The sequence below is a fragment of the Achromobacter sp. genome (assembly GCF_049647645.1).
Classification (GTDB): domain Bacteria; phylum Pseudomonadota; class Gammaproteobacteria; order Burkholderiales; family Burkholderiaceae_B; genus Achromobacter.
The window spans coordinates 55,962-104,365 of record NZ_JBARYB010000241.1 but is presented as its reverse complement, the minus strand read 5'-3'; the positions used below and the strand labels follow the sequence as shown (position 1 = coordinate 104,365).

54 protein-coding genes (1 of these 54 only partly in view) are annotated in these 48,404 nt (G+C 64.7%); 12 read left to right on the top strand and 42 right to left on the bottom strand.

The window, feature by feature from the left end; all coding sequences use genetic code 11:
• The 7 genes from WBB14_RS28140 to WBB14_RS28110 form a co-directional block, all read right to left on the bottom strand.
• Positions 1–731: thiolase family protein (locus tag WBB14_RS28140; protein ID WP_424242662.1), on the bottom strand; the 731-nt coding region annotated here is incomplete at its 3' end.
• On the bottom strand, positions 728–2,587 hold the full coding sequence (locus tag WBB14_RS28135; RefSeq protein WP_424242661.1) for an AMP-dependent synthetase/ligase: 1,860 nt from the start codon (positions 2,585–2,587) through the stop codon (positions 728–730). The genes WBB14_RS28140 and WBB14_RS28135, both read right to left, overlap by 4 nt.
• Positions 2,584–3,378, bottom strand: coding sequence for an ABC transporter ATP-binding protein (locus WBB14_RS28130; protein ID WP_424242666.1), 795 nt, complete (start codon positions 3,376–3,378; stop codon positions 2,584–2,586). The genes WBB14_RS28135 and WBB14_RS28130 overlap by 4 nt, the downstream gene beginning before the upstream one ends.
• A 52-nt stretch (positions 3,379–3,430) precedes the next feature.
• Entirely contained in the window at positions 3,431–4,612 is a 1,182-nt protein-coding gene (locus WBB14_RS28125) for an ABC transporter substrate-binding protein (protein WP_332016385.1), read from the bottom strand.
• Between the two features lie 43 nt (positions 4,613–4,655).
• Positions 4,656–5,693 carry a branched-chain amino acid ABC transporter permease gene (locus WBB14_RS28120; RefSeq protein WP_424242660.1) on the bottom strand — a complete coding sequence of 346 codons (1,038 nt, stop codon included), beginning with the start codon at positions 5,691–5,693 and terminating at the stop codon, positions 4,656–4,658.
• 3 nt (positions 5,694–5,696) lie between these two features.
• Positions 5,697–6,575: a branched-chain amino acid ABC transporter permease gene (locus tag WBB14_RS28115; protein ID WP_088141197.1), complete on the bottom strand. Its 879-nt coding sequence runs from the start codon at positions 6,573–6,575 to the stop codon at positions 5,697–5,699.
• Positions 6,575–7,399 (bottom strand): ABC transporter ATP-binding protein, encoded by an 825-nt coding sequence (locus tag WBB14_RS28110; RefSeq protein ID WP_424242659.1) that lies wholly within the window; start codon positions 7,397–7,399, stop codon positions 6,575–6,577. The genes WBB14_RS28115 and WBB14_RS28110 overlap by 1 nt, the downstream gene beginning before the upstream one ends.
• Before the next feature lie 230 nt (positions 7,400–7,629).
• Between WBB14_RS28110 and WBB14_RS28105 the strand changes: the two genes are divergently transcribed.
• Positions 7,630–8,433 (top strand): enoyl-CoA hydratase/isomerase family protein, encoded by an 804-nt coding sequence (locus tag WBB14_RS28105; protein ID WP_424242658.1) that lies wholly within the window; start codon positions 7,630–7,632, stop codon positions 8,431–8,433.
• A gap of 25 nt (positions 8,434–8,458) precedes the next feature.
• Here the strand turns inward: WBB14_RS28105 and WBB14_RS28100 are convergent, their stop codons facing one another.
• Genes WBB14_RS28100 through WBB14_RS28090 form a run of 3 tightly spaced genes read right to left on the bottom strand, consistent with a single transcriptional unit; the run spans position 8,459 to position 11,447 of the window.
• Positions 8,459–9,244, bottom strand: a complete 786-nt coding sequence (locus tag WBB14_RS28100) for an enoyl-CoA hydratase/isomerase family protein (protein ID WP_424242657.1) — start codon at positions 9,242–9,244, stop codon at positions 8,459–8,461.
• A 14-nt stretch (positions 9,245–9,258) separates the two neighbouring features.
• Positions 9,259–10,452 (bottom strand): CaiB/BaiF CoA transferase family protein, encoded by a 1,194-nt coding sequence (locus WBB14_RS28095; RefSeq protein ID WP_424242665.1) that lies wholly within the window; start codon positions 10,450–10,452, stop codon positions 9,259–9,261.
• A gap of 20 nt (positions 10,453–10,472) precedes the next feature.
• On the bottom strand, positions 10,473–11,447 hold the full coding sequence (locus WBB14_RS28090; RefSeq protein ID WP_424242656.1) for a Bug family tripartite tricarboxylate transporter substrate binding protein: 975 nt from the start codon (positions 11,445–11,447) through the stop codon (positions 10,473–10,475).
• 127 nt (positions 11,448–11,574) lie between these two features.
• Between WBB14_RS28090 and WBB14_RS28085 the strand changes: the two genes are divergently transcribed.
• On the top strand, positions 11,575–12,534 hold the full coding sequence (locus tag WBB14_RS28085) for a LysR family transcriptional regulator (protein WP_424242655.1): 960 nt from the start codon (positions 11,575–11,577) through the stop codon (positions 12,532–12,534).
• Here WBB14_RS28085 and WBB14_RS28080 read toward each other — a convergent pair.
• The 11 genes from WBB14_RS28080 to uvrB all read right to left on the bottom strand — a co-directional run bounded on the left by WBB14_RS28080 (position 12,527) and on the right by uvrB (position 22,151).
• Entirely contained in the window at positions 12,527–13,411 is an 885-nt protein-coding gene (locus WBB14_RS28080) for a methylglyoxal synthase (protein WP_424242654.1), read from the bottom strand. The genes WBB14_RS28085 and WBB14_RS28080 overlap by 8 nt on opposite strands.
• 135 nt (positions 13,412–13,546) lie before the next feature.
• Entirely contained in the window at positions 13,547–13,741 is a 195-nt protein-coding gene (gene iscX / locus WBB14_RS28075) for a Fe-S cluster assembly protein IscX (RefSeq protein WP_207464379.1), read from the bottom strand.
• Complete coding sequence (fdx, locus tag WBB14_RS28070) at positions 13,741–14,082, bottom strand: ISC system 2Fe-2S type ferredoxin (RefSeq protein WP_013394592.1); 342 nt, start codon at positions 14,080–14,082, stop codon at positions 13,741–13,743. Before fdx ends, iscX begins: the two co-directional genes overlap by 1 nt.
• A 9-nt stretch (positions 14,083–14,091) precedes the next feature.
• Positions 14,092–15,954, bottom strand: a complete 1,863-nt coding sequence (hscA, locus tag WBB14_RS28065) for a Fe-S protein assembly chaperone HscA (RefSeq protein WP_424242653.1) — start codon at positions 15,952–15,954, stop codon at positions 14,092–14,094.
• A gap of 72 nt (positions 15,955–16,026) precedes the next feature.
• Complete coding sequence (gene hscB / locus WBB14_RS28060) at positions 16,027–16,539, bottom strand: Fe-S protein assembly co-chaperone HscB (protein ID WP_424242652.1); 513 nt, start codon at positions 16,537–16,539, stop codon at positions 16,027–16,029.
• Between the two features lie 3 nt (positions 16,540–16,542).
• Complete coding sequence (gene iscA, locus WBB14_RS28055) at positions 16,543–16,866, bottom strand: iron-sulfur cluster assembly protein IscA (protein WP_332016418.1); 324 nt, start codon at positions 16,864–16,866, stop codon at positions 16,543–16,545.
• Positions 16,867–16,868: 2 nt separating this feature from the next.
• The gene (gene iscU / locus WBB14_RS28050) at positions 16,869–17,273 is read right to left on the bottom strand and encodes a Fe-S cluster assembly scaffold IscU (protein WP_013394596.1); all 405 of its coding nucleotides are present in this window, start codon (positions 17,271–17,273) and stop codon (positions 16,869–16,871) included.
• A 33-nt stretch (positions 17,274–17,306) separates the two neighbouring features.
• Positions 17,307–18,518, bottom strand: a complete 1,212-nt coding sequence (locus tag WBB14_RS28045) for an IscS subfamily cysteine desulfurase (RefSeq protein WP_424242651.1) — start codon at positions 18,516–18,518, stop codon at positions 17,307–17,309.
• 21 nt (positions 18,519–18,539) lie between these two features.
• Positions 18,540–19,082 carry a Fe-S cluster assembly transcriptional regulator IscR gene (iscR, locus tag WBB14_RS28040; RefSeq protein WP_013394598.1) on the bottom strand — a complete coding sequence of 181 codons (543 nt, stop codon included), beginning with the start codon at positions 19,080–19,082 and terminating at the stop codon, positions 18,540–18,542.
• Between the two features lie 194 nt (positions 19,083–19,276).
• Entirely contained in the window at positions 19,277–19,768 is a 492-nt protein-coding gene (locus WBB14_RS28035; RefSeq protein WP_006386176.1) for a low molecular weight protein-tyrosine-phosphatase, read from the bottom strand.
• Between the two features lie 250 nt (positions 19,769–20,018).
• Entirely contained in the window at positions 20,019–22,151 is a 2,133-nt protein-coding gene (uvrB, locus tag WBB14_RS28030; protein WP_424242650.1) for an excinuclease ABC subunit UvrB, read from the bottom strand.
• 75 nt (positions 22,152–22,226) lie between these two features.
• Between uvrB and WBB14_RS28025 the strand changes: the two genes are divergently transcribed.
• Entirely contained in the window at positions 22,227–23,426 is a 1,200-nt protein-coding gene (locus WBB14_RS28025; protein ID WP_424242649.1) for an amino acid aminotransferase, read from the top strand.
• A 180-nt stretch (positions 23,427–23,606) separates the two neighbouring features.
• Positions 23,607–24,257 carry a transcriptional repressor LexA gene (gene lexA, locus WBB14_RS28020; RefSeq protein ID WP_424242648.1) on the top strand — a complete coding sequence of 217 codons (651 nt, stop codon included), beginning with the start codon at positions 23,607–23,609 and terminating at the stop codon, positions 24,255–24,257.
• Positions 24,258–24,376: 119 nt separating this feature from the next.
• Here lexA and lon read toward each other — a convergent pair whose 3' ends face one another.
• From lon to WBB14_RS27995, 5 genes are all read right to left on the bottom strand, one after another.
• Entirely contained in the window at positions 24,377–26,827 is a 2,451-nt protein-coding gene (gene lon / locus WBB14_RS28015) for an endopeptidase La (protein WP_424242647.1), read from the bottom strand.
• A 259-nt stretch (positions 26,828–27,086) separates the two neighbouring features.
• The gene (gene clpX, locus WBB14_RS28010; RefSeq protein WP_088141185.1) at positions 27,087–28,385 is read right to left on the bottom strand and encodes an ATP-dependent Clp protease ATP-binding subunit ClpX; all 1,299 of its coding nucleotides are present in this window, start codon (positions 28,383–28,385) and stop codon (positions 27,087–27,089) included.
• Positions 28,386–28,486: 101 nt separating this feature from the next.
• Positions 28,487–29,140: an ATP-dependent Clp endopeptidase proteolytic subunit ClpP gene (gene clpP / locus WBB14_RS28005; RefSeq protein ID WP_424242646.1), complete on the bottom strand. Its 654-nt coding sequence runs from the start codon at positions 29,138–29,140 to the stop codon at positions 28,487–28,489.
• 4 nt (positions 29,141–29,144) lie between these two features.
• Positions 29,145–30,455, bottom strand: a complete 1,311-nt coding sequence (gene tig, locus WBB14_RS28000) for a trigger factor (protein ID WP_424242645.1) — start codon at positions 30,453–30,455, stop codon at positions 29,145–29,147.
• A gap of 169 nt (positions 30,456–30,624) precedes the next feature.
• Positions 30,625–31,380, bottom strand: a complete 756-nt coding sequence (locus WBB14_RS27995; protein ID WP_424242644.1) for a M48 family metalloprotease — start codon at positions 31,378–31,380, stop codon at positions 30,625–30,627.
• A gap of 261 nt (positions 31,381–31,641) precedes the next feature.
• Here WBB14_RS27995 and WBB14_RS27990 point away from each other — a divergent pair, with 261 nt between their 5' ends.
• On the top strand, positions 31,642–32,193 hold the full coding sequence (locus tag WBB14_RS27990; protein ID WP_332011949.1) for a TIGR00645 family protein: 552 nt from the start codon (positions 31,642–31,644) through the stop codon (positions 32,191–32,193).
• Positions 32,194–32,334: 141 nt separating this feature from the next.
• Here WBB14_RS27990 and WBB14_RS27985 read toward each other — a convergent pair whose 3' ends face one another.
• The 5 genes from WBB14_RS27985 to WBB14_RS27965 all read right to left on the bottom strand — a co-directional run bounded on the left by WBB14_RS27985 (position 32,335) and on the right by WBB14_RS27965 (position 35,059).
• A complete protein-coding gene (locus WBB14_RS27985; protein ID WP_006225311.1) occupies positions 32,335–32,541 on the bottom strand; it encodes a cold-shock protein in 207 nt (68 codons plus the stop codon).
• Between the two features lie 333 nt (positions 32,542–32,874).
• Entirely contained in the window at positions 32,875–33,438 is a 564-nt protein-coding gene (locus WBB14_RS27980) for a DUF924 family protein (RefSeq protein ID WP_424242643.1), read from the bottom strand.
• A 229-nt stretch (positions 33,439–33,667) separates the two neighbouring features.
• Entirely contained in the window at positions 33,668–33,871 is a 204-nt protein-coding gene (locus WBB14_RS27975; RefSeq protein ID WP_006220190.1) for a cold-shock protein, read from the bottom strand.
• 375 nt (positions 33,872–34,246) lie between these two features.
• On the bottom strand, positions 34,247–34,567 hold the full coding sequence (locus WBB14_RS27970; protein ID WP_013394609.1) for a hypothetical protein: 321 nt from the start codon (positions 34,565–34,567) through the stop codon (positions 34,247–34,249).
• A gap of 93 nt (positions 34,568–34,660) precedes the next feature.
• Positions 34,661–35,059, bottom strand: a complete 399-nt coding sequence (locus WBB14_RS27965; RefSeq protein WP_424242642.1) for a hypothetical protein — start codon at positions 35,057–35,059, stop codon at positions 34,661–34,663.
• 125 nt (positions 35,060–35,184) lie between these two features.
• Here WBB14_RS27965 and WBB14_RS27960 point away from each other — a divergent pair, with 125 nt between their 5' ends.
• Positions 35,185–35,484: a DUF2513 domain-containing protein gene (locus WBB14_RS27960; RefSeq protein WP_424242641.1), complete on the top strand. Its 300-nt coding sequence runs from the start codon at positions 35,185–35,187 to the stop codon at positions 35,482–35,484.
• A 10-nt stretch (positions 35,485–35,494) separates the two neighbouring features.
• Here the strand turns inward: WBB14_RS27960 and WBB14_RS27955 are convergent, their stop codons facing one another.
• The 3 genes from WBB14_RS27955 to WBB14_RS27945 form a co-directional block, all read right to left on the bottom strand.
• Positions 35,495–35,767 (bottom strand): hypothetical protein, encoded by a 273-nt coding sequence (locus WBB14_RS27955; RefSeq protein WP_424242640.1) that lies wholly within the window; start codon positions 35,765–35,767, stop codon positions 35,495–35,497.
• Positions 35,768–35,863: 96 nt separating this feature from the next.
• Positions 35,864–36,250: a RidA family protein gene (locus WBB14_RS27950; RefSeq protein ID WP_424242639.1), complete on the bottom strand. Its 387-nt coding sequence runs from the start codon at positions 36,248–36,250 to the stop codon at positions 35,864–35,866.
• Positions 36,251–36,273: 23 nt separating this feature from the next.
• Positions 36,274–37,431, bottom strand: a complete 1,158-nt coding sequence (locus tag WBB14_RS27945; RefSeq protein ID WP_424242638.1) for a DSD1 family PLP-dependent enzyme — start codon at positions 37,429–37,431, stop codon at positions 36,274–36,276.
• Between the two features lie 98 nt (positions 37,432–37,529).
• Between WBB14_RS27945 and WBB14_RS27940 the strand changes: the two genes are divergently transcribed.
• Positions 37,530–38,435: a LysR family transcriptional regulator gene (locus WBB14_RS27940; RefSeq protein WP_424242637.1), complete on the top strand. Its 906-nt coding sequence runs from the start codon at positions 37,530–37,532 to the stop codon at positions 38,433–38,435.
• On the opposite strand, the gene WBB14_RS27935 is transcribed toward WBB14_RS27940, so the two are convergent.
• Both WBB14_RS27935 and WBB14_RS27930 read right to left on the bottom strand, forming a co-directional pair.
• Positions 38,432–38,830: a RidA family protein gene (locus WBB14_RS27935; RefSeq protein WP_424242636.1), complete on the bottom strand. Its 399-nt coding sequence runs from the start codon at positions 38,828–38,830 to the stop codon at positions 38,432–38,434. The two genes, WBB14_RS27940 and WBB14_RS27935, sit on opposite strands and share 4 nt — an antisense overlap.
• A gap of 62 nt (positions 38,831–38,892) precedes the next feature.
• Positions 38,893–40,083: an MFS transporter gene (locus WBB14_RS27930; RefSeq protein ID WP_424242635.1), complete on the bottom strand. Its 1,191-nt coding sequence runs from the start codon at positions 40,081–40,083 to the stop codon at positions 38,893–38,895.
• Between the two features lie 91 nt (positions 40,084–40,174).
• Here WBB14_RS27930 and WBB14_RS27925 point away from each other — a divergent pair, with 91 nt between their 5' ends.
• From WBB14_RS27925 to WBB14_RS27910, 4 genes are all read left to right on the top strand, one after another.
• The gene (locus WBB14_RS27925) at positions 40,175–40,759 is read left to right on the top strand and encodes a TetR/AcrR family transcriptional regulator (protein ID WP_424242634.1); all 585 of its coding nucleotides are present in this window, start codon (positions 40,175–40,177) and stop codon (positions 40,757–40,759) included.
• Between the two features lie 117 nt (positions 40,760–40,876).
• Positions 40,877–42,319 (top strand): MFS transporter, encoded by a 1,443-nt coding sequence (locus WBB14_RS27920; protein WP_424242633.1) that lies wholly within the window; start codon positions 40,877–40,879, stop codon positions 42,317–42,319.
• 93 nt (positions 42,320–42,412) lie between these two features.
• On the top strand, positions 42,413–42,721 hold the full coding sequence (locus WBB14_RS27915) for a hypothetical protein (protein WP_332016183.1): 309 nt from the start codon (positions 42,413–42,415) through the stop codon (positions 42,719–42,721).
• Between the two features lie 121 nt (positions 42,722–42,842).
• Positions 42,843–43,274 (top strand): shikimate kinase, encoded by a 432-nt coding sequence (locus WBB14_RS27910; RefSeq protein ID WP_424242632.1) that lies wholly within the window; start codon positions 42,843–42,845, stop codon positions 43,272–43,274.
• Positions 43,275–43,302: 28 nt separating this feature from the next.
• Here WBB14_RS27910 and WBB14_RS27905 read toward each other — a convergent pair whose 3' ends face one another.
• Positions 43,303–44,958: an intermembrane transport protein PqiB gene (locus tag WBB14_RS27905; RefSeq protein ID WP_424242631.1), complete on the bottom strand. Its 1,656-nt coding sequence runs from the start codon at positions 44,956–44,958 to the stop codon at positions 43,303–43,305.
• 173 nt (positions 44,959–45,131) lie between these two features.
• On the opposite strand from WBB14_RS27905, the gene WBB14_RS27900 reads away from it, so the two are divergent.
• Positions 45,132–45,617, top strand: coding sequence for an N-acetyltransferase family protein (locus WBB14_RS27900; protein WP_424242630.1), 486 nt, complete (start codon positions 45,132–45,134; stop codon positions 45,615–45,617).
• A gap of 24 nt (positions 45,618–45,641) precedes the next feature.
• Here WBB14_RS27900 and WBB14_RS27895 read toward each other — a convergent pair whose 3' ends face one another.
• From WBB14_RS27895 to aqpZ, 5 genes are all read right to left on the bottom strand, one after another.
• Positions 45,642–45,950, bottom strand: a complete 309-nt coding sequence (locus WBB14_RS27895) for a carbohydrate isomerase (RefSeq protein ID WP_207464409.1) — start codon at positions 45,948–45,950, stop codon at positions 45,642–45,644.
• A gap of 66 nt (positions 45,951–46,016) precedes the next feature.
• Positions 46,017–46,874, bottom strand: coding sequence for a 3-deoxy-8-phosphooctulonate synthase (gene kdsA / locus WBB14_RS27890; RefSeq protein WP_424242629.1), 858 nt, complete (start codon positions 46,872–46,874; stop codon positions 46,017–46,019).
• A gap of 93 nt (positions 46,875–46,967) precedes the next feature.
• Positions 46,968–47,531 (bottom strand): cytochrome b, encoded by a 564-nt coding sequence (locus WBB14_RS27885; RefSeq protein ID WP_424242628.1) that lies wholly within the window; start codon positions 47,529–47,531, stop codon positions 46,968–46,970.
• A 77-nt stretch (positions 47,532–47,608) separates the two neighbouring features.
• On the bottom strand, positions 47,609–48,298 hold the full coding sequence (locus WBB14_RS27880; protein ID WP_424242627.1) for an MgtC/SapB family protein: 690 nt from the start codon (positions 48,296–48,298) through the stop codon (positions 47,609–47,611).
• Positions 48,299–48,349: 51 nt separating this feature from the next.
• On the bottom strand, positions 48,350–48,404 hold the end of the coding sequence (gene aqpZ, locus WBB14_RS27875) for an aquaporin Z (protein WP_173147179.1). Its footprint extends 659 nt past the window's final position; 55 of the gene's 714 nt are visible here — the last part of the coding sequence; its start codon lies off the right edge, out of view — the gene reads right to left on this strand; the stop codon is at positions 48,350–48,352.

Sequence of the window (48,404 nt, the reverse complement as noted above, 5' to 3'; positions counted from 1 at the left end):
CCGTCCGCCAGCTGGCTGGCGTTGGCCGCGGTGACGCCGCCCTGACCCGGCGGGCGCAAGGCGGGCGCCATGGCCGCCATGCGGGCAGGGTCCGTCTTCTCGCGTATGCCTTCGTCGCGCCCCGCATCCTCCCGCGGCCCTGGCAACAACTCGGCGTGGAGGCCGGCCTGGGCCGCGCTCCAGGCGCGCGCATGGCTCTCCCGGGCCCATTCGTCCATCTCGGCCTGGGATAGCTGCCAGCGTTCCGCAATCCGCTCGGCGCTCTCGATCTGATGGATCAATGGATAGCGTTCCAGCAAGGCGGGGTTCAAGCCTTCAAAGCCGCGGAATTCGCCCTGTCCCAGCGTCACGTCCAGGAACATCGGTACCCGGCTCATGCTTTCGACGCCGCCGGCCACCACGTAGCGCATGTCGCCGGCGGCAATGGCTTGCGCGCCGAAATGCACCGCCTGCTGGCTGGACCCGCACATGCGGTTGAGCGCCACGCCCGGCACGCTCTCGGGCAGCCCCGCGAGCATGGCGGCCAGCCGGCCGATATTGGCGCCCTGCTCGCCCGCCTGGCTGACGCAACCCGCGATCAGGTCCTCGACCTTCTCGCCCGGCAATCCCGCGCGCGCCAACAGGCCCTGCACGGTTTGGGCCAGCAGCGAATCCGGCCGCGTGTCCGCCCACCAGCCGCCGCGCCGCCCGAAGGGCGTGCGCACGGCCTCCACGATCACGGCTTCGTTCATGCCGTCGTCTCCTCAACGTAGAGCGATTCGATCTCGTCCGCATAGCTGCGGTAGATGCTGGCGCGCCTGACCTTCATGGTCGCGGTGACTTCGCCGTCGTCATGGTCCAGCTCCTTGGTCAGCAGATGGAAGCGCTTGATCTGCGCCACCGGCGCGAGGCCGGCATTGGCGCGCGCGACTTCTTGCTGCACCAGCTCGCGCACCTGCGCACATTCGGCCAGCGACCGGAAATGGGTGAAGGCGATGCGGCGCGACTCCGCCCACTTGCCCACCGTGTCGAACTCCAGCTGGATCAGCGCCGACACGTACTTCCTGCCATCCGCGATCACGATGCATTCCTTGACATAGGGGCTGCCCTTGACCGCGTTCTCGATCTCGGAGGGCGTCAGGTTCTTGCCGCCCGCCGTGATCATGATGTCCTTCAGGCGGTCGACGATGCGCACGCGGCCCGCCTCTTCAGCCACCACGTCGCCCGTGTACAGCCAGCCGTCGCGCACGGTGCTGGCGGTGGCTTCCGGGTTCTTGTAGTAGCCCTGGAACACCATGTCGCCGCGCACCAGCAGTTCGCCCGCTTCGCCCATGCGCCATTCCACGCCCAGGATGGGTTCGCCCACCGTGCCCACCTTCACGCGGTCCGGATGCTGGCCGAAGATCATGCCCGCGGACTCCGTCAGCCCGTAGACCTCGATCAGCGGCACGCCCAGCGTACGGAAGTAGCGCACCACGTCTGGCGAGATCGGCGCCGCCCCCGTCATCGCCACGCGCACCCGCCGCAGCCCAATGAAGTTCTGCAAGGCGCGCAACACCAGCCAGTACCAGAGCCAACGCGTCCAGCGCTCGCGCAGCGTGTATTGCGCAGGAGACTTCTCCAGGAACGGCGCGCAGGCCGCCAGCGCGCGCCGGTACAGCCATTGCTGCACGCGCCCGGCTTCCTGCATCTTGATCGAAATGGCGGCGTGCAGTTTTTCCCAAATGCGCGGCACGCCCAGGAATATCGTCGGCGCGACTTCACGCAGGTCTTCCTGCACCGTGCGTATCGATTCGCCGAAATTCACCTGCGCCCCCAGGTAGAGGGGCACGAAGGTGGACAGCATCTGTTCGGCCACGTGGCACAGCGGCAGGTAGGACAAATGCACGCTATTGCCGTCCATCGCCAGCCGCTCGGCGATGCCAGGCGCCACACCGCGCATATTGCCGTAGCTGAGCATCGCGCCCTTGGGCTTGCCGGTGGAGCCGGACGTGTAGATCATGAGGCCGGTGTCGTCCAACTGCTGGCCGTCCAGCGCCTCGTTCAAGGCAGCAAGCTCGGCCGCCTCGCGCCGCTCGCCTTCGGCCTCGATCTCGGCGTAGGTCACGATGCGCTCGCGCTCGGCCGGCGCATAGGAGCGCAGGCCCTTGGTCTCCATCATGACGATGCGGCGCAATAGCGGCAGCCTGTCGGCCACCTGCAGCACCTTGTCCGTCTGCTCCTGGTCCTCGCACACGACCAGTTCCACGTCCGCGTGCTCCAGCACGTAGCCCATTTCCTGCGCCGGGCTGGTGGAGTACACGCCCACCGCCACGGCGCCGACCGCGCCCGCCCCCATCTGGGTCAGCAACCATTCCACGCGGTTCTCGGAAACGATGGCGACCCGTCCGCCCGCGCTCAGCCCCAGGGCGCGCAGGCCCAGCCCCACGCGGCAGGCCCGGCTCCAATATTCCGCCCAGGTCATGGGCTTCCAGATGCCGAAGTCCTTCTGCCGGATGGCGATGGCCTCCGGCTGGCGGCGCGCCTGCTCGCGCAGCATCTGCGGCAGCGTCAAGGCCGGCCACGCCTGCGTCGATGCGCCGGAAATATCCATGTGCTTGTCCGTCATGACAGCCAGCGCTTGCGGCGCTTGTAGTGCTTGATGTCGCGAAAGCCGCGGGCCTCGCCCGTGCCGCCCACACCCAGGTAGAACTCGCGCACGTCCGGATCCGCCGCCAGCTTTTCGGCGCTGCCGTCTATCACCACCTTGCCGGTTTCCATGATGTAGCCGTAATGGGCCACCGCCAGCGCCACTGAAGCGTTCTGTTCCACCAGCAGCATGGACACTCCTTGCTCGTGGTTGATGCGCGCGATGATGGAGAAGATGCTCTCCACCAGCATCGGCGACAGGCCCAGCGAAGGTTCGTCCAGCAACATCAGGCTGGGCTGCGCGATCAATGCGCGACCGATGGCCAGCATCTGCTGTTCGCCGCCCGAGAGGTAGCCCGCCAGGCCGCGACGCCGCTCGAAAAGACGCGGGAAATAGCCGTAGACCAGGTCGAAGTCGACCTTCGCCCCTGGCCTGCCCGTCAAGGCATAGGTCGCGGCCACCAGGTTCTCTTCGACGGTCAGGTCCTCGAACACCCGCCGTCCTTCCATCACGTGCGCCAGCCCCGCGCGCACCAGGTTCTGCGGCCTGGAGCCCGCGGTGTCGCCGCCGTTGAAGACGATCTGCCCGCGCACCAGCGCGCCATCCTCCAGGTCCAGCAGCCCCGACACCGCCTTCAGCGTCGTGGACTTGCCGGCGCCGTTGCTGCCCAGCAGCGCCACGATGCTGCCGGCGGGCACCGACAAGGACAAGCCGCGCAGCACCTGCACCGCCTTGTTGTAGACGACTTCGATGTTGTTGATATCGAGCACCGCCGGGGCCGGCGGCGCGGCCTGCGCGTCATGTCCAGGGTTCACGGCCGCCTCACTTCAGCACGATCCAGTCGGAGGCCGGCACCATCTGCTTCTGCTTCACATCGGCGCGATAGATCCGGCCCACCGGGATCGAATTACCCTTGATCGAGATCGGCACGCCAATCAGGCCGCCCGTGTCGAAATCCTTGATGCCGTCCAGCGCCGCCTTCATGTTGGCGCTGGTCAGTTCCTTGCCGGCGTCCAGCGTGCGCTTTGCGACCTCAGTGAACAGCATGGCGGCCAGGAAGCCCTGCATGTAGCCCGTGCTCTGGTACGTCGGGCGCATCTCGCGGATCTTCTTCAGCATGGGCGCATCGGCCGCGGTGTCGTAGTAGTAGCGGTACGGCATCACGCCCATGAAGCCCTCGGCGTCCTCGCCCATCTGCATCACGGTGGAGTTGTCCATGGTCCAGAACGTGCCCATGTAGCGCGTCTTCAGTCCCATGCGCTTGCCCTGCCCCACGAACTCGGGAATGGGCGCCAGCACGTAGCCATGGAAGATGGTGTAGTCCGGATCGGCGCGGCGCAGCTTGATCACCTCGGTCGACACGTCCACGCTGCCCGGCGGCGTCATGATCTCGGTCGCGACCTTCAGCCCGAGCTTTTCGGCCACGGCGCGCGAGCTGGCGATGGGATCGCGGCCGAACTCCGTATCCGAATACACGAAGGCCACCTTGGCGCCGGGCTGTTCCTTGGCGATGTAGCGCAGCAGGATGCCGAACATTTCGGTGTAGTCAGGACCCAGCATGAACTGGGCGGGATACTTGGCCGGATCGTTCAGTTCCGTGGCAAAGGACGCACCGGTCATCAGGATGTCGCCCGTGCGGTTCAACTCGGCATTGATGGTCTTGGAGAAGCCGGTGGAATCGCCGTAGTAGAAGTTCACCTTGTTCTGGCTGGTAATCTTCTTGAACGCCGCCACCGAGGCATCCACCTTGTAGGCCGTGTCTTCCGGCACGTAGCGCAGCTTGCGCCCCTTCACGCCGCCCTGGTCGTTGACGATCTTCACGTAGTCGGTAATGCCGGCATGGATGCCCTGCCCCGCGAAGGCGAACACACCGCTCAGCGGGATGGACCCGCCCAGCACCAGGTCCTCGGCCGCCTGTGCGGCGGGCGCCGCCGACAAGGCTGCTGCCAGGCCCAGGGGGGCCAACAACCTCGATAAACCGCTGCCGATCCGGATGCGCTTCATGGTTAGTCTCCTGAGGGTCTTATGGGTGGCCGCTGCACGCGAGCTAGGTGCGGAAGGGCCAGAGGTGGAAGTAACGGCGCACGCGCCGCCAGATTTCCGCGAGCCCGTGCGGCTCGAAGATCAGAAAGCCCACGATCAGCAGGCCGAAAACAATAGTGCGCACCGGCGAAATCAGGCGCAGCGCGTCGCCGCCCACCGGCAGCCAGCCCACGATCAGCTTGAGCAGCTCCGGCACCATGGTCATGAAAATGGCGCCCAGAATGGAGCCCAGGATCGTGCCCATGCCGCCCACGATGATGGCGGCCAGGAAGAAGATCGACATGATCAGCGGGAAGCTCTCGGGCGTGACGACCCGGAAGAAATAGGCCCAGAGACCGCCTGCTACGCCCGCATAGAACGACGACAGGCCGAACGACAGCAGCTTGTATCGCAGTAGCCGTATGCCCAGCACCTCGGCCGAAATGTCGCGGTCGCGTATGGCGATGAAGGCGCGCCCGATGCGCGTGCGGAACAGGTTGGCTGCGCCCAGCACCATCAGCGCCGTCACCGGCACGATCAGCCAGTAGATCTTGAACGAGGTATCCAGGTCCACGCCCAGCACCCGCGCCGGCGGCACCTGCAGCCCCGTCGTGCCTCCCGTGAACTGCCAGTTGGCAAAGATGAAATGCGCGATGAACGAGGCGGCGATCGTGGCGATGGCCAGGTACAGACCCTTCACCCGCAGGGACGGAATGCCGACCAGCAGGCCGCCCGCCATCGCCACCAAGCCGCCCGCCAGCAGATTCAGCAGCACCGGCGTGCCCAGCCGCTGCTCCAGCACCGCCACCGTGTACGCCCCCAGGCCCATGAAGGCCGCCTGCCCCAGGCTGACCAGGCCGGTATAGCCCGTGAGGATGTTCAGGCCCGTGGCGCTGGCGACATTGATGGCCACCAGGCAGGCCAGGTATAGCCAATAGGCGTCGGCCACGAAGGGGAACATGACCAGGGACGCGGCCAGCAGGACCAGCCACGCCTTCTGCGTGCGGGTATCGAACAGCGCTTCGTCCGCAAGATAGGTTTGCTTGGCAGTCGCGATGCGCATCGGTCAGAGCCTCTCGATTTCACGGGTGCCGAACAGGCCATAAGGCCTGACCATCAGCACCACCACCAGCACGATGAAGGTGGCCAGCAATTTGTATTCGCCGCCCATATAGGCGCCCGCCCAGGCTTCCAGCAGGCCGATGAAGACACCGCCCACCAGGGCCCCGGCCACGCTGTCCAGCCCGCCCACGATCACCACCACCAGCACCGACAGGCCGAACACGCCCATCGACGAGGAGATGCCGCCGATCGCACCCACGATCACGCCCGACACCGCGGCTAGCGCCCCCGCCGCCACCCAGGCCAGCGAGAACACGCGCGGCACGTTGATGCCCATGGCATACGCCGCGCCCTGGTCCGAGGCCGTGGCCCGCAGCGCCACCCCGCCGCGCCAGTAGCGGAACACCACCAGCACCAGCAGCGCCAGCACCACCGCCACCCAGAAGCCGTAGAACACCTTGGGCGCAACAAAGGCCTCGCCTATCATCACCGGCGAACGCGGCATGAATTCCGGCAGCCGGCGCTGGTCGGCCGTCCAGATCAATTCCACCGCGCCCACCAGGATCGACGCCAAGCCCACCGTGATCATGAACACCGAGATCGGCGCCTCGCCCAGCATGGGGCGGATGGTCAGCCTTTCGACCACCGCGCCCAGCGCGCCCGACACCACCACCGCACCCACGATGGCCAGCCAGATCGGCCATTCCATGCCGGTGGCGAAGGCGTAGAACACGTAGGCGCCCAACATCAGGAATTCGCCGATGGCGATGTTCACCACCCGGGTGGCCTTGTAGACGATGACGAAGGCCAGCGCCGCCAGCGCGTAGAGTCCGCCGCTGCCCAACCCGGCCAGCGTGACTTCCAGGAAGAACAGCATGTCCATCAGGCTGCCTCCCGCAGGCGGCGGCGCAGATCGCCGACATCGCCCGCGCCCAGGTAGGCCTGGATGACCTGCGGATCCGCCTGCACCTGCGCAGGCGTGCCGTCGGCGATCACCTGGCCGAAGTTCAGCACCACCACGTGGTCCGACAGGTCCATCACCATGCCCATGTCGTGCTCCACCATCAACACCGTCACGCCCCATTCGGAGCGTGCGTCCAGGATGAAGCGCGCCATGTCGTCGGTCTCTTCGCGATTCATGCCCGCTACTGGCTCGTCCAGCATCAGCACCTTGGGATTCATCGCCAGCGCCCGCGCCAGCTCCACGCGCTTCTGCAAGCCATAGGACAGCGCGGCCACCGGCGCGTGGCGGATGTGATCGATCTCCAGGAAATCGATGATGCGTTCTTCGATGTCGGCGCGCAGCGCCATCTCTTCGCGGCGCGCCCGGCCCAGATAGAGCAAGGCGTCCAGCACGTTGGTGCGCAGGTGGGCGTGGCGGCCCAGCTTGATGTTGTCCAGCACAGTCATACCGCGGAACAGCGCAATGTTCTGGAAGCTGCGCGCCAGGCCCATCCGCGCACGTTCCGGCGCGGCCACGCGCGTGATGTCGCGTCCCTGGAAGCGGATCTGGCCCGAGGCCGGGCGGTAAAAGCCGGAAATGGTGTTGAACAGCGAGGTCTTGCCCGCGCCGTTGGGGCCTATGACCGTGGTGATGGACCCGGGCGCCACGCGAAAGCCCACGCCCGTAAGCGCCTTGACTCCGCCAAACGCCAGCGTGACCCCATCCACCTCCAGCAAGGGAGTGCTGTCGGACTGATCCACCATTTGTCTCCTCGCTTTTACATGCGAAGTTTTTATCGACGTCGGTCTGGCGAACCCGCGAGGCAGGAGATGCAACGAACCTGTCTTTACCTACGCCAGTACAGCGCCGGAAAATCGTTCTATGCGTTACGCTAAGCGTGCTTAAAAGAAAACCAAGCAAGCGCTCGGTTCAGACCATAGCATCGCGGTTTTTGGATCGACAGCTGGTACTTACCCGATAACGGAGACTCGCCATGACCCAAGGACTTCCCGTCTTCCAGACGCTGTTTCTGGAGACCGACGGCGCAATCGCGACCGTGACGCTAAACCGCCCCGACGCCCTCAACGCCATCGACGTGGCGATGGCGCAAGACTTGCAGCGGGCCGCGCAATGGCTGGAAACGCGCGATGGAATCCGCGCGGTGCTGCTACGCGCCACCGGCAAGGCCTTCTGCGCCGGCGGCGACATCAGCATGTTCATGGGCGACCCGTCTCAGGTGCGGGCCACGCTGCTGGATCTGTTCACGCCGCTGAACGACTTCATTGCGCGCATCGCCCGCATGGACAAGGTCTGGATCGCCCAGGTGCATGGAATCGCCGCGGGCGCTGGCCTGTCGCTGGTGCTGGCCTGCGACGTGGCCATCGCCGATGCCGAGGCCCGCTTCATGACCGCCTATCTCAAGCTTGGGGCCACGCCGGACGCCGGCATGACGCATGGCCTCACGCGGGTGCTGGGCGCCCGGCGCGCGCTGGACCTGCTGCTGCGCCACGACGCCTTCTCTGCCGGCGATGCGCTGGCCTGGGGCATCGTTACGCGCACCGCCGCGGCCGGTGAAATCGCGCCAGCCGCGCAAGCCTATGCGCAGGACATCGCCCGCCACGCGCCGCACGGCATCGCCGGCGCCAAGGACCTGTTGCGTTCGGCCGAGCACGCCACGCTGGAAACCCAGCTGGCCGAGGAAACGGCGCGGTTCCTGGACACGGCTACCCACGAAGACTTCGCCGAAGGCGTGCGGGCGTTTCGCGAGAAGCGGCCGCCGCAGTTCAAGGGGAAGTAGGCCAGGCACGCATGCGGCGGCGGTCCTACCCGCCGCTGCGCGGCCCGCTCCAGTCCGGCGCGCGCTTTTGCACGAAGGCGCTCAAGCCCTCGCGCGCCTCGGGCGTGGCAGCCGCGTTGCAGAACACTTCGACCGCCGTCGCCACCCTGCGCCGGTACTCGTTGTCGTTGCCGTAGACGAAGGCTCGCCGCCCCATCGCCAGGACTTGCGACGGCTTGCCCGCCAGCGACCGCGCCAGCAGGCGGGCCTGCTCCAGCAATTCCGCTTCGGCTGCGACGCGCGCCACCAACCCCAGTCCGTACGCCTCTTGCGCATTGAAGGTGCGGCCCGTGAACAGCAGGTCAAACGCACGGTGCTTGCCCACGATACCCGGCAGGTGCACGTAATGGATCGCGGGCAGGACGCCCACATCGATTTCCGGATAACCGAAGGTGGCGGTATCCGCCGCCACCACCATATCGCTGGAAATGGCCACCGTCATGCCACCGCCGCGAACCGAGCCGGAGACCACCGAAATCGATGGCTTGGTCAGGTTGAACTGCGTGTCGTAAAGCTTGATGTACAGCTTGGACAACAGCGCATGGATCCGCGCCGGCGTGCTGTCCAGCAGCTTCTTCATGTCCAGCCCGGCGCAGAACCGTCCGGGCAAGTCGCTGGCCAGCAACACGGCGCGCACATCGGAATCGGCATTGGCCCGTTCCAGCGCGGCAATCAGCACGTCCAGCATGTCCTCGTCCAGCGCATTGACGGGCGCATGGCACAAGTGGATTTCCGCAATCTGGTTACGGACTTCGTAGCGCAGGAATGTCATCGGTACCCTCGCATTCAGGAATGGTTCTGCACGCTGCCCGAGGCCAGCAGCGCCTCGATTTCGGCTTGGGCATAGCCCAGCTCGGCCAGAATCTCGCGAGTGTGCTCGCCCAGCGCGGGCGCGGGCAGCGCAGCCTGGCGAGGCTGGCGTCCGAACCGTATTGGCAGGCCGACGTTGCGGACCTCGCCCAAGACCTTATGCTGGCTCTTGACGATCAGTTGGCGCGCAACGACCTGCGGATGAGCCAGCGCCTGGTCCAGCGTGTGGATCGCGGAACAAGCGATGCCTGCGGGCTTGAGCGTCTCCAGCCACTGCGCCACGCTGCGGGTCTCCATGCGCGACTGGACCAGTGCGACCGTCGCGGCGAAGTTGCGCACCCGGTCGGCGTTGGTCGCGAACTCAGGGGCATCCACCTGATCCTGCAACCCCGCCACCGCGCAGAAGCGCTGCCATTGCGCATCGTTGCCCACGCCCAGCATGATGTCGCCATCGGCCGCGCGGAACGCCTGGTAAGGACACATGGCCGGGTGGCCGGTCCCCATGCGGCGCGGAATCTGGCCGGTGCGCCAGTAGTTCTGCGCCATGTACGACATCAGGCCAAGCGAAGTATCCAATAACGAAACATCCAGGTACTGCCCCTTGCCGGTCTGGCTGCGCTCCAGCAGCGCGGCCAGGATCCCGCTGAGCGCGAAGGAGCCCGTCCCCAGGTCCACCGGCGAAAAACTGGCGCGCGCAAAGTTTCCACCTGGCTCGCCCATGGTGCTGATCATGCCGCTGAAGGCTTGCAGCATGACGTCATAGCCCGGCTCCTCGCCCATCGGCCCCTCGCGGCCATAGCCCGAGATTTCGCAGTACACCAGCCGGGGATTGAGGCCGCTGAGCGTCTCGTAGTCCACGCCCAGGCGCGCGGCGGTCTTGCCGCCGAAACCTTGCAGCACCACGTCCGACTGTTCCGCGAGCCGATGCACCACGGCGCGCCCGGCCGTTGTTTTGAGGTCCACGGCCAGGCTGCGCTTGTTGTGGTTCACGGCCAGGAAGGTCGCGGATTGGCCCGCGTCCTGCGGCAGCCAGGCACGCGTGTCGTCACCCTTGCCCACCGGCTCGACCTTGATCACCCGGGCGCCGAGTTCGCCCAGATACTGGCCGCAAAGCGGCCCGGCAAGCACCTTGCTCAGATCCAGGACCGTTATGTTCTTCAGCGGCGTCATGCGTGCTTCAGTACCCATGATTACTGCTCGCCCTTCAGGCCGATGGTTTGCGCCGCTTGCGTCCATTGCATGGTTTCACGCTTGAAGAACGCGTCTAGATCGGCGGGAGCGACCCGGAAGGCTTCCGCGCCGCGTTCCTGCATTGCCTTGCGGTAAGCATCGCTCGCAACGACGCGCGCCACGGCCTCACGCAGCTTCTGCACCGTTTCCGGCGGGGTGCCGGCGGGAGCCTGCAGCGAGAACCAGAATTTGAGATCCAGGCTGGGATAGCCCGCTTCCTTCAGCGTAGGCACATCCGGCAGCAAGGGCGAACGCTGCGCCGAGGTAATCGCCAGGGCCTTCAGCCTGCCGGCCTGCACTTGGCCAAGGCTGGTCGACATGCTGTCGAACAGGAAGTCGACCTGCCCGCCGATCACGTCGGTCACGGCGTTCGCGCTGCCCTTGTAGGCCACCCCCACGGCTTGAAAGCCCGCGAGCTTTTGCAGCGACGCGCCGTAGACATGCGGCGAACTGCCCGGGCCGAAAGTGGCATAGCTGAGCCCCTGCTTCATGCCGCGTCCGCGCTCGACCAGTTCGGCCAGCGTCTTGACTGGGGTGCGATCGGGATTGACCACCAGCAGATTGGGCATGGCGCCGGTCGTGCCGATCGGCACATAGTCCTGCAACGGTTGCATCTTCGCGCTCGGGTACATCAGCGGGTTGATGGCTTGCATGGCGACGGTGTTGTGCATCAGCGTGTAGCCGTCCGCGGGGCCATTCAGCACGCTCTGGTAGCCAACATTGCCGCTGGCGCCCGGCTTGTTCTGCACGATGACCTGTTGCCCCAATTCGCGCGCCAAGGGGTCGGCCACCAAACGCGCGATGAAGTCGGTCGGACCGCCTGCCGAAAACGGCACGACCAGCGTAATGGGCTTGGAAGGCCAGGTATCGGCCAGCGCCGGGCCGGACAGGGCGGCCGCAACCACGCCAGCGGCAAGAATTCGTTGGAACGCCATCTTTGTCTCCGTTGTGCTCTTAGAGGGATGGCCCATTATGCGAATGGTCTTGGTATATTAGAAATACCGTTTAAATATGCGGGCCATAACAAATTTGTGATGGCCTCAGACCACACGAGGATCATGCATGTCGATGTCCATCCGCGCGATGCAGTGTTTTGTCGCCGTGGTTTCCACCGGATCGATCAGCCGCGCAGCGGCTGCCCTGCATGTGGCACAACCCGCGCTGAGTCTGCTGATACGAAACCTGGAAGAGGATCTGGGTGTGGTGCTGCTGCATCGCAGCGCCCGCGGCGTCACGCCGACTGCTGCGGGATCGCGCATGCTCGCGCATGCGCGCGAAATCCTGGGACGCATCGACGCCGCGCGCGCCGACGTCCGCGAAGACCTCAAGGCGCCCCGCGGGACCGTGTCGCTGGCCATGTCCATGTCCATGGCCAAGCTGCTGACCGTGCCGCTTTTACGTTTCTCTCTGGAGCATTGGCCCGACGTCTACCTGAAGATCATCGAGTCCAGCACGGGATACATCCCGGGCTTCGTCAGTTCCGGCCATGCCGACCTGGGACTGACTTTCAGCGACGACGCGTCGGTCGATCTACGATTCCAGCACCTGATAGACGAAGAACTGGTGGTGGTTTCGCCGCCCTCCGCCACACCAGGAAAAAGGCCTGCTCCTGCCGCGCTGCATGCGCTGCCGGTCATGGATCTGCAAGCCCTCAGCGGACTGCCGCTGATCCTGCCCGGCCATCAGCACAGCCTGCGCCGCCTGCTGGACCAGTACCAACAGCGCGAGCGCGCCGAGTTCCGGGTCATTGCCGAGGCCAACGCCATTCCGCAACTGATCGAACTGGCGCAGGCCGGCGTCGCGCACACTATCCTGTCTTACGCGGCGGTACACCAGGAGGCTGAGCGGGGCGAGGTCGTCCTGCACCGCATCGTCACGCCGCGCATGGCGCGACCGGTATTCCTGTGCAGGTCGGACGTCCTGCCACTATCCATGGCCGCATCTGCCGTGGCCGACCGGGTCAGCCGTATCATCGCGGACTCCCGGCCTGGCGCCGCGCCCAGTCGGACGAAACTCAGATAACGCGCTTTTCCACCGCCTGCGCCCAGCGCCGCGCCACCGTCGGCGAGGTGGCGCAGGTGGCCGATTCCGTCACCACGCGCACTGCGCGTTCCAGCAGCTGGATATCGGCCTCGTGCTGGCGGGCCACGTGCGGGTCTTCGAAGAAGATCACGCGCTGGCATTGGTGTTCCAGCACCAGCTCCGCGATCTGCGCGTCGCCGCCCAGCGGCCCGCTCAGGTAGCGGTGCACCCAGGGCGTGTCCTTGGGCCAGCCGCGCGACCAGGCCAGGTCGTTCAGGCGGCCGCCGGTGGTGCCGGTCGCCACTCGCCGGGCGAACTTCGACAACACATCGAAATGCTCGCTGGCGAAGGCCACCATCTCGTCCTTGAGCGCATCGTGGGCGATCAGCGCCACGGTCTGGCCGGCGTAGTTGAAATGGCGCGAGGCCGAGACATCCGGCGCCAGCCCGGCATGGATGCGTTCGACTTCCATCCATTCGATGGCGCCGGCCAGCGTCGAGATGAACGGACGGCCGTGCGTGATGCACTGGCGTTTGAGCGCCAGCGCCTCGGGAAAAATCGACGACGGATCTACCGGATCGATCAGGTAGATCGCGCCGTCGAAAGGCGCCTGCCCGTCGCGCCCTTCCGTGACCCGGGCCACCAACTTCATCAGGCCGCCCTCGCGGCCATAGGGATAGCGGATCAGCCCGCCATAGCCCTGCAGCATGCCCTCGCGCACGATGGCGTCATGGGTGCGGCCGACGGTGTGCAGTTGCACGCCGAGCTCGCGTATCGTGGACGAACACGCGCGCAGCCAGGTGAACAGCGCGGCATCGGGAGTTTCGTGGTGCAGCCGGTTGGCGGCCAGGCCAAAGCGCAATTGGGCAGCGGGCATTGGTAGACTCAGGCAGGTAGGGACGACAAGGAGATGCTTGATGATACCGTGGCAGATGTGGCGTCGACCCGTTCAAGCCATGTTTGCATGCCAAAAAAGAAACGCTCCCCGTGGGGAGCATTTTTAATTCAGCAATCAATCCGCTTCGTCGATCCAGGCCATCTGTATGGCCTCCAGGATCTTCTCGCCGCAATGAGCAGGATCGTCATTGAAGCCGGGCAAGGCCAGAACCCATTCACGCAGCTGCACGAAGCGCAGCGTCTTGGGATCTTCGTCAGGATGCGCATCGAGCAGCGCCTCGGCGATCTCGTAGGTGTCGGTCCACTTCATCAATGGCCCTCTTTGGCGTGGTTGATGGTGTACTTGGGAATCTCGACCGTCAGGTCGGCGTCCGTCACCAGCGCCTGGCACGACAGGCGCGAGGTCGGGGTCAGGCCCCAGGCCTTGTCCAGCAAATCCTCTTCGTCATCGGTCGCGTCTTCCAGTGAAGAGTAGCCCTGCTTGACCACCACGTGACAGGTGGTACACGCGCACGACAATTCGCAGGCGTGCTCGATGTCGATATGGTTGTCCAGCAACACGCGGCAGATCGACACGCCCTTGGGCGCGTCTTCGATCACGGCGCCTTCCGGGCAGTAGTCGGGATGAGGCAATACAGTCAGTTTCGGCATAACGTGTTATCAGGCAATCTCATCAAGTTTGCGGCCGGCCAGCGCAGCGCGGATGCTGCGATCCATGCGCCGCGCGGCGAAATCGTCGGTCGCGGCCGAGAGGGCCTGGACCGCGTCCTTCACCGTGTCCACGTCCTGGGCATCCTGGGCTGCCATGGCGGCCTGCAGACATTCGTCCACGCGCTTGCGTTCCTCGGCGTCCAGCAGGTCGCCGTCGGCGACCAGCGCGGCCTGCACCGACTCGACCAGTTGGCGCGCGTCCACCTGCTGCTCGCGCAGCATGCGGGCGCGGGCATCGGTATCGGCTTGCGCCACGCTGTCGGCCAGCATCTGCGCGATCTCGTCGTCCGTGAGGCCGTAGGACGGCTTGACGGACACCATGGCCTCGACGCCCTTGCTCTGCTCGCGCGCCGTCACGCTCAGCAAGCCGTCCGCATCCACCTGGAAGGTCACGCGGATACGCGCGGCGCCCGCCACCATGGGCGGAATGCCGCGCAGCTCGAAGCGGGCCAGTGAGCGCGAATCGGCGACCAGGTCGCGTTCGCCCTGCACCACGTGGATGCTCATGGCCGTCTGGCCATCTTTGAAGGTCGTGAATTCCTGGGCACGCGCCACGGGAATGGTGCTATTGCGCGGGATGATGCGCTCCACCAGGCCGCCCATGGTTTCGAGGCCCAGCGACAACGGGATCACGTCCAGCAGCAGCCAGTCCTCCCCGGGAGCGCGGTTACCGGCCAGCAGATTGGCCTGCAAGGCGGCGCCCAGCGCCACCACCTGGTCAGGATCCAGATCGGTCAGGGGCTGCGTGCCGAATAGCTTGCCCACGGCCGCGCGCACCACCGGCATGCGCGTGGCGCCGCCAACCATCACCACGCCGCGCACGTCGGCCGGCGTCAGCGATGCGTCGCGCAAGGCGCGGCGCGCGCAGTCCAGGGTACGGACGATCAGGGGTTGGGCCAGTTCCTCGAATTCCGCGCGGCTCAGGATCGCATCCACGATCCGGCCGTCGGACAAGGCCAACTTCAGGCTGGCATCGTCGGAATCCGACAAGGCTTCGCGCGCGGCGCGCGCCGCCATCAGCAGACCACGGTGATCGGAGGGCGTAAGCTCGCCTGCGGCAAGCCCGGCTACCACGTGGTCGGCGATCAAGGCGTCGAAATCGTCGCCGCCCAGCGCGGTATCGCCGCCCGTGGCGATGACTTCGAACACGCCTTGAGTCAGGCGCAGGATGGAGATGTCGAACGTGCCGCCGCCCAGGTCGTACACCGCGTACACGCCCTCGGATGCATGATCCAGGCCGTAGGCGATGGCGGCCGCCGTGGGTTCGTTCAGCAAGCGCAGCACGTTCAGGCCAGCCAGGCGAGCGGCATCCCGCGTCGCCTGGCGCTGGGCATCGTCAAAATAGGCTGGCACCGTGATGACGGCGCCAACCAGGTCATCGCCCAGCACGTCTTCGGCACGCTGGCGCAAGACTGCCAGGATCTGGGCGGACACCTCGACCGGGCTAAGGTCGCCCTGGACGGTGCGGATGCGCACCATGCCGGGCGCGTCCACGAATTCGTACGGCGCGCGGCTGGCGCGCGCTTCTTCCAGCGAGCGGCCCATGTAGCGCTTGACCGAAACAACAGTGTTCAGCGGATCCTCGGCCTGCTGCGCGAGCGGTTCGCGGCCGGTAGTGACCTTGCCGCCGGGAAAATAGCGCACGGCGGATGGCAACAAGGCGTGGCCCTGCGCATCCGGCAACACTTCGGCAACGCTGCTGCGCACGGCAGCAACTAGGGAATTGGTCGTGCCCAGGTCGATCCCGACCGCCAGCTTGCGCTGGTGCGGCGCGGGCGATTCGCCGGGCTCGGAAATCTGCAATAAGGCCATGATTCTATTTTTCTGGTCAGTAGGCCGCGCTGTGCCGGCGCCCGCCGTGCGGACGCCCCGGCGCGCCCTGGGCTATCCAGCGGGCTGGGCGTGCGCCAGTTCTTCCGCCAGTTTCTCCACGAACATCCATTCCCGCACCTTGAGCCCGGCCGCTGCATAGTCGTGCTCCTGGTCCAGCAGGCGGGTCAGCGTGGCGCGCATGGTCGCGCGCGCTTGCTGCAATTCCGTTTGCAGGGCCGTCAGGGCTTCAGCGTCGTCGCGCGCGTCGTCCAGCATCTCGCGCCAGGTCATCTGCTGCATCAGGAACTCGGGGTCCATGGCCGTGTTGCTCTCGGTCTGCAGGTCCACGCCCGCCTGCTCGCACAGGTAGCGCGCCCGCAGCATCGGATCCCGCAACATGCGGTAGGCTTCGTTGGCGCGCGCCGCCCACTGCATGGCCACGCGGCGTTCCGCGGGGCTGGCGGTGGCATAGCGGTCGGGATGCACCTGCGCGGCGACAGCGCGCCACGCGGACTCAAGCGCCTGGGCGTCCAGGTCGAAGCGCGCCGGCAAGCCAAACAGGCCGAAGTGATCGTCTCCAGCCAAGACTTACACCGTGAACGACTCGCCGCAGCCGCAGGTCGCCTTCTCGTTGGGGTTGCGGAACTTGAAGCCTTCGTTCAGGCCTTCGCGGGCGTAGTCGAGTTCGGTGCCGTCCAGGTAGGCCAGGCTCTTGGGGTCGACGAAAACCTTCACGCCGAAGCTTTCGAATACCGTGTCTTCCGCCGTGGCGTCGTCCACGTATTCGAGCTTATAGGCCATGCCGGAGCAGCCCGTCGTCCTAACGCCGAGCCGCAAGCCGATACCCTTTCCGCGCTTTTGCAAGTAGCGGCCGATATGGGTGGCAGCCTGTTGGGTCAGGGTAACGGACATGTTCAGCCCGCCACAGCTTCGGCCGGAGCCGTATGCTTTTCTTTGTAGTTCTGCACCGCGGCCTTGATCGCGTCTTCGGCCAGGATGGAACAGTGAACCTTCACGGGCGGCAGGGCCAGTTCTTCGGCGATCTGCGTGTTGCGGATGTTCATCGCTTCGTCCAGGGTCTTGCCCTTGACCCATTCGGTCACGAGCGAGCTGGAAGCAATGGCCGAACCGCAGCCGTAGGTCTTGAAGCGCGCGTCTTCGATCACGCCGGCTTCGTTCACCTTGATCTGCAGCTTCATCACGTCGCCACAGGCGGGTGCGCCGACCATGCCGGTGCCCACCGATTCGTCCGACTTGTCGAACGAACCGACGTTACGCGGGTTTTCGTAGTGATCCAGAACTTTGGTGCTGTAAGACATGTTAATTCTCCACGAATTTCTAGGCGCGGGCGCTTAGTGCGCAGCCCACTGCACGGTGTTCAAGTCGATGCCTTCCTTGGCCATTTCCCACAACGGCGACATGTCGCGCAGCTTGCCGACACGGCTCTTGAGCAGTTCGATGGCGTAATCCACTTCCTTTTCGGTCGTGAAACGGCCCAGGGTGAAACGGATCGAGCTGTGCGCCAGCTCGTCGTTGCGGCCCAGGGCCCGCAACACGTAGGACGGTTCCAGGCTGGCCGAGGTGCAGGCCGAGCCGCTGGAGACGGCAAGTTCCTTGATCGCCATGATCAGGGATTCGCCTTCGACATAGTTGAAGCTGACATTCAGGTTGTGCGGCACGCGCTGGTCCATGTCGCCGTTGAGGTAGACCTCCTCGATCTGCGACAGGCCGGCCCACAGGCGGTCGCGCAGCATGCGGATGCGCTCGTTCTCGGTGCCCATTTCCTCGCGGGCCAGGCGGAAGGCCTCACCCATGCCGACGATCTGGTGCGTGGCCAGCGTGCCCGAGCGGAAACCGCGCTCATGGCCGCCGCCGTGCATTTGCGCTTCGATGCGGATGCGCGGCTTGCGGCGCACGTACAGCGCGCCGATGCCCTTGGGGCCGTAGGTCTTGTGGGCCGAGAACGACATCAGGTCGACCTTGAGCTTTTGCAGGTCGATGGCCACCTTGCCGGTCGCCTGGGCGGCGTCCACGTGGAAGATGATGCCCTTTTCGCGGCAGATTTCGCCCAGCGTTTCCACGTCCTGGATCACGCCGATTTCGTTGTTCACCATCATCACCGATACTAGCACGGTATCGGGGCGCAGCGCGGCCTTGAAAGTGTCCAGATCGATCAGGCCGTTGTCCTTGACGTCCAGGTAGGTCAATTCAAAGCCCTGGCGCTCCAGTTCGCGACAGGTGTCGAGCACGGCCTTGTGCTCGGTCTTGACGGTGACGATGTGCTTGCCACGTTCCGAGTAGAAGTTGGCAGCGCCCTTGATCGCCAGGTTGTTGGACTCGGTGGCGCCGGAGGTCCAGACGATTTCGCGCGGGTCAGCGTTGACCAGCTTGGCGACTTCTTCGCGGGCGCGTTCGACGGCTTCTTCGGATTCCCAGCCAAACGCGTGGCTGCGCGAGGCCGGGTTGCCGAAGTTCTCATACAGCCAGGGCACCATCTTGTCCACGACGCGGGGGTCGACGGGCGTCGTGGCCGAATAATCAAGATAGATCGGGCGGGTGGTCATTTCTACAACTCCTGATACTGCTTATACGGTGGCGTTGGCGGCGACGGTCGCGGCCGGAGCGTTGGCGGCGCTTGCTGCGCCTCCCACCCGGTTCACGCGCACCGCGCAAGCCTGCGCTTGATTGTTGGCTTCCTGCAACTGGCGCACGCGCTGCTGATCGACCAGATCTTGCAGGGACACCGAATCCAGGTAATCCACCATCTTGCGATTCAACGTAGCCCAGAGTTCGTGCGTCATGCACTTGCCCGGCTTGCCGTCGTTGCCGCTCGTACAGTCCCGCTTGCCACCGCAACTGGTGGCGTCCAGGGGTTCGTCGACGGCGAAGATGATGTCGGCAACGGTTACGTTGCGAGCCAGGCGTGCAAGCGAATAGCCGCCGCCGGGACCGCGCACGCTGTCCACGAGTTCGTGGCGACGCAGTTTCCCGAACAGCTGTTCCAGATAGGACAGCGAAATATTCTGACGCTGGCTGATGGCCGCTAGAGTGACCGGGCCGCTATGCTGCCGCATAGCCAGATCGATCATGGCAGTCACGGCGAAACGCCCCTTGGTAGTTAGCCGCATGGTAGGTTCCCTGTGATTCGGCAATGGCCGCAGGCGAATCCAGCGGTCAATACCCGAGTAATTGGCTCAAGTATAGCCTATTCCCGACTAATTTGGTATGGCTCCCGGCTAGAAAAAACCGCGCATCTGCGCGGTTTTTTCACTGCCAAGCACCTCCGAGAACCGCCAGGCGGGCGGCCTGCGGCAAAAGCGGATCAAGCCGCCTGGTACTGGGTCGCGCGTTTGCGCACCAGCTCAAGCACACCCTGACAGGCGTCTTCCAGGTAGTCCAGCACCTTGCCGAACCCGTCGGCGCCGCCATAGTAGGGATCGGGCACAGTGGCCTCTTCGAACTCATTGGCAAAGCGCATCAACAGCATCAGCTTGTGCTGGTAGGCCTTGGGGCACTGCTGCTGCATGGCGGACAGATTGTCCCAGTCCATGGCGAGGATCAGGTCGAAATCGCGGAAATCCTCCGCGGTAACCTGACGCGCTTCGCAGTGCGTGATCTCGTAGCCGCGCTTGCGCGCCGCAGCCTGCGCCCGGGCATCAGGCGCCTCGCCGATGTGAAACGCGTGCGTGCCCGCGGAGTCGATGCGAACCACATCGCCCAAACCCGCGTCGTTCACCAAATGGCGAAACACGCCCTCTGCGCTCGGCGAGCGACAGATATTGCCCATGCAAACGAAAAGTACCTTGGTCATCATGGAAGTAAGTGTGCGGGAAAACCCGAGATAAGGCAAGCTTTTTTTGCGTCTGCGCGATTCGGGCCGAGCCAATGCGACCCCATTAATAATGCATAAAAATCATACACTTATGATTGAATTCGGATCTAGAACTTGAATACCGGGCCCGGATAATCCACCTGATTGCGACGGCTTGATTGCAACGCAACAGATTTTGCGTCAATTCAGCAATCAGTCAGGCTATGGAAACAATAAGATACATTCGCACCCCCTATACCGCCCCATCCAGCAGCACCCGCTGCTTCAGGGCGGTCAAGGCGTCGCGGGCGGCCGCGGCCTGCTCGAACTCCAGATTCCGGGCATGGTCCATCATCAGCTTTTCCAGGCGCTTGATCTCACGGGCCAAGGCCTTTTCGTCTTTGAGGAATTCAGCCGGAACCGCGGCTTCGAGCGCATCGTGCTGCGTGGGCGCGACCACGCCGTCGATCAACTCGCGCACGGCCTTCTGCACGCCCCGCGCGGTAATGCCATTATCGGCGTTGAATTTCTGCTGTTTGGCGCGCCGGCGGCTGGTTTCCTCCATGGCGCGCTGCATCGAATCGGTGATGCGATCGGCATAGAGAATGGCGTGGCCGTTCAGGTTGCGCGCCGCACGTCCGATTGTCTGAATCAGGCTGCGCTCCGAGCGCAGGAACCCTTCCTTGTCGGCGTCCAGGATAGCGACCAGCGAGACTTCGGGAATGTCCAGGCCTTCGCGCAGCAGGTTGATCCCCACCAGCACATCGAAGGTGCCCAGGCGCAGATCGCGGATGATTTCGACGCGCTCTACCGTATCGATATCCGAGTGCAGGTAGCGCACCCTCACCCCGTGCTCGCTGAGGAAGTCCGTCAGGTCCTCGGCCATGCGTTTGGTCAGGGTCGTGACCAGCACGCGCTCAGCTTGCGAAACGCGCGCCTTGATCTGCCCGAGCAGATCGTCCACCTGCGTGCGGGCGGGCAGGACCTCGACCAGCGGATCCACCAGCCCGGTAGGCCGGACGACTTGCTCCACGACGTTGTCAGTGTGCTCTTTCTCGTAGGCGGCCGGCGTGGCCGATACGAATACGCACTGGCGCATGCGAGCCTCGAACTCTTCGAGCTTCAGCGGCCGGTTGTCCAGCGCCGAGGGCAGCCGGAAGCCGTACTGCACCAGCGTCTCCTTGCGCGCCCGGTCGCCGCGGTACATGCCGCCCAACTGGCCGATGGTGACGTGGCTTTCGTCGATGAACATGAGCGCATCGGACGGCAGGTAATCGATGAGGGTGGGCGGCGGTTCGCCCGGCGCCGCGCCCGACAGATGGCGCGAATAGTTTTCGATGCCCTTGCAGAAACCCAGTTCCTGCAGCATTTCCAGGTCGAAACGGGTGCGCTGCTCCAGCCGCTGGGCCTCGACCAGATGACCGTCGTCGACGAAACGCTTGACGCGTTCGCGCAGCTCTTCCTTGATGGTTTCGATGGCGCGCAGCACGGTATCGCGTGGCGTGACGTAGTGCGAACCGGGATAGACAGTGAAACGCGGCAGTTTCTGGCGGATGCGGCCGGTCAGCGGGTCGAACAGCTCCAGGCTTTCGATTTCGTCGTCGAACAGCGTCAGGCGCAGCGCCAGTTCCGGGCTTTCCGCCGGGAAGATGTCGATGGTCTCGCCACGCACGCGGAAGACGCCGCGCGTGAACTCGGCGTCGTTGCGGGTGTACTGCATGGCGACCAGGCGCGCCAGGATCTCGCGGCGGGCGATCTGATCCCCAGCGCGCAGGATCAGCACCATTGCATGGTAGTCGCCCGGGTTGCCGATACCGTAGATGCACGACACCGTGCCCACGATGATGGTGTCGCGGCGCTCCAGCAGGCTCTTGGTCGCTGACAGCCGCATCTGCTCGATGTGTTCATTGATGGACGAATCCTTCTCGATGAACAGGTCGCGCGTCGGGACGTAGGCCTCGGGCTGGTAGTAGTCGTAGTACGAAACGAAGTACTCGACGGCGTTCTTCGGGAAGAACTCCCGCATCTCGGCGTACAGCTGGGCGGCCAGGGTCTTGTTGGGGGCCAGCACCAGGGCCGGACGCCCCATGCGGGCGATCACGTTGGCCATGGTGTAGGTCTTGCCCGAGCCCGTCACGCCCAAAAGCGTCTGGAACATCAGGCCGTCCTCCACCCCCTGCGTCAGCCCCTCGATGGCAGTGGGCTGGTCACCCGCCGGCGGATAGGGTTGGTACAGATGAAACGGGCTGCCCGGGAAGTCGATGAATCCAGGGCCTGGCGCGGACGGATCCGCCACGGCCGATGCCGCCGCCGGATCGGCCGCCGGGTTCACCGCCGGGTTGGCCCCAGCACCCGCCGTATTCGGGTCTATTGCGCTCTTAGGCATGCTAGACTCTTCCAGGGTAAACCCCTCATTATCCACAGCAGCCCGTACTGCGTCCACCCACCTCATCAGACTCCCATGAGCACCCTTTTCGATTCCGTCGAACTCGCGCCGCGCGACCCCATTCTTGGCCTGAACGAACAATACAACGCTGATACGCGTCCCGGTAAGGTGAATCTGGGCGTGGGCGTGTACTACGACGATCAGGGTCGCATCCCCCTGCTGGGCGCGGTGCGCAAGGCCGAAGCCGCCCGCATCGAGGCTGCCGCCGCCCGCGGCTACCTGCCGATCGAAGGCATCGCCGGCTACAACACCGGCGCGCAAGCCCTGCTGCTGGGCAAGGATTCGGCGCTGGCCGCGGCCGGCCGCGTGCTGACCACCCAGGCCCTGGGCGGAACCGGCGCGCTGAAAATCGGCGCCGACTTCCTGCGCCAGCTGCTGCCAACCTCCAAGATCCTGATCAGCGATCCCAGCTGGGAAAACCACCGCGCCCTGTTCGAGCGCGCCGGTTTCGAGGTCGGCACCTATTCGTACTACGACGCCGCCACCCGCGGCCTGAACTTCGACGCCATGCTGGCCGACCTGAAGGCCGCGCCGGCCAAGACCGTGGTCGTGCTGCATGCCTGCTGCCACAACCCCACCGGCGTGGATCCCACCGCCGACCAGTGGAAGCAGATCGCTGCCGTCGTCAAGGAAAACAAGCTGGTCCCGTTCCTGGACATCGCCTACCAAGGCTTCGGCGACGGCCTGACCGAAGACGCTTCGGTCGTGCGCATGTTCGCCGACCTGGACCTGACCATGTTCATCAGCTCCTCGTTCTCGAAGTCGTTCTCGCTGTACGGCGAACGCGTGGGCGCGCTGACGGTCGTGGCCGGCAGCAAGGATGAAGCCACCCGCGTGCTGAGCCAGCTCAAGCGCGTGATCCGCACCAACTACTCCAACCCGCCCACCCATGGCGGCACGGTGGTGTCGACGGTCCTGAACACGCCTGAACTGTTCGCCATGTGGGAAGAAGAGCTGGCCGGCATGCGCGACCGCATCCGCCAGATGCGCAAGCAGTTGGTCGACAAGATCAAGGAACACGGCGGCAAGCAGGACTTCAGCTTCGTGCTGCAACAGCGCGGCATGTTCTCGTATTCGGGTCTGACCGCCGCGCAAGTGGACCGCCTGCGCGAAGAACATGGCGTCTACGCCGTGTCCAGCGGCCGCATCTGCGTCGCTGCGCTGAACAGCGGCAACATCGACAAGGTGGCCGCCGGCATCGCTGCGGTGCTGTAAAGCCGCTTGCCGCGCACAGCCCCAGCGGGGCCTGCCACCAGGAACGGGACCTTCGGGTCCCGTTTTTCTTTTGGCTCGCGCCGGCTTTTTCTTTGGGCGCGCGCCGGCTTGCTTTTTTACGCTGCGTCCCCCAGAATGGCGCTGTATATATGTACAGTCCGCTAGCACCGGATCATCGCCATGGCCAGCAAACTCACTGATCGCCAACAACAAATCCTGGACCTCATCCGGCAGACCGTCGCACGCACCGGCTTCCCGCCGACGCGCGCCGAAATCGCCCTGGCCCTGGGTTTCCGTTCCCCCAATGCGGCAGAAGATCACCTCAAGGCGCTGGCGCGCAAGGGCGCCATCGAACTGACGGCAGGCGCCTCCCGCGGCATCCGCCTGAAAGACGCCTCCCCTGCCTCCTCGCAAAGTTCGCTGCCGATGCCAGGCCTGGCGCAGCTACTGCTGCCCCTGGTCGGCCGCGTGGCCGCGGGCAGCCCCATCCTGGCCGCCGAGCACGTCGAACGCGAGGTCGGCGTGGACCCCAATTTGTTCGCCCAGGCGCCCGACTACCTGCTGAAGGTGCGCGGCATGAGCATGCGCGATGCCGGCATCCTGGAAGGCGACCTGCTTGCCGTGAAGAAAGCCTCAGAGGCGCGCAATGGCCAGATCGTGGTGGCCCGGCTGGGCGACGATGTCACGGTCAAGCGCCTGCAGCGCCAGAACGGCCACATCGAACTGCTGCCCGAAAACCCCGACTTTGAACCCATCGTGGTCGAAGCCGGCCAGGATTTCGCGTTGGAAGGCATTGCTGTAGGCCTGATCCGTACACACGCGCTGCACTAGCCCCCAGCCCTGCGTCCACGCGCCGCAAAAAAACCCCGCCAATTTCTTTGGCGGGGTTTTTTGTTGAAAGCCTGATCTTGGAGAAACGCCACCTACGGGTGGCGCACTCCAAGCGTTCATCAGTGCTTCAGCACCGGATCGGTGGAACCGGGTTCGGCAGGCTTGGCAACCAGGGGTTCCTTGACCGCATCTTCCTCGGCCAGGGGCTCAGGCAGGCGTTCCAGGGCCATTTCCAGCACCTTGTCGATCCAGCGCACCGGCACGATCTCGAGATGGTTCTTGACGTTGTCCGGGATCTCCGCCAAATCCTTGACGTTTTCTTCCGGGATCAAGACCGTCTTGATGCCGCCACGGTGAGCGGCAAGCAGCTTTTCCTTCAGGCCGCCGATGGGCAGGACTTCACCGCGCAACGTGATCTCGCCGGTCATGGCGACATTGGCGCGCACCGGGATGCGCGACAAGGCCGATACCATGGCCGTGGTGATCGCGATACCGGCGGACGGACCGTCCTTGGGCGTCGCGCCTTCCGGCACGTGCACGTGCATGTCGTGCTTTTCAAAGACGCTGTCGGCAAAGCCCAGGCGGCGGGCGCGGGAACGCACCACCGTGCGGGCCGCCTCGACGGATTCCTTCATCACGTCGCCCAGCGAACCGGTGCGTTGGATGACGCCCTTGCCCGGCATGTCCGCGACTTCGATCGTCAGCAGGTCGCCGCCGACTTCGGTCCAGGCCAGACCCGTCACCTGACCGATCTGGTTTTCCTTTTCGGCCATGCCGAAGGTGTAGCGGCGCACGCCCAGGAAATCGCTCAGGTTGTCGCCCGTGACATTGACCGGCTTGACCTCGACGGTCTTGCCTTCGGCCTTGGCGCGGTCGTTCTGGGTCAACAACTGCTTGATGACCTTGCGGCAGATCTTGCCCACTTCGCGTTCGAGCGCACGCACACCGGCTTCCCGGGTGTAGTAGCGCACGATGTCACGCAGCGCGCTGTCGTCGACCGACAATTCGCTATCCTTCACGCCGTTGTTCTTCAACAGCTTGGGCAGCAGATGGTCGCGGGCGATGTGGATCTTTTCTTCCTCGGTGTAGCCGGAAAGGCGGATCACTTCCATGCGGTCCAACAGGGCCGGCGGAATGTTCAGCGTGTTGCTGGTGGCCACGAACATCACGTCGGACAGGTCGAAGTCGACTTCGATGTAGTGGTCCTGGAACGTATGGTTCTGTTCCGGATCCAGCACTTCGAGCAGCGCCGACGAGGGATCGCCACGGAAATCCATGCCCAGCTTGTCGATTTCGTCGAGCAGGAACAAGGGATTGCGCACGCCGACCTTCGACATGTTCTGGACGATCTTGCCGGGCATGGAGCCGATGTACGTGCGGCGATGGCCGCGGATCTCAGCTTCGTCGCGCACGCCGCCCAACGCCATGCGCACGAACTTGCGGTTCGTCGCTTTGGCGATGGACTGGCCGAGCGAGGTCTTGCCCACGCCAGGAGGGCCAACCAGGCACAGGATGGGCGCCTTCACCTTGTCCACGCGCTGTTGCACGGCAAGGTATTCGAGGATCCGTTCCTTGACCTTTTCCAGACCGTAGTGATCGTTGTCCAGCACCGTTTCCGCGTTGCTGATGGAATTGTTGATCTTGCTCTTCTTCCTCCAGGGAAGGTTGATGAGCGTATCGATGTAGTTGCGCACCACGGTGGCTTCAGCCGACATGGGCGACATGAGCTTGAGCTTCTTGAGCTCGGCATCGGCCTTTTTGCGCGCCTCTTTGGGCATGTGGGCAGCGATGATCTTCTTTTCGAGCTCTTCGATGTCCGCGCCCTCTTCGCCTTCGCCCAACTCCTTCTGAATGGCCTTGACCTGCTCATTCAGGTAGTAGTCGCGCTGGCTCTTTTCCATCTGCTTTTTCACGCGGCCGCGAATCCGCTTTTCGACCTGGAGGATGTCGATTTCGGTTTCGAGTTGCGTGAGCAGACCTTCGAGGCGCTCGGAGGTGCCGACAATCTCGAGCATCTTCTGCTTCTGCTCGAGCTTCAGGGGAAGATGCGCGGCGATCGTGTCGGCCAGGCGTCCGGCATCATCGATGCCAGCCAGCGAGGTCAGGATCTCCGGGGGGATCTTCTTGTTCAGTTTTACGTATTGCTCGAACTGCGCCACGATCGCGCGGCGCAGGGCTTCGGTCTCGGAGCCTTGCATGGCGTCCGGTTCGATCGGGGTCACCTGGCAGGTGAAGTGCGAATCGGCGTCTTCGATGCTGTTGATGCGGGCGCGCTGGGTGCCTTCGACCAGCACCTTGACGGTGCCGTCGGGCAGCTTGAGCATCTGCAGGATGCCGGCTACGCAGCCGATCTCGTAGACGTCTTCGGGGGTGGGATCATCCTTGCCGGCGGATTTCTGGGCCACCAACATGATGCTCTTGCCCGCTTCCATCGCAACCTCGAGCGCGCGGATGGAGCGCGGACGGCCGACGAACAGCGGGATGACCATGTGCGGAAACACCACGACATCGCGCAGTGGGAGCAGGGGCAGGTCGATCGGGTCGGAAGGCAGGGTCTGGCTGGCAGACATAGGAGGTTCCTCGGTATGACTCGGCGTATCGGGGACGGGAGGCCTGGGTATACCCGGACCATTCACGTCGGTTACGTCTGTTATGGGAACAATAGCCGAAAATTCAAGATCTCGGCGCCCGGATAACCCAAAGGCTGGAAAAAACCCCGGGGCGGCACTCTCAGTATGCAAGCGTCGTACTCGCAGGAAAAGCGCGTTTGCATCCAGGAATGCGCCTTAGGCAAAAAAACCCGTTACAGGAACGGGCTTTTTTGAAATATCAGGCTGCGGCATCGCGGACTTCTCCGCGTTCTGGCTTGTCGGAAGCCGCGTCCTCGTCGGCATAGATGAGCAATGGCTTGCCCTCGCCTTCGATGGCGCCCTCGTCCAGCACCACGCGCTTGACGTTGCCCTGGGAAGGCAGGTCATACATGGTGTCGAGCAGGGCTTGTTCGATGATGGAACGCAGGCCGCGCGCACCGGTCTTGCGGCGCAGCGCCTTGCGGGCGATCGCCTTCAGAGCGGCGGGCCGCACGTCAAGCTCGGCGCCTTCCATGGCGAACAGCTTCTGGAACTGCTTGAGCAAGGCGTTCTTGGGCTCGGTCAGGATCTGCACCAGGGCCGCTTCGTCCAGCTCGTCCAGGGTGGCGACCACCGGCAGGCGGCCGACCAGTTCGGGGATCAGGCCGAACTTGATCAGGTCTTCCGGTTCGACTTCCGAGAACAGCTCGCCCACGCCGCGCTCCGACTTGGCGCGCACCGAGGCCGAAAAGCCGATGCCGGATTTTTCGGTACGGTCGCGGATGACCTTTTCCAGCCCGTCGAAGGCGCCGCCCACGATGAACAGGATGTTGGTCGTATCGACCTGGACGAAGTCCTGGTTCGGATGCTTGCGGCCGCCCTGCGGGGGCACCGAAGCAACCGTGCCTTCGATCAACTTCAGCAAGGCCTGCTGCACGCCCTCGCCCGACACGTCGCGGGTGATGGACGGGTTGTCGGACTTGCGGGAAATCTTGTCGATTTCATCAATGTAGATGATGGCGCGCTGCGCCTTTTCCACTTCGTAGTTGCAGTTCTGCAGCAACTTCTGAATGATGTTTTCGACGTCTTCACCCACGTAACCGGCTTCGGTCAGCGTGGTGGCATCGGCCATGACGAAAGGCACGTTCAGCATGCGCGCCAGCGTCTGGGCCAGGAGCGTCTTGCCCGACCCCGTGGGGCCGATCAGCATGATGTTGCTCTTGGAGAGCTCGACCTCGTCGCCCTTGATCTCGCCGTGGCGGATGCGCTTGTAATGGTTGTAGACGGCCACGGCCAGCATGCGCTTGGGCGAGTTCTGCCCAATGACGTATTGGTCGAGGAAGGTCTTGATTTCAGCCGGAGTGGGCAGTTCGGAACGAATCGCCGCGCGCGCGGTGGCTTGCGCCTCCTCGCGGATGATGTCGTTGCACAAGTCTATGCATTCATCGCAGATGAATACCGACGGACCCGCGATCAGCTTGCGGACTTCATGCTGGCTTTTATTGCAAAACGAGCAATGCAGCACTTTTGCGTCTGCCGATCCCTTTTTTTCAGGCATATTTCTTTCGTATCTCAGGTAAAGATGCGCCAGGCCGGAACAAAGCCTAGCGCATGCGCTTACTCAAACATGATGGCAGCGGGTTCAGATCAACCTGGAAGTCAGCCTTCCGAGCGGGAGGTCATCACCTTGTCCACCAGTCCATACGATACCGCATCTTCGGCGGACATGAAGTTGTCACGTTCCGTGTCCAGTTCGATGCGTTCCATGGTCTGGCCGGTGTTGGCGGCCAGGATGCGGTTCAGGCGTTCGCGCAGGTCCAGGATCTCGCGAGCCTGGATCTGGATGTCCGAAGCCTGCCCTTGGGCGCCGCCCGAGGGCTGGTGGATCATGATGCGCGAGTTGGGCAGGGTGAAGCGCTTGCCCTTCTTGCCTGCGGCCAGCAGGAACGCGCCCATGCTGGCAGCCAGGCCGGTGCACAGGGTGGACACGTCCGGCTTGACGAACTGCATGGTGTCAAAGATGGCCATTCCCGCATACACCGACCCGCCGGGCGAGTTGATGTACAGGGAAATGTCCTTGTCAGGATTCTCCGATTCCAGGAACAGCAACTGTGCGACGACCAGATTGGCCGTTGCGTCGTTGACCGGGCCCACCAGGAAAATGAGCCGCTCGCGGAGCAGACGCGAATAGATGTCGTAGGCGCGCTCGCCGCGCCCCGACTGCTCGATCACCATGGGAATGTAGCCCAGGCCGGTGGGGGTCACCGAAGACCCGCCATTCATTGCCGCATAGAAATCGGTGAATCTCTGCATAGTGTTACGCCATCCCCATCAACTGATCGAAAGGCACCTTCTCTTCGGTGACCTTGGCCTTTTCCAGCACGTGCGCGACGACATTGTCTTCCAGCACGATAGCCTCGATTTCAGCACGACGCTGGCGGTCAGCCAGGTAATAGCTGACAACCTGGGCGGGTTGTTCGTAGTTCTCGGCGAACTCTTCGATGCGCGCGCGAACTTGCTCGGGCTTGGCTTGCAGCTGGGCTTGCTTGACCAGTTCCGATACCAGCAGGCCCAGGCGGACACGGCGCTCGGATTCGGTGGCGAAGGCTTCGGCCGGGATCGGCACGGATTCGGCGTTGGGGATGCCGCGCTGCTTGAGCTCTTCGCGGGCAGCGGCGACACGGCCTTGCACGTCGTTGTCGACCAGGGCCTTCGGCACGTCGAACTTGCCGGCTTCGACCAGGGCGTCCATGACGCTGGACTTGGTGCGGCCAGCCGAACGGACCTTGACTTCGCGCTCGATGTTGCTGCGGATGTCGGCCTTCAGCTTTTCGACGTCGCCTTCGGCTTGGCCGAGGGACTTGGCGAATTCGCTGTTCAGCTCGGGCAGCACGCCTTCAGCCACTTCCTTGACGGTGATGGTGAATTCGGCGGTCTTGCCGGCGACTTCCTTGCCTTGGTAGTCATCGGGGAACTTGAGCGGGAAGACCTTGCTTTCGCCAGCCTTCAGGCCGCGGGCGGCTTCCTCGAATTCCGGCAGCATGCGGCCTTGGCCGAGCACGAACGGGAAGTCTTCGGCCTTGCCGCCTTCGAACGGCACGCCGTCGATGGTGCCGGCGAAGTCCAGCGTGACGCGGTCGCCGTCTTGCGAGGCGCGGCCTTCACGGGCTTCGAACGTGGCGCGCTGCTTGCGCAGGACGTCCAGGGTTTGCTGCACTTCGGCGTCGGTGACGGCCGTTTCGTAGCGGGTGACGGCCAGGGCCGACAGGTCGGGCACGGCGACTTCGGGATAGACCTCGAACGTGGCGGTAAACGCCAGCGTGTCGTCGGCAACGCCGTCGGTCTTGGGTTCGAGATTCGGGGCGCCAGCGACGCGCAGCTTGGCGCCATCGACGGCTTGTTCAAAGGCACGGCCAACTTGGCCATTGATCACGTCGTAGCGGATGCCGGGGCCATGGCTGCGCTCAAGCATGGCAAGCGGAGCCTTGCCAGGACGGAAGCCGGGGACCTTTGCGGTCCGCGCCACGCGCTTCAATTGCGCCTGGACTTCCTTTTCGACGTCGGCCACCGAGACGGCCAGATCAACACGGCGCTCCAGGCCGGAGAGGGTTTCAACCACAGGCTGCATTAAAAGACCTATTTTCCGAGAGATAAAGAGATGACGGGCGGATAAACGCGGCATTTTACCGGAAACTTCCGGTCCCCTGACGCAAAGGGGCGCGAGCACCCGGATAAGTCCGGATACTCGCGCCCCGTTTTCCACCCGGGACGGGAGGAGAAACGCCTGTACGGACGCTTTACTTGGCCTTGGCGATGCGCTCTTCGATGTGCTGCGCGCGCTTGGCCGAGGACGGGTGGGAGCTCATCATATCGCTCTTGCCGCCGTCCAGTTCGGCCAGCTTCTGGAACGCGGTCACCAGGCCGCGGGTATTGAGGCCCTTGGCCTGCAACTGGTCGAAGGAATAATCATCGGCAGCGCTTTCCTGCGATTGCGAGAATTGCGCATTGATGAACTTCTCGGTCAGGTCGCCCAGTTGCGAAGCGTTCAGCGCGGCCACGGTGGCGCCGCCCGCGGCGTTGGCGGCGTCGCGCGCGGCGGAAACCGTGTAGGCGGTCTGCATCGCCTTCTTGCTATGGCCCAGCGCCACGTGGCCGATTTCGTGGCCCACGACGCCGAGCACTTCATCGTCGGTCATCATGTCCATCAGGCCGCTGTAGACGCGGATGCAGCCGTTGGCCATGGCCCAGGCGTTGACGTCCTTGGTGACGTAGACCTTGTAGCTAGCCTTCTGGCCATTGACCGTGCCGCCCAGCTGCTTGGCGATCTTCTGCAGGCGGGCGTCGTACTTGCTGCCGGGAGCGGCAATCTTTTCCTGGGAATCGCTTTGCGCGCAAGCCTTGTCCGACAGGGTCTTGATTTCGGCATCGCTCAGCGTGGCAGCCTGAACGACCTTGCTGCCAGCGCCGACCAGGCCGCCGATGTCCAAAGCCTGGGAGGCGGAGAAAGGGGCGAGCGCAACGCTCAGGGCGGCAACGGTGTAGCGGATCTTCATGGGAACAAACTCCTCTTTACTGGCTCTATGCGAACGAGGCCGCAATTCTATATACGACCAATGCACACAAAGCGTTTCGCCACACAGTTTCGCAAATGCCAGCTTTCCTTACATAAAACCCCAACGAGATCCGCGCAATCATGCTAGCGGACACTTCCGTCGAACCAGATCGTTCAAAAAAAAACTGATATCTGCGGCAACGCGGCATTGATAGAATTGCGCCCGCCTTTTCCGCACACACCACACGGCTCGCACCCACAAATGAACTCCAACACCCCTCCCCGCCTGGGACTATTGCCCAGCCTAATCTTCAGCTCGCGCTGGCTGCAATTGCCCCTGTACCTGGGCCTGATCGTCGCGCAAGGCGTCTACGTCATGCTGTTCCTGAAAGAGCTGTGGCACTTGGTGACGCACGCCAGCGGCTTCGGCGAAATGGAGATCATGCTGCTGGTGCTGGGCCTGATCGACGTGGTGATGATCTCGAACCTGCTGGTCATGGTGATCGTGGGCGGCTACGAAACCTTCGTGTCCCGCCTGCGCCTGCAGGGCCACCCGGACCAGCCGGAATGGCTCAGCCACGTGAACGCCAGCGTCCTCAAGGTCAAGCTGGCGATGGCCATCATCGGTATCTCCTCGATCCATCTGCTGCGCACCTTTATTGAAGCAGGCACGCTGGGCACGCCCAACGCGCGCTTCTCCGAGGCAGGCGTGATGTGGCAGACCATCATCCATGCGCTGTTTATCCTGTCGGCGCTGGGGATCGCGCTGGTCGACAAGCTGGCCACGCCGCCGGCCGCCCACGCCAAGCACTGACGCGATATCAGCCTCTCCGCGCGCCTCACCCGCCTTGCGGGACGCCTCGGAGCCAGGAAAAAAAAAGCCCCCGCACATTGCGTGCGGGGGCTTTTTTCTGGGCGGAGCGCCGGGCCGGCCCGGGGCGCTGCCCTGCGAAGGTCAGGCCGCTACCTTGATGTTCTTTGCGCTGGGACCCTTGGGGCCGGTACCGACCTCGAAGGTGACGCGCTGGTTCTCCTGCAGCGACTTATAACCTTCGCTGCGGATCTCCGAGTAGTGAGCGAAAAGATCCTTGCTGCCGTCGTCGGGCATGATGAAGCCATAACCCTTTTCGGCGTTGAACCACTTAACGATGCCGGTTGCCATGGAATGTCCTTGAACCTAGAAAAAGCGATTACTCGCGGGGCGCCAGATCATCAAGGATGGGAGAGGAAGCAACCGCAGCACCACTGACGGCGACAAGTGAAACGCAGACCGCGTCGCTTGAAAATCTCGCTGAACCCAGTGTATTGGCGAACCCCGAAAAACGTCAAATATCCACAAGTTTGGCTGCGACGCCAAAGCGGCAGAATGCCAGGCCCGGCAAGGCTTCGCGCCGGTGCTACCGCCTTGAAATTTTCAACTTGCCACGCGCGGACACAAGCAGATACCTGGCACCGCGCCGCGGCTCAAGCGCCCTTTCGCACAACCCCGGCGCGGCTATCCGGCGAAGCCGCCGGAATCGAGAAATTCCTGCTCGGCCTGCGAGGTCTGCCGGCCCAGCGCGGCATTGCGATGGGGAAAGCGTCCAAAACGCTTGATGATGTCGCGATGCAGGACCGCCCAACGCAGCGTATCGGCATCCAGCGGCTCCATCAGGGCTACGCCGCGGTTCTGCGCCGCGAGGCTTTCGGCGTGCTCGAAAGGCAGGTAGAAGAACGGACGCAGTTGCGCGTCCACCGCCAGGTCGTGGCCCGCGGCAATGGCTCGGTCAGCGAAATACTGGGCCAGCGGGTCCGTGGCGAACATGTGCGCGGTGCCGCGGTAGGCATTGCGGGGGAACTGGTCCAACAGAATCATCAGCGCCAGGGCGCCCGTGGCGTCGTCCAACCACGCATCCAGCTGGCGCGCTGCGGCTGCCATGTGGGCGGCCTCGAAACGGCTGCGGAAGGCCGCATCGAATTCCGCGTTCTTGCTGAACCATTGCTGCGGACCGGCATCGAGCCAGAACGCGACCACGTCCTGGGCTTGCGGGGCAATCTGCGTGGAAAAAGAAGAAGTCATGAAAGCGCAAATCCTGAAGTCTGGGCAAGGCCGACAATAACAGAGACGCGAGCCTGGATTTGGCGCATGCACCAAATGAATGAATCAGGTGCAACTTCAGTATCAGGATTACCGCACTTTAGGGATTACCCTGACATTACTGGCAGACAGATACTTTCCATGTTTAGGAAACGCTACCGCAGAAAACAAAAAAGCCCCACGAAGGGGCTTCTACCGAAAACTCAGACCCTTACAGGACCTGGATCTTCGTGGCTTGCGGGCCCTTGGGGCCATTGGCCGTCACAAAGCTGACGCGCTGGTTCTCTTCCAGAGACTTGAAGCCCGAGCCCTGAATTTCGGAGAAGTGAGCGAACAGATCCTTACCACCCGCTTCCGGAGTGATGAAGCCATAGCCCTTTTCCGAGTTGAACCACTTGACGACGCCGGTTTCCATACTGTATTTCCTAGAGATAATGGGCAAATGCCCGGAGGTCACGAATCAATCAAGGAGGGGACAGTAGAACAATAACGCTGAGCCGGAAAAGGCACGGCACTGAACGAAAATCGCAACGCTTGTGATCGTGTGCCGACACTATCGTTAGGTTCCCCTCACAAGTCAACATAATCCTAAAAAATGCGTGCCAATAATGCAACAAAGAGAAACTGCACGCGGATTTCACACATTTTCATAGGCAATAAGAAGTCCTGCATAGGTGTTTACACCCACGCATCATAAAAAAACAATCAAGGCTTATATAAATGCCGCCTGCCCGCGTACGAGGATTTCTTCATACGCCGTTCGGGCTAGCACTTTGGTTTGCCGCCAGGCTTACTCGTCGATAGGTAAACCCAGCAGATCGAGCGCCGCGCCAAAAGCATCGGGGCCCGAGCAAAGGAAAACCGCCACGTCGCCGGGATTCATATTCTCCAGGACTTGGTCGATCTGTTCTTGCGCATTATCAACATTGTCGACACTGGAGGCGTGTATGTCAGCCCCTGCTTCGACCTTTTCACGCGGCACGATGTCTGCGATTGCATTGAGGTCCGTCACGCCATCTACGACGTAGACGCTGATGCTCTCGCCATCCAGCGTGGTGTGCAGCTCGACGCCGCCCGCTATGTCGGCAACCTGCCGACTTACTATTTCCATGATCCATCTTCCTTGATTTGCGGGCACCGCCCGCCTGGGCACGCACCTTGCAGGTGCACTCTCACGCCCAGGCGCGACTATAACAGCCTTGGGCTAATGCTTCTTGACAGTAGGACCAAGTGATTGCCGCGCGGCCCCCGAGGTGGCGGCGACGGAACGGGTGCGCACCCCGGCATCGGCCAGCGCGCGGGCCAGCGGCTTCTGCGCCGCCAGGAAGGCACCCTTCTCTTCGCCGACAAGCTTGCAGATGAACATCTGCGCCAGCAGCTGCATGCGGCGGGCCTTGCGGTTGTCGGCCTCCTGGGCGAGCCAGTCGCCGACCCAGGCCGCCGCCGCGTCGGCATCGCCCTGCAACTTGATATGGCCAAGCAGGTCGAACACGGTCACGCCGTCGATGCGGCCGTCCTCGCTGCGGGTGAGAAAGAGCTTGGCGGCCTGGCCCGTATAGCCGGGGACCAGCGCGAGGCAATCGCGCTCTGCGGGTTTCTTCATGGGATCTGCATGTGTCGGTTATCGAGAACCCTGGACTGTAACCCGGCTACGCGGCCTGTCGCGTAGCCGCAATGGATCTCTGCTATCGTCGCCCTATCTTTTACCCCCAATCAATGGTGGACATCATGCAACGCGATTTCGATCTGGTCGTCACTATCCTTGGCGCCCTGCGCGACGCCCCGGGCCCCAACCTGAGCACGCACGACATCAAGAACGTGGCCCTGGCGCCCCATCCCGAAGAGCAGGGCCTGCAGGTGATTGCACACCACCTGGACTTGCTGGAAGACGCGGGCCTGGTCAAGCAGATCAGCGAAACCGCGGCCACCGCCGGCGCGACGCGCTGGCGCATCACCTGGAAGGGCTATGACGCCCTGGAACAGGATGAAGAGGACGAAGACGACGAGGATTTCGACGCGGAAGAATAAGGCGCCAGGCTCAGCGGCGCTGCAGGATGCGCCGCGTCAGCAGCGACGCGGCGGCGCCGATCACCAGGCTGAACATGAAAGCGGCGATCGACAGCATCGCCGAGAGCTCGCTGAAGCCGCCGTGGCGGGACAACAGGAACACCGCCACGCCCACCGCCGCCGCCAGCGCGGCAACCCCCAGCAGCACATGCTTGACGGAGCCCAGGCGGCCGCATAGCGAGCCGCCAACCAACGCCGCCGCCACCATCGCGGCCATGGACCAGAACAGGTATTCGTACTGCATGCGGACGGTCTCCCCCGAAGGTATTGAGGCGCAGGCATTATAGGCGTCGCCTCGGACGCGTCCGCGCTGCGCGGCGCCGCAGGAGCGGCCCGGCCGCTAAGCCACGGCGACCGCGCTGATCTCGACCAGGGCGCCGTAGTGCAGCTCGCGGGTGGGCACGATGGCCCGCGCCGGCCGGTGGTCGCCGAAACACTCCTCGTAGACCCGGTTGACCTCGTCCCAGAGCGCCACATCAGGGATGTACACCGTCACGCTGGCGACCGCGGCTAGCGAGGCGCCCGCCGCTTCCAGGATCGCGCGGACGCTGCGCAGCGCCTCCCGGGTCTGCGCGGCCGCGCCGCTGGCCAGCGCGGGCCGTTCCCCAGGAGCCGCGGGCGGCAGAAATCCCAACTGCCCCGAAACGAAGATGAAACCGTTGGCGCGGACCGCCTGCGAATAATGGCCGGCGGGCGGCGTGGCCTGATGCGTATGGATGAGTTCCATGCATGCCTCCTCTTGAATGACGGCTACCAGCCGCGAAAACGTTCCCAATGCGCCACCACTTCGGGCGAGCCGGGGCGTATGACCTCGTAGGCTTCATGCTGGGCGCAGGTGGCGCAGGCGTGGTTGGGCACGATGCGCAGCTTCGCGCCCAAGGGCAGCTCGGGCAGGGCCGCGCCGCTGCCGGGACGCACTTTGATGATGCCCTGCTCCTGGTTGGTCTCGGCCAGCAGCAGGTCGGGATAGACCGTGCCATCCGCGTCGCACACCAGGCCGTACAACTGGTCCACCCGCTGTTTGGCGGTGCCGCGGTCGCGCGACATGGCCATCCAACCGGCGTCTACCAGGATCCAGCCCTTGTCGGGCTGATGGCCGATCACGGTGGTCAACACGGTGGCGGCGATGTCGTCCACCGAGCACACGCCCAGCCCGGCCATCACCAGGTCGAAGAATACGTACACCCCGGCGCGGACTTCCGTCACGCCATCGAGCTTGCGGGCGAAATGCGCGGTAGGCGTGGACCCCACACTGACCACCGGACATGGCAGGCCGGCCTGGCGGATTGCCGCGGCGCAGCTGACGGCCGCCAGGCGTTCCTGCTCGGCCATGTCGGCAATGGCTTCGACGCTGTCGCAACCATAGGACTCGCCGGCGTGGGTCATGACGCCCCTCAGGCACGCGCCATCCTCGTGCAGGACCCGCGCGATCGCCAGCAGTTGCGCCGTGTTGCCCGGCTGCACCCCGGCACGGTGGCCGTCGCAGTCGATCTCGATCAGCGCGGGGATGGCGTCGCCCTCCTCCCGCCCCCGCTGGGCGACGGCCCGCGCCGCCTCCAGGCTGTCCACCACCACGGTGAGATCCACGCCGCGCCGGCGCAGCGCCAGCACGCGGTCCAGTTTGGCAGGCGACACGCCCACGGCGTAAAGCAGGTCGGTGACGCCGGCGGCCGCGAACTGCTCGGCTTCCTGCAGCGTGGACACGGCCGCGGGGCCCTGCGGCGTGGACATGAGCCGACGCGCGACGTCGATGGATTTGGGCGTCTTCAGGTGCGGGCGCAATTGCACGCCGTGCCCGGCCATCAGCGCGTTCAGTCGCTCGATGTTGCGCGTCATGCGCGTTTCATCCAGCAGCAGGCATGGCGTTTCCAGGGTGGCGAGGGAGGAAGGCGTGGCGTTCTGGTTCATGGCGCTCTCGGCATGGCGAATCGGAATGGCTGAAGTATGGCGCGGCGGCGGTTCCGCGTGTTTAATCTGGACTTAATCATCCATTAATCCATGCCTGCATGATTACCACCGAAGACCTGCGCTTCTTCCTCAGCCTGGCAGCGACCCGCTCGCTGGCCGAAGCGGCGCGCGCGCTGGACGTGACCCCGCCCGCCGTCACCCAGAGGCTGCACACGCTTGAGAAACGGCTGGGCGTGAGGCTGGTCAACCGTTCGGGACGCGGCACCGCGCTGACCGACGAAGGCCGGCTGCTGGCCTTGCGGGCGGAACAGATCTGCGGCGAACTGGGCGATCTGGCCGACGAACTGGCTGGGCGCCGGGGCGTGGTGGCGGGCCATCTGCGCGTGGTCGCCCCGTTGGGATTCGGCCAGCGCTACATCGCCGGGCTGGTTGCGGAATTCCGTAACCAGAGCGCCGACGTGACCGCCAGCCTGACCCTGTCCGACGGGCCGCCGCGGCTGGCTTCCGATGACTGGGATGTAATGGTCCATATCGGCGAGCTACGCGATTCAACCCTGGTCGCCTACCCGCTGGCGCCCAACCGCCAGATCCTGTGCGCGTCGCCCGCCTATCTGGCGCGGCGCGGCGCTCCCGCCAAGCCGGAAGATCTGCGCGCGCATGACTGCATCGCGCTGCGCGAAAACGATGAAGACGTGACCTTGTGGCGCTTCAAGCACGGGCGCGGCCCGGCCGTGGGGGTGCGCATTGCGCCGGTGCTGTCGAGCAATGCGGGGGAAACCGCCGTGGAGTGGGCCCTGGCCGGACACGGCATCATGGTCCGGTCGGAGTGGGACGTGGCGGCGCATCTGCAAGCGCGCGCGCTGGTGCCCTTGCTGCCCGGCTGGAGCCTGCCGTCGGCCGACGTGGTGGCCCTGGTGAAGTCGCGCCAGGAACTGCCGGCTCGGACGGCGGGTTTCCTGGCCCATCTGCGCGCCGCCTTTGCTGCGGCGCCCTGGCGCGGCTAGTCCAGCATGGCCTCCGCCTCGATCTCGATCAGCCATTCCGGCAGCGACAGGCCGCTGACGATGACCCAGGACGACGGCGGGGGATCCTGCTTGAAGCGGTCGCGCAGCGCCTGGGCGATGACTTCCTGATCTTCCCTGGCCGTTTCGCAGATGTAGATGCGCAGCATGATGACCTGCGCCAGGGTGCCGCCGGCCGCCGCGAGCACGCGCTCGACATTGTCCAGCGCGGCCTCAGTCTGCTCCTGCAGGCCCGGCCCCGCCGTGTGCTCGTTGGCATCGACGCCAACCTGGCCGGACAGCAGCATGCGACGCTGCCCCGTGACGATGACGGCCTGGCTAAAGCCGTATTGCACGGTGTTGGGCACGGTATCGGGATTGACGACGATTCTGGACATGAGCTTCTCCGGGCGGCGCGCCTGAACAGGCGCCGAAGCTGCCATTCTATCGACCCGCTACCTCAGCCGCCGGCGCGTCCGGCACCGGGGCCGCGCCCGGCCGGCAAGGCGGCCAGCAGCACGATCGCTCCCGCGCATACCGCCGTCCAGAACCCCGCGCCCACGCCATGGTGGTCGACCACCCAACCCGCCAGCGCCGCGCCCGCCGCCACGCCTGCGCCCAGGCCGGTCACCAGCCAGGTCAGGCCCTCCGTCAGGCGATGGCCGGGCACGCTGCCTTCCACCAGCGCCATCGCGATGATCATGGTCGGCGCGAAGGACAGGCCGGCCAACAGCACGCCCAGCGCCAGGGTGAGCAGATCGTTCACCAACAGCAGCGGAACCGTGGTGAACGCCGTGACCGCCGCCGCAACCACTAGGAGGCGGGCAAGCGGCATCTGGAACTTCAGCACGCCGAACACCAGGCCAGCGACGCAGGAGCCCAGGGCATAGGCGGACAGCACCAGGCTGGCGCCGGCCGGAAAGCCCTGCTGGCGGGCGAATGCGACGCTCAGGACATCGATGGTGCCGACGATCACGCCCATGGCGGCCATCATGGCAAGCAGGGAGCGCATCGGCGGCATGCGCAGCACGGACGCCAGGCGCCCCTCCGGCCTGAACCGCACGGCGGGCGCGGTGGCGCGCTGCAGGACGAAGGCCGTGACGCCCACCGCAAGCAGCAATGCCGCGAACAGCGGACCGGCCTGCGGAAAGAACAAGACGCTCAGGCCGACGGCCAGCGGCGGACCGACAATGAAACTCAGCTCGTCGGCCACGGACTCCAGCGCATAAGCGGTCCGCAACTGCGGCTGATCCCTGAAGATCTCGGTCCAGCGCGCGCGTATCATCGCCGGCATGCTGGGCAAGGCGCCCGCCAGGGCGGCAAAGAGGAACAGGGCCCAATCGGGCGCGCCCCATTGCACGCAAGCCGCCAGGCCGATCAGCCCTGCGACGCTGAGTCCCGCCGCCACGGGCAGCACCCTGCCCTGGCCATGGCGGTCCACCAGACGGGAAATCCGCGGAGCCAGCAAGGCAGTGGCCAAAGCGAAGGTGGCCGCGACGCCGCCCGCCAGCGCGTAGGCGCCGCGTACTTCGGACAGCATGGTGATGATGCCTATGCCGATCATGGGCAGAGGCAGGCGCGCAACGGCGCCGGCCAGGACAAAACCCAGGGCGCCGGGCGCCTTGAACAGCTCACGATACGGATTCGACACCGGAAACCTTTGAATGCCATGGACAGCGGCATCGTATTCACATACGATGCGTATGTCAATTTACATACGTCCCGTATGTTTGGAGAGGAACATGACGCGTTCCCGCGCCGAGATGATAGAAGCCACCCGCGCGAAACTGCTGGCCACGGCCCGGCAAGCCTTCCGCGACGCCGGCTACGCGGCCACGTCGATGGACGATTTCACCGCGGCCGCGGGACTGACCCGGGGCGCGCTGTACCACCATTTCGGCGACAAGAAAGGATTGCTCGCGGCGGTGGTCGAACAGATCGACGGCGAAATGGACCAGCGCCTGGCCGCCATCGCGGCGCGGGCGCCCGACGCCTGGAGCGCCTTGCGCGGGCGCTGCCGCGCCTATCTGGCGATGGCGACGGAACCCGAGATCCGGCGCATCGTGCTGCAGGACGCGCGGGCAGTGCTGGGCGCGGCGGCTGACGGTTCGCAGCAGCAATGCATTGCTTCGCTGGGCGCGCTGCTGCAAACGATGATGGACCGGGGCGTGATCGAGCAGGCGGCGCCACAGGCGATGGCGCGGCTGATAAACGGCAGCCTGGTCGAAAGCGCCTTCTGGATCGCGCAGGATCCCGCGGATGGCCCGCGTCTGGCACAGGCTTTGCAGGCGCTGGAACTGCTGCTGCGCGGCTTGCGCAAGCCCTGACCGCGGCCGCGGGAATGGCTGCGGCGCGGCAATACGGCGTTTGCGGTTGCGCCCAGGCATGCGTATTATCCAATATAAATCTTGTTTAAATATTTTCTCTCGAAGGCGGAAGACCGCGTGAGCACCGGCACAACCCATGTTTCAAGCGCGTCCTGGGCAGATCTGCTGCATGGGACCAATGCCCTGCGCTCCATCGCGCTGGCGGGCGGCGTGGCGTTGCACGCCATCAACGTCTACATCGTCACCACCATCCTGCCCAGCGTCATCAAGGACATCGGCGGACTGGAGTACTACGCCTGGAACACCACGCTGTTCGTCGTGACCTCCATCGTCGGGTCGGCGTTGTCCGCCCGGCTGATCGAAACGCTGGGGCCGCGCGCGGCCTATCTGCTCGCTGTCGCGGTATTCACCGTCGGCTCCGTGGTGTGCGCGCTCGCGCCCAGCATGCCCATGCTGCTGACCGGACGCAGCATCCAGGGCCTGGGCGGCGGCATCCTCTTCGCGCTCAGCTATGCCTTGATCCGCCTGGTGTTCGAGGCGCCGCTCTGGTCGCGCGCCATGGCCCTGGTGTCGGGCATGTGGGGCGTCGCCACGCTGTGCGGGCCCGCCATCGGCGGCGTTTTCGCCCAGACCGGGCACTGGCGGCTGGCGTTCTGGGCCTTGCTGCCCGTCGCCGCGGGCCTGGCCGCGATCGTGGCCCTCAAGGTCGGCGGCAAGGAATCGGTTCCGCCGGCCCGGCCGAGCTCCCTGCCCCTGACCACGTTGGGGCTGCTGGTGGCCAGTGTGCTGGCGATCACGCTGGCCAGCCTGTCGACGGATCTGCGCTGGAACCTTGCAGGCATTGCCGCCGGACTGGCCATCGCCGCGCTGATCGCGGCGGTGGACAAGCGCGCCGTGAAGCGGCTGCTGCCTACCGGCGCCTACTCCATCGGGACGCCGCTGGGCGCGTTGTACGCGGTCATGTGCCTGGTGGTGGCCGCCATCACCACCGAAATCTTCGTGCCGTATTTCCTGCAAGTGATCCATGGCATGACGCCCCTGGCCGCCGGCTACATGACGGCGGCCATGGCGGCGGGCTGGACCCTGGCGGCCATGCCCAGCGCCACCCGCAGCGGCCCCGCCGCCAACTTCCTGGTGCGACTGAGCCCTGTGGTGATCCTGGCCGCGCTGGCCGCCCTGGCCTGGATGACACCGCGCGCGGCGCAGTTGCAGTCCTACCCCGGGCTGGCGGTCTATGTGCTGGCGCTGGCCGGCGTGGGCTTCGGTATCGGTCTGAGCTGGCCGCATCTGCTGACGCGCATCTTCACCGCTGCGCCTGCCGGTGAAGAAACCTTGACCTCCTCGTCCATCACCACCGTGCAGCTTTACGCGACCGCATTGACGGCGGCGCTGGCCGGCGTCATCACCAACAGTGCGGGCCTGGCGGATCCCGGTGGCGTGGCGGGCGCGCAGCATGCGGCGCAGTGGCTGTTCGCGGCGTTCGCGCTGGCACCGGCCGGGGCCTTGCTGCTGCTCGGCCGGATCACCCGCAACCACGCGCCTGGCGCCGTCCAGGAATAGGCTACAGCGGGCCTGCCTATGCCCACCAAAGGAGGTATGGAAGGCCCGGGCAGCTTTTGCTACGCTGGGCTCCATCTGCAAGGGGTCCTCGCCATGATCAACAGAATCCGCGTGCTGACCGTACAGCCTTCGTCGCTCTCGGCGCGTTTTGCATTCCTGGGAATCGCCCTGCGCTGGACGCTGGGCGCAACGCCGCGCCCCTCCCGCCTGCTGATCGGACCGCACGATCTCGAGCCGGTGGGCTCCGAGGCCGCGTTCTGGCAATTCGCCTTGCGCCACGCCTTTGTCGGCCGTTCCTTCCTGGTGACGCGCGGCGACCGCTGGGACCTGGCGGCTTCCGTGGACGGCGACGAAGTCCGCGCTTTCGGCCGCAAATTCGCCTTGCGGCAATGCCTGTTCTGACTCGGCCGGTCCGGGCGCTGGTACGCTTACGCGCCCGCCAGCCCTGAAAGGACCCGCCATCTCTTATCCCGACACCACCGTCATCCATCTCAACGGTCCGATCAACAGCGGAAAATCCACGGTGGGCGCCGCCTTGGCCGCCCTGCTGCCCGCCGCGCGCTTCATCGACGGAGACGACCACGACGCCCCCAGCCATCTGCCATACCCCGAGCAATGGGCGCTGGCGCTGGCCCGTATCACTGACCTGATCGCCACGACGCAGGACCGCTATCTGGTCATTGCCTACCCCTTGGAACAGGACAGCTACGAACAGATACTGGCTGCGTGCCAACAACGTTCCGCCCTGCTGCGGGTAGTGACGCTGGCGCCCACGCTGGCGGCCGCCCAATCGGACCGGGGCGGACGCATACTGACCGACTGGGAGCGCCAGCGCATCGCGCAGATGTACCTTGAAGGCTATGCCGCGCGTCCGTTCAGCGACTTGGTGCTGGACACCTCGGGCACGGATGCGCAATCCAGCGCCCGCCAGATTGCGCACTGGCTTGGCGAATAGCCAGGTCCGCCTGCGACGCTGACGAGCCCTAGCGCGCCGGCTGGCGCTGGTACGGGGCGTCCGGGGCGCGGCCGCGCAGCAGCGACTCCGGATGCGCTTGCAAGTAGTCGGCCAGCTCGCGCAGGGACCGCGCCGTGCGCGACAGCTCCTGCAGGACCGCGTTGGCATTGACCGGCAGGCCGGCATCGGGACTCAGCACGCCTCCTACGGCGGCCAGCGATTTGCCGGCCTGGCGCAACATGGCTTGCGCCTCGGGCGCCAGGCGGGTATCCAACCCCTTCATCAGGCTGGAGGTGGCGCGCAGCAACTGGCCTAGATCGGCCCCCAGGCCTTCGAACGGCACCCTGTCCAGCTTGGTCAGGATGCTGTTGATCTGCTGCTGCAGCTGATCCAGATTGTTCGGCACGGTGGGAATGTAGGGGTCCTCTTCCATCTTGAACGCGACCGGCTTGGCGTCCGGGAACACCGCCAGCGCAACGTACAGTTGGCCGGTCAGCAGGTTGCCGATGCGCAGCTGCGCGCGCAGGCCTTGTTCGATCAAGGTAGCGAGCAGCTTGCCGCTGGGATGCTCCAGCGTCGAACCCGAGTATTCCTTGATTTCCTCCACCGTCTGCGCGCCCAGGCGCTCGGGATAGACGGTGGCGCCGACCAGCGCGTAGAACTGCTTGATGGCGGGATCGAACTCCAGGCGGATCGAGTCCACCTGGCCGATGGCTGCGCCATAAGCGTCGATGGGCGCGCCCACCACCAACCCCCGCACCGACTGGTCAAAGCGCATGCGGATGTGCAACGGCGCGCCATCGGGTTGGGCGCGGGCTGCGCCTTCCGACGGGAAAATGGTGAACTCCGCGTCGGCCTTGGCCGCCACGTGCGCATGCTGCTCGATGGTGTCGAACGCGACGCCCCCCACGATGACCGACAGCAGGGACTGCGAGCGCACCTGCAGGCCGCGCGCGTCGACGCTGAAGTCCACGCCGCTGGCGTTCCAGAAGCGCGTGGCGCTGTTGACGTAGTCGTCATTGGGCGCGTCGATGAATACCTGCACGTTGACGCCCTCGCCGCTGCTGTCCAGGTGGTAGGCGACCACCTGCCCCACCGCGATGCGCCGGAAGTAAACAGGCGAGCCCACGTCCAGCGAGCCCAGGTCGCGGGCCCTGAGGGTGTAGCGCTTGCCGGCGCGGTCCTGCGCCACTTCGGGCGGGGTCTCCAGTCCGACGAAGCTGTGCTTGGAGGCCCGGTTCTCTCCCTCCTGGCGGAACTGGTCGGACGGATCCACGCCGATGTATGCCCCGGAGAACAAGGTACTCAGCCCCGACACGCCGCTCAAGGTCAGCCTGGGCCGCACCACCCAGAACACGGTCCCCTCCTGCAGCAGGCTGGCGGCTTCCTTGTTGATGCGCACGGTGGCGACGATGCCCGAGCGGTCGGAATTCAAGGTCACGCGCTCGACCACGCCGACGTTGACTTCCTTGTAGCGGACCTGGGTCTTGCCGGCTTCCAGCCCTTCGGCGGTCTGGAAGCTGATGGTGGCCGTGGGGCCCGCCTCCATCCAGACGCGCACCACCAGCGCCAACCCGCCCAAGGCCGCGATGAGCGGCACCAGCCAGATCCATGACAGGCGACGCCTTTTACGGCTTGCTGCAGGCGTGCTGGCGGTGGCGGTGGCGGGGCCAGGCTCAGGCATGGGAGATGTCCCCTGTTGTACGCATTGGACTCGAGGGCAGAACGCTTTCAAGAATCGCCCCCGAGCGCCCACCGCGCAAGTAAGGGTATTCCCGAAATCGACGGGCCAGACATGCATGCGCGCGACCGGATTCACGGGTAGGATTAAGCCCCCTAAAGTAGTAGGAAGTACCCGTGACTATCGAAATTCGTCCGGCCGTCGCTTCGGATGCGGCCCAGATCCATGCGTTCATCACCGAGCTGGCCGTGTACGAGCGCGCCGCTCATGAAGTGATCGCCAGCGCCGAAGACGTCGCGCGCACCCTGTTCGCCGAAGGCGCGCCGTCCAAGGCCCTGATGTGCCTGCTGGACGGCAAGCCCATCGGCTACGCCGTCTACTTCTACAGCTATTCGACCTGGCTGGGAAAAAACGGCATCTATCTCGAAGACCTGTACATCACGCCCGAGCAGCGCGGCATCGGCGCGGGCCGCGACCTGCTGCGCCACCTGGCGCAAGAGGCGGTGGCCAATGGCTGCGGCCGGCTGGAATGGAGCGTGCTGGACTGGAACACGCCCGCCATCGATTTCTACAAGTCGATCGGCGCACTGCCGCAAGACGAATGGGTGCGTTACCGGATGGCCGGAGACGCCCTGCTCAATTTCGCGCAGGGCCGGCGCTAGGCGCTGCCAGCCGACCCGACCGGATCAGAATTCCGGCAGGTCGAACAGCGTATAGAGAGTCGAGCTGGGAACCGGCACGGACGCGAGATGCTCGCGCCCGTCGTCATCCACCAGCACGCGCACCGGCCGCAGCGCCACGCTCATGCCGTCCTGGCTGATGGCGGTTTCGACTTCCGCGCCGTCCTTGATGGCCTCGATGACTTCGGATGCCGCCGCCGTCACCGGTTCAGTGACCCAGCCGGGGACGCCGCGTTCGGCCTGGCCCCAGCGCACATACGCCACGTGCCCGCTTACGGGCTCTTTTCGAACGGCGACGATCACATACAAAGACATCCCGGCCTCCCCGATGATAGGCCCGGATCGTATAACAACTTTGCGCAGCCGTTATGACCGCCAGTCTCAAGGTTCGATGTCGATGGGGGCAAAGGACTTCACCAGGTCGTCCAGCCTCTTCAGCTGGGTCAGGAAGGGCTCCAGCTTGTCCAGCGGCAAGGCGCTGGGGCCATCGCACTTCGCGTTCTTGGGATCGGGATGGGCTTCCAGGAACAGGCCGGCCAACCCCACGGCCATGCCTGCGCGCGCCAGTTCGGCCACCTGTTCGCGGCGGCCGCCGGACGCGGCGTCCAGCGCCGAGCGCTGCTGCAAGGCATGCGTGACGTCGAAAATGAGCGGCCGGTTGCCGGACACTTTCTTCATCACGCCAAACCCTAGCATGTCTACAACCAGATTGTCATAGCCGAAGCTGGTGCCGCGGTCGCACAGGATCAGCTTGTCGTTGCCGGCCTCGGTGAACTTCTCGACGATGTTCAGCATCTGACCCGGGCTCAGAAACTGCGGCTTTTTGATGTTGATGACGCGCTGGGTCTTGGCCAGCGCCACAACCAGGTCCGTCTGCCGGGCCAGAAAGGCCGGCAGCTGCAGGATGTCGACGACCTCGGCCACGGGAGCCGCCTGCCAGGGTTCATGCACGTCGGTGATGACGGGCACGCCGAATTCCTTCTTGACCGCTTCGAAGATCTTCATGCCCTCTTCCAGGCCCGGACCGCGGTAGGAATGGATGGAGGAACGGTTGGCCTTGTCGAACGAGGCCTTGAATACGTAGGGGATGCCCAGCTTGCGTGTGACGCGCTGGTACTCCTCGCAGGCCCGCAGCGCCAGATCCATGGATTCCAGCACATTGATGCCGCCGAACAGCACGAAGGGGCGATCGTTCGCGCAGTTGATCGTGGAGGAGATAGACACTTCTGGGGCGGTCATGATGGGTGCATCCTGTGGAAATTGGGCAGTGATAGTGCGTAATGTACAACCTGCCCGGCCCGGCTTTCACCCCCCGCCTTTATCACGCCCGCCTCAGCGGCTGGCAAGCATGCGGCGCAGCACCCCGTCGCGCAGGAAGTAATGGTGGAAGAGTCCGGCCAACGCGTGCAGCAGCGCCAGCGCGATGATGCACCACGCCACGGTGTTGTGCAGTCCGCCGATGAAGCGGCGCTGCTCGTGGTCGATGGCGATCAGCGTGGGCACGTCGAACAGGCCGAAGAACGCGAACGGCTCGCCCTGCGCCCAGCGGAACAGGAAGCCCAGCACGATCTGCGTCGCCATCAACAGGTACAGCAATCCATGTACACCCGTACTAGCCAGACGCAGCCAGCCCCGGGACGGCGGCGGCAAGCGCCTGCCCGCGGTGAGGCGCCAGACGGCGCGCAGCACGAACACGGCGGCGAACAACAGGCCGAATGAAATGTGCAGGTGCTGCAGCAAGCGCCGCGTGGGCGTGTCGCGCGGCAGAAAGCCCCAGATTTCGGCCAGCGCGAACAGGCTCACCACCAGCGCCGCCGTCAGCCAGTGAAACGCGATGGTCACCCGGTCATAGTGCGCAAGGCCGGCAGGCGCGGTGGGGGGAATCAGTGTGGTCAAGGAATACGCTCGTCATCTGGGATTAGGTGTGCAAGCGTATTGACATCGGACTTACGGCGTCCTGATTCCGACCGGCCTCAGGCGTTGCCGGTGTCCGAGGTCCATCTGGCCGAGTAGGTCTGCGGCAGCAGGCTGAGGCTGCCCACCAATTGCTCCACCCGCTCGTCTTCCTGGCGCATGGAATAGACCACCGCGGTCACTTCGGAGCGGCCGCCGTCACGCTGCTGGCTTTCCACGCCGCGCAGGCGCAGGCTGTGCTTGCCCAGGGCGTTCAGCAGCTCCGCCCGCACCAGGGCTTCATCGGTGGAGGCGCAGGTCAAGGCAATGTTGTAGTAGCGCTCTTCGGTTTCCGCTTCGGGCACGTAGCGGTCCACCAGCCTGGCGCCGCGCCGCAACAGCACGTTGGTGACCAGAATCAGCGCCGTCACCGCGCTGGCTTCGGCCAGGAAACCGTAACCGGCCAGCACGCCCACCGCGCCGGTGGCCCAGATGGTGGCCGCCGCGCTCAGGCCTCGTATGGTCAGGCCGTCCCGCATGATCAGGCCCGCGCCCAGGAAGCCAATACCGGTCACGACCTGGCTGCCCAGGCGCATGTCGTTGCTGGCATCCAGCAAGGCGGGCAAGGCGGTATAGGCGGCCGCGCCCAGCGAGACCAGCGCATGCGTAACTACGCCTGCGTAGTTCTGCCGCCATTGGCGCTCGACGCCGACGGCGGCGCCCAGCAGCATGGCCAGCGCGAAATTGATGGCAATCGTAAATTCGTTCATGGGACCAGGATCAAAGATTTGGCCCCATTATCGCCCGGCGCTAGGTCAGGCTTAGCTGCGTTCCTGCGCCGGATCGCTGACCAGCCGGTAGGCGATGGCGCCGACG

Coding starts and splice junctions, on each gene's coding strand:
- WBB14_RS28135 (WP_424242661.1), bottom strand. CDS start 2,587: ATGACGGACAAGCACATGGATATTTCCGGCGCATCGACGCAGGCGTGG.
- WBB14_RS28125 (WP_332016385.1), bottom strand. CDS start 4,612: ATGAAGCGCATCCGGATCGGCAGCGGTTTATCGAGGTTGTTGGCCCCC.
- WBB14_RS28120 (WP_424242660.1), bottom strand. CDS start 5,693: ATGCGCATCGCGACTGCCAAGCAAACCTATCTTGCGGACGAAGCGCTG.
- WBB14_RS28115 (WP_088141197.1), bottom strand. CDS start 6,575: ATGGACATGCTGTTCTTCCTGGAAGTCACGCTGGCCGGGTTGGGCAGC.
- WBB14_RS28110 (WP_424242659.1), bottom strand. CDS start 7,399: ATGGTGGATCAGTCCGACAGCACTCCCTTGCTGGAGGTGGATGGGGTC.
- WBB14_RS28105 (WP_424242658.1), top strand. CDS start 7,630: ATGACCCAAGGACTTCCCGTCTTCCAGACGCTGTTTCTGGAGACCGAC.
- WBB14_RS28100 (WP_424242657.1), bottom strand. CDS start 9,244: ATGACATTCCTGCGCTACGAAGTCCGTAACCAGATTGCGGAAATCCAC.
- WBB14_RS28095 (WP_424242665.1), bottom strand. CDS start 10,452: ATGACGCCGCTGAAGAACATAACGGTCCTGGATCTGAGCAAGGTGCTT.
- WBB14_RS28090 (WP_424242656.1), bottom strand. CDS start 11,447: ATGGCGTTCCAACGAATTCTTGCCGCTGGCGTGGTTGCGGCCGCCCTG.
- WBB14_RS28085 (WP_424242655.1), top strand. CDS start 11,575: ATGTCGATGTCCATCCGCGCGATGCAGTGTTTTGTCGCCGTGGTTTCC.
- WBB14_RS28080 (WP_424242654.1), bottom strand. CDS start 13,411: ATGCCCGCTGCCCAATTGCGCTTTGGCCTGGCCGCCAACCGGCTGCAC.
- iscX (WP_207464379.1), bottom strand. CDS start 13,741: ATGAAGTGGACCGACACCTACGAGATCGCCGAGGCGCTGCTCGATGCG.
- fdx (WP_013394592.1), bottom strand. CDS start 14,082: ATGCCGAAACTGACTGTATTGCCTCATCCCGACTACTGCCCGGAAGGC.
- hscA (WP_424242653.1), bottom strand. CDS start 15,954: ATGGCCTTATTGCAGATTTCCGAGCCCGGCGAATCGCCCGCGCCGCAC.
- iscA (WP_332016418.1), bottom strand. CDS start 16,866: ATGTCCGTTACCCTGACCCAACAGGCTGCCACCCATATCGGCCGCTAC.
- iscU (WP_013394596.1), bottom strand. CDS start 17,273: ATGTCTTACAGCACCAAAGTTCTGGATCACTACGAAAACCCGCGTAAC.
- WBB14_RS28045 (WP_424242651.1), bottom strand. CDS start 18,518: ATGACCACCCGCCCGATCTATCTTGATTATTCGGCCACGACGCCCGTC.
- iscR (WP_013394598.1), bottom strand. CDS start 19,082: ATGCGGCTAACTACCAAGGGGCGTTTCGCCGTGACTGCCATGATCGAT.
- WBB14_RS28035 (WP_006386176.1), bottom strand. CDS start 19,768: ATGATGACCAAGGTACTTTTCGTTTGCATGGGCAATATCTGTCGCTCG.
- uvrB (WP_424242650.1), bottom strand. CDS start 22,151: ATGCCTAAGAGCGCAATAGACCCGAATACGGCGGGTGCTGGGGCCAAC.
- WBB14_RS28025 (WP_424242649.1), top strand. CDS start 22,227: ATGAGCACCCTTTTCGATTCCGTCGAACTCGCGCCGCGCGACCCCATT.
- lexA (WP_424242648.1), top strand. CDS start 23,607: ATGGCCAGCAAACTCACTGATCGCCAACAACAAATCCTGGACCTCATC.
- lon (WP_424242647.1), bottom strand. CDS start 26,827: ATGTCTGCCAGCCAGACCCTGCCTTCCGACCCGATCGACCTGCCCCTG.
- clpX (WP_088141185.1), bottom strand. CDS start 28,385: ATGCCTGAAAAAAAGGGATCGGCAGACGCAAAAGTGCTGCATTGCTCG.
- clpP (WP_424242646.1), bottom strand. CDS start 29,140: ATGCAGAGATTCACCGATTTCTATGCGGCAATGAATGGCGGGTCTTCG.
- tig (WP_424242645.1), bottom strand. CDS start 30,455: ATGCAGCCTGTGGTTGAAACCCTCTCCGGCCTGGAGCGCCGTGTTGAT.
- WBB14_RS27995 (WP_424242644.1), bottom strand. CDS start 31,380: ATGAAGATCCGCTACACCGTTGCCGCCCTGAGCGTTGCGCTCGCCCCT.
- WBB14_RS27990 (WP_332011949.1), top strand. CDS start 31,642: ATGAACTCCAACACCCCTCCCCGCCTGGGACTATTGCCCAGCCTAATC.
- WBB14_RS27985 (WP_006225311.1), bottom strand. CDS start 32,541: ATGGCAACCGGCATCGTTAAGTGGTTCAACGCCGAAAAGGGTTATGGC.
- WBB14_RS27980 (WP_424242643.1), bottom strand. CDS start 33,438: ATGACTTCTTCTTTTTCCACGCAGATTGCCCCGCAAGCCCAGGACGTG.
- WBB14_RS27975 (WP_006220190.1), bottom strand. CDS start 33,871: ATGGAAACCGGCGTCGTCAAGTGGTTCAACTCGGAAAAGGGCTATGGC.
- WBB14_RS27970 (WP_013394609.1), bottom strand. CDS start 34,567: ATGGAAATAGTAAGTCGGCAGGTTGCCGACATAGCGGGCGGCGTCGAG.
- WBB14_RS27965 (WP_424242642.1), bottom strand. CDS start 35,059: ATGAAGAAACCCGCAGAGCGCGATTGCCTCGCGCTGGTCCCCGGCTAT.
- WBB14_RS27960 (WP_424242641.1), top strand. CDS start 35,185: ATGCAACGCGATTTCGATCTGGTCGTCACTATCCTTGGCGCCCTGCGC.
- WBB14_RS27955 (WP_424242640.1), bottom strand. CDS start 35,767: ATGCAGTACGAATACCTGTTCTGGTCCATGGCCGCGATGGTGGCGGCG.
- WBB14_RS27950 (WP_424242639.1), bottom strand. CDS start 36,250: ATGGAACTCATCCATACGCATCAGGCCACGCCGCCCGCCGGCCATTAT.
- WBB14_RS27945 (WP_424242638.1), bottom strand. CDS start 37,431: ATGAACCAGAACGCCACGCCTTCCTCCCTCGCCACCCTGGAAACGCCA.
- WBB14_RS27940 (WP_424242637.1), top strand. CDS start 37,530: ATGATTACCACCGAAGACCTGCGCTTCTTCCTCAGCCTGGCAGCGACC.
- WBB14_RS27935 (WP_424242636.1), bottom strand. CDS start 38,830: ATGTCCAGAATCGTCGTCAATCCCGATACCGTGCCCAACACCGTGCAA.
- WBB14_RS27925 (WP_424242634.1), top strand. CDS start 40,175: ATGACGCGTTCCCGCGCCGAGATGATAGAAGCCACCCGCGCGAAACTG.
- WBB14_RS27915 (WP_332016183.1), top strand. CDS start 42,413: ATGATCAACAGAATCCGCGTGCTGACCGTACAGCCTTCGTCGCTCTCG.
- WBB14_RS27905 (WP_424242631.1), bottom strand. CDS start 44,958: ATGCCTGAGCCTGGCCCCGCCACCGCCACCGCCAGCACGCCTGCAGCA.
- WBB14_RS27895 (WP_207464409.1), bottom strand. CDS start 45,950: ATGTCTTTGTATGTGATCGTCGCCGTTCGAAAAGAGCCCGTAAGCGGG.
- kdsA (WP_424242629.1), bottom strand. CDS start 46,874: ATGACCGCCCCAGAAGTGTCTATCTCCTCCACGATCAACTGCGCGAAC.
- WBB14_RS27880 (WP_424242627.1), bottom strand. CDS start 48,298: ATGAACGAATTTACGATTGCCATCAATTTCGCGCTGGCCATGCTGCTG.